Here is a 57,671-nt window from a genome sequence, read left to right as displayed (position 1 = left end):
ATGGCCATTATAATCAGTATACTAACACCAATTACGACACCCCAATCCTTTAATAGGAAAGCAGTATCACTACGAGAAATCAGCAAAATTCCAGTAGAGTATACATATAAAAAGATTCCTAGTGTGATAAGAAGATTTCTTTTTAAATTTTTCATATTTCTATATAAGTGGGTAAGTTTTTCCTGATGCTTAAAAAGTAACATTCCGACCATAAACATAGATGTGAAATGCAGTGTATCGGCATAACCATTATAAAATCCCTCAGCTTTCCCAATATGCAACATATTAAGAAAAATACTAATTAAAGAAAAGCTCATAGCAAACAGTATCGTTTTCTTCCAACTCTGTTTATAAAATAGAAGGAATAACAAGGGAAACACGATAGATATACGCATTTCTTGAGCTAATGACCAGATAACCGGATTATAATTATCCGTAAAAAAGTTATTAAGAAGTACAAAGTGATTGATAATATCTAATTTTGTTATTGGCCCTTGCCACTTATCATAGAACCAATCTCGAAGTCCTGTAACTTCATATGATGAAAATAAAATAAATAAAGCAAAGGTGATAAATATCCAGAAATAATAAGGGATATAGATTCGTACAAATCTCTTAATTAAATATCCCCAATAATTTGTTTTTGAATGATAGAGTGCCATAGATAGCACAAAACCACTGAGTACATAAAAAATGATTACAGCTTCTCCACCAGCCCATAAAAACCTAAGAGGCGATAGTTTTATAGAATTAGGCAATGATGGTAGCATCAAACAAAAATGTCCGATTACCACTGTAATAGCTGCTAAACCCCGTATAGAATCTAACTCTTTTATTCTCTTACTCATAAAGTCTTCTCCTTGTAAATTGTAGATTTTACTGTTAATAAAGGCCACTATACTAGTGTAGTGGGAGAATTGTACATATATACGTATAGGGTAGAAGGAACTATTAAAATAAAAAGTAGGGTAAACTTTAAATTTTTGAACTCTTTTTTTTAGGTAATCTAACTTTAAATATTGTTCTTATCACATTACTTTTAGCAGAAATCACCCCATTATTACTGTTCGCCTATATTTTTAGGATTACAATTAATAGACAATCTAAGTAATAAATTTGTTCCACAGTTACAAAAAAATTAAACCAGTGTGCCCCAATTGAATATCAAAACACACTGATAACTTAGTCTTTTTCTTTTTGTCTACTAAAAAGGGGTAAGATCCCATCACAATCAAGCCAAGAAAAGAAAATACCCAAAATAAGAAAATTTACATCTCCAAATTATGGTATCATTAAACAAAAATGTCCAAATACAACTGTTATAGCCGCTAGTCCTCATATGATTCTAATTCGTTTATTCTCTTACTCATAAGGTGTTTTCCTTGTAAATTATAGCTTTTGTTATTAATATAGATGACTATACTAGTGTAGTGAGTGAAGTAAATATATTTTGTTTACTTTTCTTTAAACTTCCGATATAAACACTACAGAAAATTGTGGATCTTTTAAAAGCATTTTTCATATTTATGCATAAATTATAGAATAAATATAGAAAGAAAAAAGAAATTTTATCTAAAAAATTTTTTAAGATTTTATTAAATTTATTGACTCACATAAACATATTTACGTATTTTAAAAGTTATTTTGCCGTTAATAAAAATCACCATACTAGCGCAGTTGGAGAATTGTACATATTGTGCTTATGTTTCGTTACATTCCTGATATAAACAGTACATAGTCAATCTGTGTATCTTTTGAAGAGAATTTTCGTATTTAATTAAGCATAAATTATAAAATAATAATCGTTAAAAATTTGTATTGTCTTTTAGAAAGCACTTTAAAACTGTTTTCTAAACCCTTGTTATAGTTTGTCTGTTTCTCTGTCCATTGAACACCCTTATCTCCAGTCCAACTTAATCTATTAACAACATATATGTTCCTTTTAAACTTTTCTGTAAACCACGGTTATATGCACTTGTTATATTAGATATTACAATTCGAGTATTGGTTTCTGCATTGTTCAAATCTTCGTTCAATCTCTGGGTGCTAATCCACCTCGACCGATTTGAAACAGTCCAAGAGACTTGCCCTGATCTCCAACTGCACTTGGATCAACCTTGCTTTCAAGGTGCATATGCAAGCATAATTAATGATTGAGTATACACCTTGAATTTTTTGTTTATCTTTTTTATGAATACATTTTTGTACATATGCTTTTTAAATAATGATGTCTAATAATAAGGAAATAAATCATTTGTATACAAATAAAGATTATTAATACAACAATTGAGCTTTGTAGAACAGACATTTCCTTACTCACTGTTTGTCCTAATTGATGAAAAGTCAGGTATGCAAAACTGCTGTGAACCATTGCTACTACTATCGGTAAGAAAAATAGAATTATCATTTGTCTTGTCACAATTTGCTTTAACTCTTTTTGTCTTAAATCTAATTTTGAAAGCATCTGATATTGCTCTTGATCACGTTCTAAATCAGTAAATAAACGGAAATATAAAAAGCTTAGCGTAAATACGAAAAATACAATCCCCACCATTACACTTGAAATAGAAAGTAATCTGTTTTGTTGTTTCAGCTCAAGCCATTTTAAATTTAAAGATGAAAAGGCATAATAATCCTCTTGACTCGTACCAATGAACTTTGAAAGCTTTGTAGAAATCACACTTGTTTCAGACCAATTTTTAACGATAAATCCGTAAATCGTGTAATCTCGGAGTGGGCCTCCTTGTTTTGGAATACATTCAGCATAAGACAGGAATCCATAGTTGATATGAACTGTATCTGGAGATTATGTAAAGAAAAATAGATAATCAGTTGTATATCCTAATGGGTATTTAGACAAGATTGAAACTTTATATGAGTTTGATAATTGAGTTACCTTTTGTTTTTGAGCATGAGGTTTATTGCTGGGATGAAACTTATCGAGGAGTTTACCCTTTCAATACACTTTTCAACTAAATATTTTTCTTCAATAATAGACAGACCTTCATAAGTTTCTTCATTGTTTGCATTCTCTGCTGCGTCAGTTTTGTTTTCCTAACTTACTGTTTCAGTCTTAACTTGAATTTCTTCCTTATAATTACAAAAAGGATATACCTAAACATTTAACTGCTAGTAAAATATTTCCTTTTATTATTCTATAATGATAATAATTAATGAGTCAAAGTGATTTTGCGAAAATTATATAAAACAGGCATAATTTATTATTTGCTTGGCAAGTTATGCTTGGTACCCCAATGAGATACTAGAGAATCTCTCATTGTAGTACCCTCTACTATCTTTACAGGAGTAGCAACACGTCTTCATCTATCTACTAATGTCATTAATTCATTTCTCTTTCGCATACCGCTATGTCGCCTTCAATTTTGCTTCTTTTTCGTTTCTTACGTTCTTCCATATCCACGTCGGAAGGACGATTTTTGATTAGTTTTTATCTAAATAGGATTTCACTCCTTATTTACCGAGAGAAAATTTATGATATAATAAAATTAGCTAATTTTAGGGAATATTTTCTCTACAGCGCTCCTTGCCATCGAGCGTTTTTTTACTTTTCAATAGCTAACTTTCTGAAAAGCTGTTAAAATTCAGTTACCGATATGTGTAACAACTAGCCTGTGCTTCTGTACAGGCTTTTTTGATGCTAGTTTTTAGCTAACAAATGTATTCCCCTCACTTCACGCATCGGAATATCCAGAACAGTTGTATTGGTGGTAACACCTACCGTTTTAGGCTCTTTTAATTAACTGAATAATAAAACAATACAAAACTTGTCTATATTCAAATGAATAATAATATAGTTTTTAACTTTTTTATTTGTTGATTCACAATATAAAAAGAAGAACCCTTATAATAAGGATTCTGCAACAGGAAATAACAAAATATAAACCGTAAAAAGAATTACTTATATTATAGTTTTCATTGGGGTACCTCCACACCATCATCAAGCTAAGGTTTGAATAGACTCCTAGATGAAAATCTTCTTTCTCTACAGATAGTTACTCAGAGAAGTCAGCTCATTTTTTCGTTTTGGAGTAATTCTGAATTCTTAAGTTATGGGACATGCCATCAGACAGCTATGTCAATGGATTCCATAATGCCAAAGCGAATATCCAATTTGGGTCACCATTTCCTTGATGATTTTGAACCGCTTCATACACTTTCCCTTGATGTTCTACTTTATCTCCCTTTGTATATGCCTTCCTCGGATCCCATTTTTCATAAGATACATTTTGATCTTTTGTTTTTACCGGAAGAATGTTACTTTGAATTGATGTATTTCCAGCTGCATCTACAGCCTTCACTGCATATTTATATTCCTTATTAGCTGTTAAGTTTTGATCAGTAAATGTCGTTCCTTGTACTGTTTGAATCAATTGTCCATCGCGTAGTACCTGATATTCTTTTACACCTACATTATCTGTAGAAGGGTTCCATTTTAGCTCTACACTGTTAGAAGCAACGTTGCTTGCATATAATCCTTGTGGTTGTGTGGGAGCTTCTGTATCTGGTTTCGGATTAACAATTTTATCTACCTTCTTCAACCCTTCTTTTGTAATCTCATACACCACCTTAAATCCAAAACTTTCCTGAATGTTTTTTTCCATATTTGTAATAATAGCTCTACCCGCACCTTCTAAATGTGTAAACTCAATAAAATCCCCTACTTTTACCGGGAATTTTGCTTGCTCAGCATTTTGTTGCTTATTTCCATACACCTCTTTGTTATATACCACTTTACCTGATGTATTTTGCACTTTAATGCTTACATATGTACTATCAAAGTAGTTGTGTGGTACACCTGCTTTTAAATCAATTTGCATTTCTTCTGTTGATTTATTTAAATTTACTTTCGCAAATTCAAAATCTCCAATCCCTTTCAACGACCATGCAAACTGGCTTCCTTCTAAAGCATTCGAAGAATTCGGTGTATCTGGTTTAATCGGATTAGAATCTGTACTTTCCCAAATTTCAGCCGTTAAATTTGGATACCCTAGTGACGCTATTTTTTGGATTGTATCATTATTTGGACGTAATCCCCATTTCTCAAAAAACGGAATTAAATTTTGTTTTGCTGCCTTTGATGCTGAAATCATAAATAATTGTTTTTTCGTTTCATCAGTTTGTGGAATCTCATTTGAAGGCATGTCTCTATATAGCTGATGCAACTTCGGATAAAAGTCTCCTCCATACGCTAGATGTAATTGCCATAACATAGCCAGTTTAACAAAAACATTATTAATTTCATCATAATCCTTATTTTCTTGTGCTAAATATTTAGATACCTTAGGATAAACCCCTTCTTCTTCTAAACGAGACGGTTGCCCAAATGCTTTTTCTACGGCTAAGCTGTAAATATTATTTTGAACTTCGCCCATATTATAGAATCTCCAAGGAACCTGTTGTCTCAAATGTCCAGCTTCATGCCAAGGTCCCCATCCATCCTTAGTAAATTTATTGATATCTAATACATATTGAATGGCATCTCCTACATACGCTGTTCTATATTCAGTTGCGTACATAATAGCCAGATTTGATCTTTTCTTCTACGTAATGAATATAATGTTTATCTACTTGTTCTTCCGTTAATCCAGACATTCGATCTTGAATCCTAGTAGCTTCATCCATTTTTTTCAATAATTGGGCCGGGTCTGTATTAGAACCTAGCAAGTATTTTTTTACACGTTCAGGAGTAGCAGTAATCAATACACGCTCTCCTTTTAATTCGACTGCAAATGAATTCGGATTTTGATTAAGCATATCAATTAAATCTTGTTTTGTATGTTTTCCAAGTTCAAAGTAAGGAACGGGGGTACCTCCCTTTTGAATAGTGGTTCGAATTGTCCCATTTTCTTGTTTGTTATAAAAATATATCATTCCTCCGCCATCGTATCGAATCGTATTTGTACCAGGTTTTAGAGTAAATGATTTTACTAACTCTTCTCCTTGTGAATTTCTATTGTATGAAAATGCTCCAATATATGCGGTAATCTCATTATTTCCTTCTACATCAATAGTAATTTCTTCATTTGGTTTCGCATACAAACCAGTAGGTTCAAAAGGACTAAACGAAGCAGCTCTTCTATCCTGTTGCGACAGTGCTTTAACGTCACCTTTCCCTTGAACAGTAAACACCCGATTTTCCACTTTCACTGATCCCTCATTTTTTAACACGGATAATTTTTGTTGCTTCGCTTGCTCTTCCGCAAAGACTTCTAATGAGGGTGTTATTCCAGTAGCAAACATAGATAATGTGGCAGTTATCATCACTAAATTTTTTGTTTTTTGTTTTTGTCCCCTTTTCATAATATCCCTCCGCTATATTTTTAGATACTTAAAATATGAATATACAAGTAATAGATATTACCTGTATATTCATATTATCTATTTACACATATTTATACAATTTAACATAAAGATGCTCATTTATATAAGAAAGTGGATGCATTTCAATTCACTTAATAAGATGAATAATCAAATAAATGTATGAAAAAAAAGATTTTAATATATTTATTATAAAAAAACGAATAAAACATAAAAAAATGTCGAAATATTAACACATTGTATTCTGGTACAAAAACCTCCGGACAGTTATAACTAATCACCTAAACCCGGATATATCAGTACTTTAAAAAGAACGTGATTCTAATTGGGATCACCATATCATTTTAATAAATTTGTACGCTAAGAAATTTATAGATGAAGAAATCAGTTGTGTAAAATTAAATAAATGTTTGTTTAATTATTTTAGTTATGAATCAATTTGTGAGATATGAGGATAGTTGAGTTTCGGGTTTCAATTGTCTGCTTTGTTAATTTCTCATTTATTATATAAATTTTATATAGCAAAGAAAAAAGCATCCACTACGGATGCTTCCTCTAAAAATTAATAACTATAAGGTCTTCTAGTGTTGAATATAATATGTCTACTTCAGACACTCATGAAAAAAAGGAGAAAAGATCATTTACTGTTCCTTCAATAGAAGTCCCAGTTCCTGCCGGGAAAAAATACAAAGTTGATTATGTATTTGAAAAAGTTAAGGTTTCAGGAAAGAATAAAATTGATGTAAATCTCTACGGTGATGTTACTTATTATTACAATAATCAGCCGATGTCACCAGAACTTTTATATTCAGTACAAGGACTTGCAGCTGATAAGCAAGGATTTGAGAAAGTCATAAGAGATTCAGCTGTAGGAAACGATAGATTTGGAATTAAGACTACAGGTATTGGCCAGTTTAGCACTGAGTTTGGAACACGTCTAACTAGAACTCTTACAGACATTACTGATTCTAGAAATCCAGTAAAACTAGAGACGAAAAATGTTCCAGTTGAGTTCAAAACACTTTCGACTGACACTAGAGTAATTAAATAAAAGATAATGTCTAATTAATAATCTAATATAAGGGCTTAAAAAGGCTTAGTACCCCCCCTTATATTAAACACGTTATTTTATAAGAAAAAATTAAAATTAGATTTGAAATGTATCAAGTACATTATTTTTCTCTTCTTTATTAATACCAATGTATCTTAGGGTAATTTGCGGTGTACTATGATTCAATATTTCTTGTAACATAGCGATATCCTTTGTTTGTTTATAGAACCAATAGCCGAAGGTTTTGCGCATGGTGTGAGTACCAATGGATTCTACACCGGCAAAATCTCCGGCTTTCTGCAATTGTCGATAAGCCTGGCTCTTACTAATGGGTTGATCCCCTTTTCTTGAAGGGAATAACCAGGTACTTTTTAAATCTTCAGCGTATGGCAACACTTCCTCAAAAATGGATGTAATATTTATAATACGCTCCTTTTTTGTCTTGCCTTCTTTCACTTTAAATTCTTTTCGTTTTTTTCGCTTCAGTTTTAAAATTTCACTCTTTTCCATTTTAAGTAAATAATTTACACGTAAACCCGTATTAATACCAATTAGAAATAAAAATGTAATCACAATCTGAACAATGACGTTTAAGAGACCATTTCATATCTTCGAGCTGTTCTTTGCTTCGAAGTGGTTGTACATCAATTAAATGTTTCTTTTTATTCATCTGCTTTTAAATCCCTTTTTTTCAATGATTTGAATGTATACTTTTTTATCTATTTTAAGAATATTAATAAAAACAGATTAAAGTCACTGTTTAAAAGCAAATGAAAGTAAACTAATCGATAATAATTTACATTAGATATCTTTAAAAAGTGTTAAAAAAACGACCTTTAATCAATCCTTTTTTCTAAAACCACAGAAAAGATAAGTACTATAGTTAACACCATAATAAACCTTACTTCACTTCCATCACTTACAAAAAATGAATACAAAGTATAAATTAAAATTAATATTCCATAAATAATTTTGTGCAATGAACTTCCACCTTTTCCTATATATATTTTAGTATAAAAGTTTAATTCAAGTCCTAGATCAAAATAAAAAGCACCTGTGATATACACAAAGTGCTTTTCTCTTGTCAATTTATCTATTTTCACTATACTTATCTATTTTCTTTTTATAACTCAAACTTCTTAGAACCGTACTTTTAGCTTGTTGCAATTCATTTTATTTATATGGAATATGTTTTTATCTGTCTGTACATCTTCAACATTTTCTCCATCTACTAATAATCTCCTGTACTTAAAAGAGTGCCCTGTTAATACTGTTGTAACCCCCTCCTTTTGTTTGATTACTTGTATCATAAAACAAGTATCTAAAGTTTATATGTAGGCTATCTAGAGTCTATATAAATTTAAAAAATCTCTAACAAAATGTTTGTATTGTAACGTTACCACCAAAACTAGTGCTCTAAACACCATAATTTGAAGAAACAGTACCCCATGTTCTAATCCTCATTTCCTCCTACAGCTCTATGTTGTGTAAAACTAGTTGATCCCTATAATATAAAAAGAGCACCCCTTTTTGGATGCTCTTCGTTATAACTATATATTATTTAATTTTCTTCATTTGTTGGTACCATTTTTCCTTGTTGAGAATCCGTACCTGTACCTTCTGATTTTTCAACAGTTTTTGCATGTTCTCCAGGTTGTGATTCTGTACCTCCATTTGTTTCTACCATTTTTCCTTCTTGAGAATCTGTACCTGTACCTTCTGTTCTTTCAACAGTTTTTGCATGTTTTCCAGGTTGTGATTCTGTACCTTCTTTTGTTTCTACCATTTTTCCTTCTTGAGAATCTGTACCTGTACCTTCTGATTTTTCAACAGTTTTTACATCTCCTTTAGATGCTGGCACTGCATCTTTAGGTAAATCAAAGTTTTGTGAGGAAAACGTTGTTCCATCTGCACTCTGTGTAATTACTTGATTTGAATTTTCATTTGACTTTAAATTGTCCGTTTTCGCATCATCTGCACCAATTGCACCACCCGCTAATAATCCTGTACTTAAAAATGCTCCTGCTAATAATGTTTTAATCATTTTTCATTACCTCCTGTTTATTTGTAATATTCATCAAAAAAGTATCTAGAGTTAATGTTTTAGTCATTATCTTTATCTACTTGCTTTTTGATTACATTTAGCATAAGGCAAGAATCTATAGTTGATATGGACTGTATCTGGAGATTATGTAAAGAAAAATAGATGATCAATTGTATATCCTAATGAATGCTTAGGCAAGATTAAAATTTTATATGAGGTAAAGCCCATTGAGGACCTAATCTTTTCTAATTTGAAAGTAAACTTTTGGGTAAAAGTTTACTTTGGAGTTTTGAATCATTTTATAACTAATTTTGCAAAAAATTTCTCAATATAGATATAATTGCTAATTATAGTTATAATATTCAAAATTAACAAAAAATAAATTATAATAAAAATATGATGGTTATTCCCTTTGTTTACTCCTTGTGCTAAAGATAAGATTGTGTTCCCGATCTTATCTTTTTTCTTTGTAGATTTTTGATACAAAAAAAGAATCCTTATAACAAGGATTCTGCAACAGGAAATAACAAAATATAAACGATTGTAGCATATATAAATTTAGTTCTTATTATAATGGTAATCCTTTGGCTACTCTATTTTGATATTCTTTAAGGGGTAGTGTAATAGATTTATTTGGTGCATCTATTGGAGTTGCTTTAACATATATCTCAGAATAATGACCACCTTCACCGCTAAACTCAGATTGAATATCTACTACTGGTATTTGTATATTTTTATTATCTGGTTGTACATAAGATTCAAAGTTTAAATATGATGGTGTTGGTTTTGAACCATTCGTAAGTAAATAATACACTTTTGAATTGTAAAAATTAGGACGTGATTCCTGCCACGTCCATCCATATCCATTTTGATCATAGTAGGATAGTTTCGGAACATGAACTTTTGATTTTGTTTTAAATGTTCCTGAGAAATTAGCGGCTTTCACTATACCAAAATATGTTGTGGTATAACCAGCCTTACAAATTACAGGCTGTGATTTAAATATAATTTGTTCTTCATGAGTAGATGTGTTAGAACTTGTATGAGTATAATTAAATTCAGATGAAAGTGTAATCTCTTGACCGCCTTCAGCAACAAAAGGAATTTTAACTGCTAACGTTGATTTTGAAGATACTCCTAATTTAACCCCTTCTTGGTTTGAATAGGTAAAAGACTCTGTTGTTTTGATACTTTTTTCAGGAGAATACCATGTTTGGTCTACTAATCCATCATTTTTGTATGATAGTAGTTCTATTTGTTGTGTAGGTCCCCAACTATCAAAATGTGCTGTTATATCTAAGTTATTAACATCAGTATGATATTCGGGCTTAGATACATATTTAGTTGCAGTATTTGGATTAGCTGCAGTACCTTCTGGAGTCATTCTATCTTTTATATCTTGTATAAACTTATCTTCATTATAAATATTATCACTCTTTGTATTAACATTTAATATTGTACTTTTTGTAGCATCTGCAAAAGAAGTAGTAGGCATACTTACTACTCCTATACTTAACATACATGCGAATGGCATCATTACAGCCATTTTTTTATATGATTTCATCAATATTCCACCTCTCTTAATAGATTTAGCATTATGCTATTAATATATCTAATTGACGGAAAATACTCAATATTCCGTTTAATCAGTCACTATTGGATAAAATTAACTAGTTTTTTATGTTTTATTACATATATGCATCTAGAAATATGTTAATTTTTTTTGTTAATGTCATATTTAAGATAAAAAGATATATAGAAATTAAGAAATCTACTGTTAATTGTCATAAATTCTACAATGTTTTTAAATGTGTTTATCTTTCTGGCGTACCGCCAGCATTTCGGAAAAAAAACACGCTAAGCCAAAAATACAATAAGCTGTCCATATGGACAGCTTATTTACATAATTATCGAAAACGGAAGTAATTCTGCTTGTATTTCTTGAAAGTACTTGTGTTGTGGTTTGTTATATATTATTCTTCCCACCACTCATTTTCAATTGCATTTTCAATTTTCTCTAATAAGTGTTTGTAAAAATTGTCCGCTGCTGGATAGATACCTTTTTCATGGGCACTCCAGTTTACAACAGGACATTCATTGTTCATCATTTTTTCCGTATCTAAACAATAGGAATACTCATCGCAATGCTCAATAATAATATATCCTTTCGGAATGTTGAAGGTCTTAAATCTGTCATGATAATGCAAAATATCGTTGCAATCATTCACATATAGACCATTACCTCCGCCTCCATATTCCTTTAGAAACCATCGGTAACTGTCTGGAAGCGTTACGTTAAGTTTCTCTTCAACTTCTTGAATGGCTTCTTCTTTCTCTTTATAGAAATATTTCCTTTGATTATTGAATTCAAGCAATTCTCTAATTTTACTGCGATACAACTCCATTTATGTTCCCTTCCTTTTCTTCATCTCAACAACAACTCCCTCTGTTTGGAGGGTCAATCTTTATTTTGTTTTTCTAACAGTTGAATAACCCTATCTAACTTTTGCTCAACTGATTCTTGCTTTTTGTGATTGCTGGTATGCCGAATTATACGTATAATCCCTCCAAATAGTGCACCAATAATTATTGCAATAATGATGCAAGAAATAGTGGTTTCTAAAGGCATTATTTAGCCCTCCTTTTTTCCTTATTGTACCATTTAGAAGAACTAATATGTTTTGTGATTTGATTTGTATATTGTATACAAGTTAAGTTAACATAACGTCCTATTATCGATAGCAAAGAAAAAGACGTCCCCTTACTCTCACAAGGGATTCGCCTTTTTCTTTTTCTATGACCCTATGCATCTTTTTATACATTCCTATTCTGGAGTGCCTTTTGGCTTCCCTATGTCTCCCTATTTTTCGCATAAAATCTTGCATACTCTTAGCGTGTTTTTTTTCCGAAATGTTGGCGGTACCTCAGTATGTATTACATAGCAAGTGTAGAGATTGCTTGTTTGTAGATTAGTTGTTGTTTACCATTAACCATCATTAGGACGGTAAATTTATCTATTGCAAGGATCTTCCCACGTACTGGAACGCCATTCTTTAAAAATACTGTAACTGTCCCTTTTTTCTCTTTCAATTGTTCATACATATCTTCTTGTAAATTAAACATGAAATGCGCCCCCCTGGTTTGTTTGTATTTACTTTTCTTCTAATACCTGCTGCTTTTCACTGTTGGATATTTTTGATTCCCATTCACTTTCTATTTTTCTAAACCATTTTCCTATTTTGCTTAGATAATATCTTTTTACTTCACCATTAGGTATCCAAATTTCACGTTCCTGTATTTGATTCATCACTTCATGAAGGATCTCATCATGTTCATACTTTTTAGGTTTTCTATAATGTGTTTTTACAAATTGTGTATATTCTCTACGTAACCAATTAGAAATATGTTGTCTTTGTCTTTGCTTGAGATGTGACCATTTTTTATTTGTTTGAAGAATTTTTCCATTTACTTTTATGTGGTTTTTCATCGACACTCATCCCCTTTCACTAGCAAAACAAATATATCACTATCGTATCACATTTAAATTGAAATACTGCTCTAGGTACATATTTCGCAAGAAATCTATCCGAAATATACAATACATTCTCTATTTAGCTGATTAAGTCTACACAAGATTAAATGTAGACTATTATTGTAGTGTTTTAGTTTTTTAAATCATTACGGTACGTGAAATTATTTTGTTAACCATAAAAAAAGCCCCTTGAAAGGAGCACTTATTTGACAAGGTACTGTTCTATTTCTTTTATTAATAGTTCTGCACCTTCTGAACTCAATGAGATCTTACCCTTTGCTAATGCCATGTTACGATTTGACACTTCTCCTGTTAATGCACAAACATGACCAGGCTGATACTTCTTTAAAATGATGTCTTCCCCTTCTACAAAAATCTCTAATGGTGATTTTTCTTTAATCCCAAGCGTATTTCTAAGTTCCTTTGGAATTACTATACGCCCTAATTCATCCACTTTTCTAGTTACTCCGGTTGCTTTCATCCAGCATATTTCCCCATTTCATTATCAATTTGTACCCAATTTATTCTTTACTATTGTAACAGGATTTCTCCATATATGAGAAACATAATAATCCCAAAACTAACGATCATAACCAGAAATTATTTAAATCTTTGCTGAAAGGAAATACGCCCTTCTTCCTCTTTTCGCAATACTGCGTAAAATAACTATTCTTTTATGGATTAAGGCATGAATTTCCTGTCAAGGAGTTACTTCAACTCGTTAATATTACTCGTAGTACGTACTATTATTGGATGAAACAGCTCAATCATCCTAATCCAAATGCGGAGGTAAAAGAACTGATACAAGCTATTTATGATTAACACGATGGGTGTTATGGCTAGTAACAATACAGCTCATTCTTTCGTTTTGGAGTATTTCAAAATGTTAACTGGATGGGTATGTACGGTGACCTCTACTTAATTATCAGAAAAACATTAGCCTTTAATTGTATACACAATAATTACCATTATTTTCCGATGTTAGCATCATAATAAATCTTTCCTTTTCCTCTTTTTATCAGTATTGGTAGGTAAAGAGGGGCTAGGCACAAAAACAGGTTGTGGAGAAAGTCTTCTTCACAACCTGAGAGTATGTTATATATCCAAATATGACCTGTTCTTTTAACTATTTAGTCTTTTATAATCTATTATAGTCGATATAACTAGAGTCATAGTAAATCCACTGCCCTGTTCCAATTCTTAGCCAACCATTCTTTTCTTCATATACTGTAACTTTTTCGCCTTTACTTGTCTTTCTAACAATAGAATAGTTTGTCCCTGATCCGCTTCGAACATTTACCCCAATACCATTAATTTGAGCCGTTCCAATTACCTTTTCAACACTACCATTTTCAATTACTTGTAGCATATTTAGAATGAATGTTGCTGTTTCACCACGAGTTGTTGTTCCTTTAGGGTCGTATTGATTGTCACCCTTACCTCTTACAATACCTAGGCCATACAGTCTTTGTACGTCTTCTTTATAAATAATTTGGTCTTTGTCTGCGAATGGTAGGTTTACAACTGGTCCCCATATACCTTTATACTGTAAAGCCTTGTTTACAATAATGGCTGATTCTTCTCTTGTGATAGGTGTGTTTGGGTCAAAATAACCATCTCCTCTACCTTGAATGATACCTGCACTTGCAGTACGTTTAATACCATCTCGTAAAGTTGAATTTGCATCGTTTAGGTCTTTAAATGAAGCATCTCCAGCTGGCAGGTTTAGAGAGTTAGAGATTAATTGAGCAAATTCGGCTCTTGTTATCGCTCTATTGGGTGCGAAAACTCCGTTTCCTTCCCCTATCATAATACCCCTTCTATTTAACTCTCGAATAGCTTCTTCATACCAACCTCCTGTAATGTCATCTTTTGGTTGATAAAGATTATTATAATACCCCTCAACGCTATTTACGAATACATCCCATTGCCCATTATTAATCATGTTAGCAGGGCAGATTTTACCGCTCCATTTTTGGTGTTTTACAATGTTATTTAACGGTACACCAGTTTCTTTCATTAAATATGCTACAAGTTTCTTAGCGTTATCTACCGCTTTACTGTAGTTTCCGTCACTGTTAACTGCGATTTCAATTGCAATAGATTCTCTATTACCTGGACCATCACCGTCTCCTGCGTGCCATCCGTTCTCGTTTAATGGTAGATGTTGATAAATCTCTTTATCGTCTACTGTAAAATGCCACGATGCAGCTCGGTCTGTGTTCCCTACTGCTTGGTTATATAGGTATTGAGCGTGGTTTCTAGCACCTGCTCCTACACTTGTATTATCAGTCTCATGAATTGTAATATACTTTGGACTCATGTAGTTTTGAGGACGAATATTATCGTTACCTGCTGGAACAATCCATTCAGTGAATGGAACACCGTTTATTGTACTAGAGGTGCTAGGTGATATGGGAGACAGACTACGTTTTGTTCTGTTTGAATTGTTAGGAACAGTTAATGTACCTGTTTCTTCATGAATACCTTCTGAACGTTGAAGACTATCTACTTTCTTATTGTCGACAGTACCTCCACCACGTCCGTCTACCTCTTCAAAACTAGCTTCAATACTTTTTAAAGCCTGTTCATCTGTTGTTTGAATTTGGTCTGTGTTACCTTGCACTTGAAGGCTTGTAGATTGCTTATTGTTTACTGATTGTTGTTCCTCTGCAAACGATACCAATGGTGAAGATAATACCGTTAATCCTGCCGTGAATGCTACTACTTTTTTATTAAATTTAATATTCATTTTGAATTTGGTATATCTTAACATTTTAATAGATATACCTTCCTCCTTGTACTTCTTTTAGTCTGAATAATAGTGTTAATAATGATAGCCTGAACCTCAAAGATAATGCCTTAATTTTTCATTTCATATGATAAACCGAAATCTATAAGTCCTACTAGATATATCAGTATTTCAGAATTATAACACAGCACGATTGCAAAAATATAATTAAATAACATAAATAACCTTTAATGTATAAAACGGTTCTGGGGCAAAAATCCCAAGGCTCTTACAGCTAATATCTTAATCTTGAACATACTGATAGTATGAATCTAAAAAGAAGCATAATCAGTTAATCTATTTTTACACCAAAACCATGTTAGCTCCTATATAAAAAATACACCCCTTCTTTTCATTTTATCGTTTTCCGACAGAAGACTCCTTCCTCAAAAATGTGAAGGTGTGAAACACTAATTTTAGGTGGGAGATGAATGTCGGTTGGCATAAGCCAACATGTTTGTTATCATTTACTTGTACAGATTGCTCTTTGAAAACTGAAGATATGAGGTTGGTTGCAGAAAAACGTTGCAGCCGTAAAATCTTCAACGTTCTATCGCCCCATGCTTACCGAAGTTGCGAAAACCAAGCTAAAGTAGGGAGTGTGGTGCGTTAACGTACAAGATACTTATGTTCTCACCGTAGGGACTACGGGTAGAGCCTGCTAAGATAACCGGTGGATACAACGGTGTTCGCAGGAATCTCCCACTTCAAAAAGTCCGTAACGACGTTAAGTGGTGAGTAGTTCAATATTTCTTTTTACCTAGCGATTTAAGGCCACGTTTAATAACATCATAGAAACTTAGAGATTGTGACATATGACCTGGATCTACATATTCTCGTATAGCCCGAAGAACTTTCTTAGGTTCCTTAGAAGAAAAGGTGAAGATTCCATTTCTCTTGGTTTCAATAGCATAACGTGGAATCCATTTACCCTTAAACATTACAGAAGCTATAACATAATCTACTTCCTCCCATGGAATTTGAATAAATTTACGCGTATCACGAGAATTATAAAATTCAAACCCTTTATCACCAATCATAATTTTCCCATAGTCTGTAAGTCCCGTAAAAGCGGTAGCATCTATTACTAAATCTACCTTTGTATTAATTGATTGAACCATCATATCCACTCCATTTCATTTATCCTATTTATAATTCGTAACTTCAAACAATTAAGTCAATACAAAAAGTGGCTGAAGCGATAATCCCCAGCCACTTTTTGTATACGAACTATTATCGATTCACAGGCTACTAACCTATACTTCAATCTCAACAATTCCTAAATAATAAATTTTAAGAATTGAAAACGTGAGCAACTTAAATTATAAAAGTCCGATTACGTGACCAACTACCCCAACTACGAATAATGAAAGAATAATAACAATTGGGCTGACTTTTTTCTTCAGCAACCACATGCAGAAGAATGTCAGAAGCAATGCAGCTAAACCAGGAATTAATTGATCTAAGTTATCTTGTAAGGTAGTTACTTTCGTAGGTGACAGTGCCATTCCTGAGTTTACTTGTTCAAAAGATTGACGAATCCCTTCACCATTTCCAGGAAGTTTGTCCCACTCAACATACGCACCTTTATCTAACTGAACTTCAGATACAACTGGCTTGAATTTAATTGATACCCACCGTTCCACCAAGGCTGCAAGTACAAACATACCAAGGATTGATGCACCTTTTGTAATATCTTGTAATAATCCACCTGAAAGATCATCAGTGATTTTAGAACCGGCTTTATAACCAAATTCTTGTGTATACCACATAAATCCCCAACGGACCAGATTCCAAGCTAAGAAGAAAAGGATTGGCCCAAGGATATTCCCCCCCATTGCTAATGATGCTCCTAAAGCACCTAACATTGGACGTAAAGTAAACCAGAATACCGGATCACCAACACCGGCTAAAGGACCCATCATTCCAACTTTAACCCCCTGAATTGCCACATCATCAACTTCTGCACCATTAGCACGTTCTTCTTCAAGTGCTAATGTAACTCCTAGAATTGGTGAAGCAATATAAGGATGTGTATTGAAAAATTCCAAGTGACGTTTTAATGCTGCTTTTCGATCTTCTTTTGATTTATATAACTTTTTAATCGCTGGAATCATCGAGAAGGCCCAACCACCATTCTGCATACGTTCGTAGTTCCAAGAACCCTGAATAAATGTAGATCGCCATGCAACGGCTAAACGATCTCTTTTTGTTAATTGAATTTTTTCTGCCATTTGTCTTCTCCTCCTCCTGAATTAATAATCGTTTAAGATATCGTCAAGCGGGTCACCAGAGTTACCTCCACCACCATTTGAAGAACCACCCATTTTAGAAAGGCTCAAATAAATAAGAGCTAAAGCCACACCCAATGCACCAAGAGCAATAAGTGTTAATTGAGAAATCGCAGCTATTACGAAACCAATAATGAAGAATGGCCATACTTCTTTTGTTGCCATCATATTAATAACTAATGCATAACCAACAGCAACAACCATTCCCCCACCAATAGCCATTCCATCAGTTAACCATGCAGGCATTGATTCCAAGAATCCTTGAACGCTTTGTGCAGGGATAAATAAAAGTGCTCCGGCAGGAATTGCAATTCGGATACCCTGTAAACACACCGCAGCGATGTGTAACACTTCAATTTTTTTTATATTTCCTTCTTCAGCTGCCGTATCCATCATGTGAACAATAGGAACAGCAAGTGTACGAACAATCATTGTTAAGAAAAGTCCTGCTACTGCAAGTGGTACCGCTACTGCAATTGCTGATGCAACACCGCTAACACCTTGTCCGCCTAATACTAAAATGATCGCTGATGCAACTGATGCCAATGCAGCATCTGGCGCTACGGCTGCTCCAATATTTGCCCATCCAAGTGCAATCATTTGAAGTGTACCGCCAAGAACAATGCCAGCCTCCAGGTTACCTGTTACTAATCCAATTAGTGTACATGCCACTAGTGGTTGATGGAATTGAAATTCATCTAATATTCCTTCCATACCGGCTAGAAATGCAATTAGTATCACTAAAATTATTTCTATAGTAGACATTATGATCCCCCATTTCATTTACATTTACTATGTAACTACGATAATTCAACCTTCGCTTTTTTTAGAATATCATCCATATTTGCACGAGAATCATTAGGTACTTTACGTACATCAAAATGAATGCCTTTTGCTTTCATTTTCTCGAAAGCCTCTACATCTTCTCTTCCCATAGAAAGAACCTTATTAACAACAACCTTTCCAGTTGAATGAGCCATAGAACCAACGTTAACTTCTTTAATATCCACACCACCCTCTATAACTCTCAGGACATCTAGTGGGTTTTCAAATAATACCAGTGCATTAGTATTACCAAAACGGGGATCTTTTTCAACTTCAATCATTTTGCTGATTGGAATAACATTGGCCTTAACCCCTGGTGGTGCCGCCTGTTCGATTAATTTTTTACGAAGATCGTCTTTAGACACTGCATCTGAAACTACGATAATACGATTTGGTTGTGTAGACTTTGTCCATGCAGTCGCTACCTGACCATGCAATAAACGAGAATCCACACGGACTAAAACGAACTTGATTTTCCCATCACCAACTACTGTACCGGGAGCAAGTCTGCCATTTGCTTTTCCATCTTTTGCAACTGCGATATCAGTATTTTCTTTGGGTTCCAGCTCTTCAGGTTTAATTCTGACCCCTTCCTTGGCTGTTTTAATGATATGTGCTGCGATCTCTTGAGCAGACGTAATTGATAAACGGGATGCATAAGCTTCAATCACCATTGGTAAGTTTAAACCAGCAACGATTGCCCAATTGTCTTTGTGTTCTTCATACAAGCCATTAGCTTGATTGAATGGAGTACCGCCCCATAGATCGACTAAAAATAATACCTCATCTTGATTATCAAAAGATGCAACTGCTGCTTCCATTTTTGCTCTCAAATCGTCTGGCCCTTCGTTTGGCATTAAGGTAACAGCCTTAACATTCTCTTGCTCTCCAAAAATCATTGCGCCAGATTGTAAAATGCCTTCAGCAAATTGGCCATGGCTTGCTAGGATAATCCCTACCATCTCTCTACCTCCTAAATATTTCATCCTAATTTTTTCTGAATTGACGCAACCAACACAACTTTTCTTCTTCATTTCATCAATCTTTAACTATTAAAAACCAACTTTTTCTATCCTTGAGAAAACCACCTCCTAGGCTATTTAAATCTCACTTCTTTTATAAAATTTTGTTTACTACTAAAAATGTGTTTGTGAATCTCCAATTCATCATTTTTCAAATCATTACTTAAAACACATAATTTCTTAGGTAAAAGGTTCATAATCTTATAAAATAACCCACCACAAGAAAGCGCTTTCAAAATATAGAAAGAACATACCGTTGAAAATCTTTGTTTCAAATACACTTACTCTAAACCTAATCAACTATAAATAGACTGAGTTGCGTCAAACCAAAATAGGAGTAAAACTCCACTCGCGAATTGCCTCATTGATAAGGAAAGCGTTTATCTCGAAAAACATGATTATCACTGCAAACAAACATGACAGAAATCAATTTAAAGTTCTTTCGAATGATAAAAATACCATGTAAGTTTTTAATTACGCACATGTTACTCACCAAAAGTTCAATTGAATGACAGACTATACATATTTATCCTTTTCCCAAATAAAGAAAAGCACTGTTATTCGTATAATGAAATCGATTCCACTTACTAAAAACATTGCCGTTCTATCTGATAAGATGATTTATATCGCCTGCATACAAAATAACAAACAAAAAAACAATAACCCCCTCTTACGAGTCAGAAGTTTGCTAAAGATAGCTATCTAGAAAACAGTTTGTAGTTGGAGACATAAATTTGATAAAAGAGTTGATTCGTCGCAAAAGAATATTTGGCATTGGTATTTTTGATCTTGCTTAGATTGGATATTTGCTCAACTTTAAAGAGAATATGTATCAAATAATAATAATATTTGTAAAAAAACACATGAATATAACAATATAAAAGCAGCTCGTTTATCAGTTCTCAAAAGAATAAAACCACTATCACCCTCTACAACGGTTATATATTCATTATATCCATTGTGAATTTTTTCACAATGGATATAAATTGAACATTTTATGAATAAAACAATTCCACATTATAAGAAATATATAGTGATTTTTTTAGCATACCTTTTTTACTTAAATACCCCTTTGCATTATATGATCGATAGTAAACGTGGTTAACTAATCGATTTCTAATTGAAGTTTAATATATTAATTGCTTAATAAATCAATTGAAAACATATAGCTCCTATGATTCCTCCTATGGTACTACCAATTATGGGAATCCATGCGTATCCCCAATCCGAAGAGCCTTTATTACATATTGGTAAGATTTGATGTGCTAGTCTTGGGCCAAAATCTCGAGCTGGATTTAAAGCAAATCCAGTTGTTCCACCAAGAGATAAACCTATAGATACTATTAACGCTCCTATTATTATTGGAAGTAGTCCATCTATAACTTTATTATGACTCATAGCTAAAATTGAAAATACAAATACTGCAGTGCCAATAATTTCACTTAACAAATTGGACGGCCAACTTTTTATTGCAGGGCTTGTAGAAAACACCGACAATATAATTTCTTGATTTTTAGTTTCTTTCCAATGCGGAAAATACTGGAGCCAGACAAATATTGAACCTAAAAAAGCCCCCATCAACTGTGCACCAATATAGGAAGGAACTTCACTCCAAGGAAATAACCCTATACAAGCAAAAGCAATTGTAACTGCAGGATTCAAATGCGCACCACTTATGTTATCTACTATATATATAGCGAATGTAACTGCTAATCCCCAGCCAAGAGTAATTGCAACCCATCCGGAATTTTGTGCTTTGGATTTTTTCAGCAAAGTACCTGCTACAACGCCGTTCCCTAATAAAATAAGAACCAAGGTTCCAATTAATTCCCCCATAAATGGAGACATATTTATGACCCCCTTTGTTATTTCAAAAACCATTGTATAAACACAAGGGCATCATCAGCATCTTCCCCATCAAGAATTACATGTATTTCTGCTCCTCTTTTTACTGCTAAATCGATTAGTTGAAGAGTACTTTTTGCATTAACTTTTTTATCTTTAAATATAAACTGAACCGAACAATCATAATCCTTTAAGCCATCTACAATTTCACTTGCTGATTTTGCATAAATTCCATCCTTACGAGTTACAATCAAATTTCTTTCAATTCTCATAAGATTAGCTCCTTTTATATTTTTATAATGGTTTTCGCCTCAAGTACAGCCTTAAATCTTGAATATTTCTTCTAATATTTTGCCAATCCCTGATTCAACAACTGCTACGTAGGACCCTCTATTAATGGCGGATTTGCTATTTTGATTTAATCACTCTTAATTAGAGCGCCTCCCAAATTTAGGAATACAATTACAACTTTTTCATTATAAATAGCCTCTTAAATTTATCTGACGCTTCTACCTACTTCATCGTTATCTACTCCTCCTGCAGAAGCTATTAAAACACTGGAAGTTAATTGGGCCAGTGAAGCTTTAAATCTCTTAACTAGTAGATAACCATAAGAAACTAAAGCTATTCTTGTATTACTCATCACAATTGCTCCCTAAGTTCGTTAACAATATCTTTTTCACCTATAAGAGATAAACATAGAGTTTCAAAGATAATAAAAGATGAGACTGCTCCTGGATCTAAATGACCAATAGACCTTTCTCCTAGAAAAGAAGCACGTCCTTTTTTAGCTAATAATGGCTTAGTTTTTTCCATTTGTTCTCTTGCAAAAATGATAAGACCAATAGGTTTTATTTTTTCTCCATTTCTTTGGATATACTTCAAAACAGGATCCCAAACATCAAGCATTGTTTTATCTCCTATCTGAGTGTTTCCTCTTAGACAGATGCCATTTACAGATTCTTCAAAAGCAAGCCCCAATTCATTGAATGTAATTTTATTTTTCCCTTTCAAAACACTACCAGCCCTTAAAAATGCTGTTCCATATAAAGGCCCTGATGCACCTCCAACCTTTGAAATAAGTATCATTCCAATATCATGAAATACATTTCCAATATCATCATAAGCTGTATATGATATCTTTCTTTCAACCTCTTTAAACCCTCTATTCATATTAATACCATGATCTCCATCACCTATGAATTGATCAAGTTGCGTTAGGTTTTTTTTTTGATACTCAAGTTGTTTTGCAGCGAGTTGCATCCAATTGATGATATGTCTTGGTGTAATATACATGTTGGCCCCTCCTATTGTACACGCCAGTTAGTCGTATTTGCTGGATCATTAAGCAAAGCAGTTAATTGTTCATCTAGTTTTAATAAAGTAATAGAAAAACCGGCCATATCAATTGCTGTCATGTATTCTCCAACATATGTTTTACAGATATCGATACCAATTTTGTTTAATATTGTGTTAATCATTTTATTTAAAACATATAATTCCATTAACGGCGTTCCCCCTAAGCCGTTTACCATTACTGCAACTTTGTCACCAATCTTCAATTGCATATCACTTAAAATATGCTCTAAAAGAAGTTCAGCCATTTCATTAGCTGCTATCATACTAATACGATGAGTTCCAGGTTCACCGTGAATACCTATACCAACCTCTACTTCATTTTCACCAATTTTATAACCAACTGTCCCAGCTCCAGGTATTGTACACGTTTTTAATGCCATGCCCATACTACGTATATTTGCAATTACTTTATTTGCAACATCTTCAACTTCTTTAAGCGATGCCCCTTTCTCAGCCATTGCCCCAGCTATTTTATGTACAAATATTGTTCCAGAAATTCCTCTTCTTCTCATAGTGTGTGAACTATTAGCAATAGCAATATCATCATTAACAATGACTGTAGCAATCGGGATTCCCTGTGCTTCAGCCATTTCAGCAGCCATTTCAAAATTCATTATGTCCCCTGAGTAGTTTTTTACAATTAACAAAACCCCACTTCCAGTATCCACCTTTTGAATCGCTTTCATAATCTGGTCTGGTGTAGGAGAGGTAAAAATTTCGCCAATTACAGCAGCATCAAGCATTCCTTCACCAACAAATCCCATATGCGCTGGTTCATGACCACTCCCGCCTCCACTGACAATTGCCACTTTTCCTTGAAATGGACTATTAGCTCGAATAATTATATTTGTTTCAGACATATTTTGTAGTTTATCAGAATGTGCAAACAACATTCCGTCAATCATATCCCTAACTACTTTTTCTGGATTATTAATAAATTTTTTCATGGCATCTATTCCTTTCTATTAGTCGCCGCTAGTACCCTAACATTTAATCTTATATTTTTATTCCCTCCTACACTTCCCTTTTATTATAAAAACCTATAATGATTTCACTTGGACATCTAACTATAAGTCTCCAATTTCAGCTAAAAAGATTGTTCCAATGTTTGCTTGCTCAAATTTCCCTTTCCTCATGTGAAGTGCTCCAGTGAATACTCCTTTTTCATGCTCAAATAGCTCACTTTCAATTAAATTAGGAGGGATAGCCGCACAATTTACTAGAATAAACGACTTATCCTTTCTGAAAACAGCTTTATGGATACCTTTACCTATAAATTCTTTTCCTGTTTCACTCTCTCCAGTAATAAGAATCGTAGAATCTAATTCTGCCACTTTATTCGCAACAAAGAGCGTCTTCATTAAAGTGTCACTATAAATAATAATGTCCGGAAAAGAGTTGTTTAGTTTTTTATATTTCGACAATTCACTTTCTAAATACTTTATTCTTTTTTTTCAAGAGTCAATTGGTCTAATAATGATTGTGTTTCATGAATAGATTCATCGTTAAAAATATTCCGCTCAATTTTGCTATAAGTGTAGCTAAGGCTCGAGCATGTGGACCATTTTTAGTATGAATATTAATTTCAATCCTTTGTATCATAAGAACCTATTTCATAATAATACATGCATAAAAATACATAAAATTCAACCAGTGAATTTTATGTATTTTTATTTTCATTATTAAAACTCTAACTATTACATAATAAGATTTTTTATACAAAACCTGATAATATAGGTTTTTAATACTATTTTTCCCATTTCACCTTTCTTAAGAAATAGTATTTTATTTTTGATAATCATAACACTATCTTTTAATCCGTCATATAACAGACGAAAAATATACATAAAATATTCATAATTCTGTACTCAGAATTTTGATAACATTAGATTCAAGGCTAGATTTTCAGCTTACTTACAAAAAAATCAAGGAGTGATTATCATGGAACGTATCCTAATTAGCCCGCAAAAATATATTCAGGGAAGAAATGTAATTAAAAAAATGGGAGAGTATGTAAAACCTCTAGGAACCAATTTATTAGTTATTGTAGATGAATGTGTTTGGCATCTTGTTGGTGAAAAAGTTATGGAAAGCTTTCATAAACAAAATCTAAGCTTTGAAAAAGTCGGTTTTAATGGTGAAAGTTCTGAAAATGAAATTGCAAGAATTGAGAAAATAGGAAAAGAATTTGGTGCTGATGTAATCATTGGTATTGGTGGTGGTAAATCAGTAGACACAGCAAAAGCGGTAGGAGAAATTCTTTCGGCCAAAGTTGTAAGCGTTCCCACTATTGCCTCAACAGATGCACCAACCAGTTCTCTTTCTGTTATTTACTCTGATGATGGAGTATTTGAGAAATACAAATTTTATTTAAAAAATCCGGATATTATTTTAGTAGATTCCCAAGTCATTGCACAAGCTCCATCCAGATTTTTAGCTGCTGGGATTGGAGACGGAATGGCTACATGGATTGAGGCTAAAGCAAATTTAGAATCACGAAAACCCGCTATGGCTGGTGGACTATCTACCTTAGCGGCTGCTAAAATTGCAGAACTCTGCTGGGATACCTTATTTGAATATGGAGAAGCTGCGCTTTTAGCAGTTAAACAAAAAACTGTTACTCCAGCAGTTGAAGCCGTAATAGAGGCAAACACCTTACTTAGTGGACTTGGATTTGAAAGTGTCGGGTTAGCTGCAGCTCATGCCATCCATAATGGTTTTACTGTTTTACATGATAAGACTCATGATTTGATGCATGGAGAAAAGGTTGCATTTGGCACATTAGTACAAATGGCAATGGAATCTTGGACAACTGAAGAGCTATATAACTACATTGATTTCTGTATCAAACTCGGTCTACCTACTACACTTGAAGATTTGAACTTAGGTGATGCAAGTAAAGAAGAATTGATGAAAGTTGCAGAAGCTGCCTGTCAAGATGGTGAAACTATACATAATATGCCATTTGAAATTTCACCAGAAATGGTTTTTGATGCAATTATTGCTGCTGATGCTTATGCTACTGAGTATAAATTAAAAAAATCAATTTAAAATTACAATACAAAAATTAATAAACTTTAATTAAACGTATTTTAAAAATTTAATTAAATGTATATTACACATCATGAAATTTTGTATATGTCCTTTAAGCATTTAGCAAAATAACAATACAATATAATAAAAACTAAATAAACATTAAAATTTATACGTATCATGAAATAATCTGAAGACTTCATCCAACACATAAAAGCACAAAATATTTAAACAAAACATAGCATTATTTCAAAATTAATTTTGCAACTGAATTTTTACACCAAAGATAAATATAGAAATAAGAAAAAACCTCTTTATGAGGTTTTTTCTAGTCCTATACTTTTGATAATAAAATAAGCTGTTTTTATTATAAACAATAGGTTAGCAACACCATCTTAACATATAAAAACAAAAAGCCTATGTGTCAATTTTTCAAACTCCCTATAGTTTTTATGAGAATACTAAAAAGATATAACTAATAAAAAATGTAGGAGAAGTAATAGACTTAATTTATGCTGTTTCCAGTTTACCTATTTAGCTAAATTAAGACAGTTTTAGAAGATCTAGAAAGAATAATCTCATTTTATTACTAAAAAATACAACATGTTGTTTAGATTCAGTCAAAATCGTTGTTAGTCTTCTACTTAAGATAACAATTTTTTAGCTAACTAGATTATTAGAATTGACACTTTTGTGTACATTTCTATTACTTTTAGCTCACTATTAATTCTCACCTTACAAAAATAGTATATATATATACATTTTAATTGGATTTCCTGTAGTTTATGAGAAGAAATATACTATTTTTGAATGAATATCATTACATTTCCCTCTAATTTGTTTCATTTTTTGTAAGTTGTTATCCTACTAAATGAGGGTAATCATCACATATAAAAATTAGCATTAACAATAAATATCAAAGACATTCATATTTTTATATCAGTATCGGAGGTTACGACAATAATTCCTCAGAATATATTTTAAAAGGATTTTTATGTTGCCAAATATAATTTTTTAAAAATTATAAATTAGAAGTGAGGAGATATTATTATGATTATAAAAAAACATCCATTTCGTACTCTAGCAAAAACAGCTGTTGCATTAACTATGATAATTCCTACATCCCAAGCCATTAGCCAACCGTTTGCGTATGCGCAAGAAAATATAACCAAATCTCAACAACAAGTAGCACCATTTTGGAATAAAAACAAAGATTATCCAGGAGAATCTTATGTTACATATGAAGGTAAGGTTTATCATTCTTTATATTGGGTAAATGCAGGTACCTTACCTACCCAACAATTTAGCGGATGGGAATTATATACTGGTTCAGAATATATACCTGACAATAGCGATCCAAATGATTTATTTGGTGAAGGAATAACTTGGCCAACCCATGTTTTTGCACCATATGTAGATAACGGAATGAATCCTCAAAATCTATTAAAATATGCCCAAGAAACAAATACTAGTTTCTTTACGCTTTCGTTTATAGTGGCTGATAAAAATGGAAATCCAGTATGGGGAGGAAGTCATACCCCTATTGGAGATGGTAACTTAGATGATCAAATAAAACAAATTAGAAAAATAGGTGGAGATGTTAAAGTATCCTTTGGTGGAGCAAATGCTGGTAATATCCCTGGATTAGGTGCAGATCTTGCCGCAGCTATTACAGATGTAAATAAATTAAAAGATGCTTATAAAAGTGTAATTAACACATTACATTTAACACACATGGATTTTGATATTGAAGGAGTCTTAGTCGCTCACCCTGAATCTATTGAAAGAAGATCAAAAGCAATTGCGTTATTACAAAAGGAATTAAAAGCTGAAGGTAAAGATGTAAAAATTGGTTATACCTTACCAGTAATGCCCTATGGCCTAACTAATGATGGGATAAATGTGATTCAAAGCGCTATAAAACATGATGTAGATTTAAATTCTATTAATATTATGACTATGGATTACGGACAACAAAACCAACAAATGGGACAAGCTGCAATAGATGCTATTAATAGCTTGCATGGACAGTTAACTAATTTATATAAAGGTACTATTAAAGATTCTGACATTTGGAAAATGATTGCTGTTACACCTATGATCGGAAAAAACGATACTCAAAATGAAACTTTCACATTAAATAATGCAAAAGAATTGTTCCAATTTGCCAAAGAAAAAGGTATTGGGGAAATTAGTATGTGGTCAGTGTATCGTGATAAAAAAGCTACTGAAAGTTGGCAAATTGGTCAGGCAACTGGAGATGCTTCCGGATTACCCGATGTAGAAGATGGTGCCTTCTCTAAACTATTTTCTGCTTTTAATAGTAATACTGAAATTGACATAATAGCTCCAACAGCTCCTTCTAATCTACGTTCAGTTAATCAAACAGCAACAACTGTTGAGCTACAGTGGGAAGCTTCCACAGATAACATTGGTGTAAAAGAATATGAAGTTTATCGTGATGGAAAAAAAGTAGGAACAACAAAAACAACACGTTATGAAGATACGGGGTTACAAGCCAATACAAAATATAATTTTACAATTATAGCTACTGATGCAGCGGGAAATAAGTCAAAAAGTAGTAATGAAGTTTCAGTTACAACAAAGGAAGAGAATCCAGAACAAACAGCTCCGACAGCTCCAACAGAATTACAAGCATCAGAAACTACTACAAACAGTGTTCATTTAATATGGGAAGAATCCATAAGTAATGTTGGTATAAAAGAATATGAGATTTATCGTAACGGTACGAAAATAGCTACAAGTCCTTCAACTTACTATACAGATGAAAATTTGCTGGCTAGTACTGTATATAGCTATATGGTAAAAGCTATAGATACTCAAGGAACAGTTTCAGTTGCGAGTAATGAAATCAAAATCACAACAAAAGATACCCCCTCTTCTGAGTATAAGGCATGGGATTCGTATGCTGCATATAAAAAAGGAGATAGAGTAGAACATCAAGGTAAAATTTATGAAGCAGTTCAAAGTTATCAAGGATACGGTGATCCAAATTGGATTTTCTCATTAGCTTTATGGAAAGTAATTAAATAAACCGTAATACTATTAAATAAAAGACATCTTTCTTTTCAGATTGATGTCTTTTATGAATTGAAAATCATATTTTACAAATCTATTCTTTCATTTGCCCTAGACTATATATTTTCTATAGGTAATTCTTATTTTACATTACTATGATTTGATTAAGCATCATATTTTCTAAGTTAAGACAGGGTTTATATTTTTAATAGTTCGGACGAAAGTCCTAACATTAAAATATATTTAACTATATATACAATTAAAAGAAGGTTTTAAGATGCAGACGAACACCAATACTATAGAGGACATCTATCAGGAGATATTAGATGGAAAAAGAAATAAATTTCCACCAAATACTTGGAAATTAGATAGAAATAATCAATTGGCCAGAAGAGTCACAAAGTATTTAGTAACAAAAATTTTGAATTGGAATGAAGAAGAGATAAAACAGAATTGGAATAACAAATTGATTGCAAAGTATCGATTACGTGGTGTATTGAAGCACAAATATAATAATAGTCCATATGCGATGATTAATGATTTATATCCGAATCAATTTAAAGAATGGGAATTTAGAATGACACCATTAAATTTTTGGACGAAAGAAAAGGCCCTACAATTATTAAAATGGTTAATTGAAGAAGAGGAGAAATTACCACCACAAAAACTCTTACAAATTTATGGGCAAAAATGGTTAATTGAACATCGACTAAGTGCACCTCTAAGGTTAATTTGGAATGGAAGCCCGTATGCGATGATTAATGATTTATATCCAAATCGATTTAAAGAATGGGAATTTAATAAGGCTCCTAATAAGTTTTGGACGAAAGAAAAAACATTACAAGCACTAAAATGGTCAATTGAAGAAAAGGAAAAATTAAATCTGGATCAATTGAAGAATATATACGAAAATAAATGGTTAGCCCAATCAGGATTGCGTGGAGCCTGTCAATTATATTGGAATGATAGTCCATATGCAATGATTAATGATTTATATCCAAATCAATTTAAAGAATGGGAATTTAAGATGACACCTAACGGTTTTTGGACGAGAGAAAAAGCGCTAGATGCATTACGGTGGACAATTGAAGAAAAAGAAAAGCTGACAGATAATCAATTATTACAGCTATACACAATGCAGTGGCTTAAAAGTCATAGACTATGGACACCTGTAGTAAGATACTGGAATGGAAGCCCATACGCAATGATTAATGATTTATATCCAAATAAATATATAAAAAGTTCATTCAGAGGATATATAAATAAAGCTTAATATTATTAGAAATAACTTAATTAAAATGAAAGCTTAACTTGATAAACAGCAAACTATATTTTCTTGATGGGAGAAATATCTAATAACTAATTGGCACGATTAATAACAATAGAAAAACAGTAAAAAATGCTACTGGTTTAAAAATGAATTTAAGATTTTAGAGGAGGATATTTATGCAAGCAAAAAAAATTCTATTTATTTTTAAAGTGATTAGGATTCTAGCAATAGTTATCTTATTTCATCTCTTTTATTTTACACATCAATTTTCTTATCTCTATTTCTCAATTCCTTTCATTCTTGGAATATTCACTAGTATTATTTTAAAAAATAGCAAAAAAACAAAATTTTATAGATGAACTAGATGAACTTGATGAACTTGATAAACAAGCTATCAACTTCAGCAATGAAGCAATAGCTTGTTTTTATCTATCCTTCCCCCCTATTTTTACATATTTATTACTCCTTTTCATATGTCTTACAGGTCATTAATATAATTCCACCATTTAAGCTCCTCTGCCCCAGTATCTAAAACTTAAGATTTTAGCATTATATTAAGAAATTTATATGAGGATTTCGTTATAGATTTTTCTAAAATGAAAATTTTGTGAACTTTATAACAAGATAACTTGTTAAACCATTTTCAATAACTTATAATCTTAACTGTGTATGGTGTGTATAGTGTGTATCATAGACAGTTACACTTGTCGATGGAGAGGTATTTAAATGAAAATTATTTTAAATAATGCATCAAATCAACCTTTATATCAACAAATAAAGGAACAAATTAAAGATTCTATATTTAATAATGAATTGACGGAAGGTGAACAATTACCATCAATCCGTGTATTGGCTAATGATTTACATGTAAGTATGTTAACTACAAAAAGAGTTTATGCGGAACTAGAATCCGAAGGTTTTATCGTTACCAGGGTTGGAAAAGGTACTTATGTAGCATCTACAAACTTGGAATTATTAATGGAATCTAAGCGTCATATGGTTGAAGTAAAATTGACAGAAGTGTGCAAAATGGCTCGAAGTATTGGAATCCATAATGAGGAACTCTATTCGATGTTAGATTTAATCTTAAAGGAGGAAAATGAAGAATGAATGCAGTGTTAGAAGTGAAGAATCTAAACAAAGCTTATGAGAATTTTTCATTAAAAGACGTGACATTTTCACTTAACCAGGACTGTATAACTGGTTTTATTGGTACTAATGGTTCTGGGAAAACTACTACTATTAAAGCTATCCTCGGGCTCGTACTCAAAGATTCGGGTAAAATTAATTTTTTAGAAAAGGATATAGATAAACATGAACGAAAATCCAAAAATAAAATTGGTGTCGTGTTAGACGAAGGGTACTTTTACGATGAATTAACATTAAAAGAAATGAAGAATGTAATCGCCCCTTCCTATACTGAATGGGATGAGCATGTTTTTTTTAAGTATATTAAACGATTTAATTTAAATCTAGGACAAAAAATTTCTACCCTCTCCAAAGGAATGCGAATGAAATTTGCAGTTGCTCTAGCTTTATCCCACCACGCAGATCTATTAATAATGGATGAACCCACAAGTGGACTTGATCCATTGGTTCGAAGTGAACTAATAGACATACTTCTAGATTTTATGAAAGAACCAGGAAAGAGTGTCTTTTTTTCTACTCATATTACCTCAGATCTAGATAAAATAGCAGACATGATTATTTTGATAGATGATGGTCAAATATTAATTGATGAAGAAAAAGATGCACTAGTGGAAACACATGCATTAGTAAAAGGTGATAATCAATTGATTAATAATCAAACAGAAAAACTCTTTTTGAATTTGAGTCAAACTAAATATGGATTTGAAGGGATTACTCATAAAATAGATGATGTGTGCCGGCTTATGCCTGGTGTTTTGATGGAAAGACCAACTATAGAAGATATAATGCTTTCTTATATTGGAGGAAATACATATGCTTATTAATCTTGTTGTAAAAGACATAATGTTAGTCAAAAAATATTTTTCTATTTTACTCGTTTTTGCAGCCATTGCACCAATCTATCTTTCTACTCAATTAAAACTTAACGATGGTGGGCTTATTGCTTTTCTTTTAACAGTAGTTTTTATGGAACATATTTTGTTTGGTACAATATCCAAGTTCGAAGACCAATACAAAGGAGCAACTCTACTTTGTGCAACACCATATACTAGAAGTGCCTTTGTAAAAGCAAAATATCTCTTTCTATTGGTAGTTTTTCTTTGTGCCTCAATTATTCGAATGATAACTTCAATTATTATACCATCTGGTATCGAGAATCTTAGTATAAACGCTCTCGGAATAACATTCTTAGTTGTTAGTATTTTGTTTGGAATACTACTCCCTTTCCAATTTAAATTTGGTTTTGATAAAACAAGAATGATTTCTTTTATTGTTGTCTTTTTGACACCTTTTGTAGCTCCTACTCTTATAAAAGAAATTCAGTTGAGCCATCTGAATTTTACACTCCCTCTTCCATTCCCATCAATTATTATGGCATGGATGCCTTGTCTCATTTCAATAGTTATTAGCATTATATCAATGATAATTTCACTGAAGATATATGCAAAAAAAGATTTATAATTAGTTTAAGGGACATTTTAAAAAATATGTTTTATCATCCCACACTTATCAAAGTTACGTCAACGCACAAGATACTTCAGTTCTCAGCGTAGGAACTACTGACAAAGCCTGCTAAGAAAGCTGGTAGATACATCAATGTTAGCAGGTATCTGTCACTTCAAACATTTCGTTATTTACTTTCTAAACTAGAGCATTGATCTATGTCTCGATTAAAATGCATCCCTTATCAATTAAGTGATGTATTTTATATATTTATTTGATAAAAAAGGAAGGATGAATGTTCAATCAACCGACACAACTACTTCTTAGGAAGTGTGTTATAGTTAATTCAGAATCAATACTGCTTAGCAGCATTAATTCTCACCTATCTTTTATTTATTTGTTTTTACACCAACTTAAAGGAAAGACCAACTATATTTTTAGTTGGTCTTTCCTTTTGTTATTAGAATACGATTAAGAATCACTTAGTTATATACAAATTACTATTTATTTTACGATAATGTATATATACTTCCGATAGAATTCTACCGTCTCTTAATAAAATATGAAAAACATAACTAGTTAAGGTATCTATCAAAAAAATCGAAACAAAAAGAACTTGTAATATATAATTACAAATTCTTTTTATCGTAGCTTCAACACATTGGAACTATAAACTTGTAAACAACAACATTAGAGGAAGGGTGAATTATCCCCTTAAAATAATTATATAACTAATATTCATATTTTGAGATTGAAACCTTGAACATTTCGTTAATTTTAACGATTATTTTAATATTCTTCATTTTTAATTTACATAAACATTTAAATTTCTATACTTTATAATAAAGTAATATAAAAAATAAAAATATATGTGAAATTTTTTATATTTTTTTGATATTAATAGAATATTTTATGATTATCATTTCATTTTCACTCTAATATTGCTATGTTTGTAGATTGCTATTAGAGATTTACCTTCTAAAACTTACTTAAAATTGGTTAGTATTGAATACATTGACTGAAAATTGAGAAATCAAATGCATATTGATACTATTATCATATAAATTATCTGTCAGTCTAACTTCCATTACCCACAATAATGTTTTTCTATATATGTATAGAAATAATTTATCTGTCAGTAATTTATAGTTTATTATCATACATTAAAAAGGAGGAAGTAAAATTATGAAAAAGAAAATCATTACAGCAACTGCTCTGGCTGCAACATTAGCTACAGGTGCATTACCTACAACATCAGTATTTGCTGCTGAGACAGTTGCTCCTATCCAACAACAGGAATCACAAGTTAGTATTCAACCGTTTGCACAAAGTAATCTAGAAACGGCTGTTCATGCTGCATTACATGGTCCCGAAGTAAAAAAAATAAAAGTATTTGAGCATGAATTTAATGTAAAAGAAATTGAAGTTGTGGATCGAGGTGCAGCTGGTAAAGATGTATACGGACAAATTTCTCATCATTTAAGCTTCCGTCCAGATGATCAACTTTACTATAAATTCACAAAAAAAGATGGTGAGGTAACGGGGTTCGAGTTCCATATTGATAGAGGGGGCTGGACACCAATTGTAGCTCCACTTTTATCAATTCTTGCTGCATATAACGGAATTCCCGTTAATCCAAATGATTTAAATTCACTCGGTCAACAACTTGGAAAAGTTATCGATGGTAGTTGGGAACATGCAGGACAATCTATTGCTACTGCAGTTAGTTTAAGCTTTAATGAGAAATAAGCTTATAGGCATTATTTAGGATTACAGAGAAGTATTATTCGTAAGTTTTTCTAAAATGATATTATATGTAACAAATCTATTTCTAACTTTAATGCATTAATACAAGTGAGACTCTCCCCAAAAGTCTTTTGATCTCAGATATGGAATGCATATAATTTTGCCACATAAGTTCTTAACAAATAAAAATCTATGTTAATTAAAATTAAGAATCATGTAGATCTTACTAATTTCAGCAATTCATTGTACTTCGGAAAACAGACGTCTAGTTTAAGACTTCTGTTTTCTTTGTATAAAGTAGATTTAAATTGTATGTCTGATAAAGTACATGAAGTATGATAATATACTTTTTCATCATTTTACATGTGGATTATTTCATTTTACTAAACTTGCACATGATTATTTTGACCTTCCCACCCCTGTATGATTACATTTCTAAACTTATGTTCCCAGTGCACGATGGCTTTTGAGTAAATCTAAATGAGAATATCCCTCTCTAAATTTTAAAGCTAACAAAATATTTTAAGGTAAATGACAATAGTAACTCATATGATAGCTAATATATTATCTTATTTGCCTTACTTTCTTTTTAACTTTACAAACCTTTTGGTATCTATTGAAAATTTGTCCTTATTTATACAAATAAAATTTTTCAATTAATAAACTCTGTTATTCCTATGCTAGACTTTATTAATATGATGAAAATTCCTAAATTATTATATACGGCTAATCTATTTAAAATCAGGAGAGATATAATGAAAAAAATAAAGATGAAAAAACACTTAAAATTCGGGATTCTTACTTGTTTTACACTAGCGAGTTTATGTACAACTTCAATAGTATTTGCTGATAGACACCCAGGTTATTCCTATGAGCCTGATTTAGGTTATCGAAATCCAACATGGATGTCAAAGTTAGAAGATGCAAAAAGAATAAGCGAATTATCTATTCCAGGTACTCATGGTTCAATGGCTTTACATGGAGCAAGTTTTATTGATGAGAATTTGACAAGAAATCAAACAATGCCCCTGTCTCAGCAATTCAATGCAGGGATACGTTATGTAGACATGCGTGTGAAACGTGTGAAAAATTCTTTTGCCATGCAGCATGGTATTGTAAATCAAAAAGCAATGTTTGAAGATGTATTAAAAGAAACAATCCAATTTTTAAGAGACAACCCTCATGAAACAATTTTAATGCGCTTAAAAGAGGAAACTGATCCAGAGAACGGCTCACAGTCATTCGAGGAGATATTTAAAAGTTATAAAGACCGTAATGTGTCCTACTTTTGGGAACCTAATTCTGTTCCATTTTCAGAAAGAAATAACCCTAAGTTAGGAGATATCCGCGGAAAAATTGTAATACTACAAAACTTCGCGTCATCTCAAGAATACGGTATTAATTATGAATCATTAAATATCCAAGATAATTTTGAAGTTAGCGCTGGACCAGATGGAATGTATGAAAAATGGAATGCAGTAAAAAACCACCTTCTAAAGGCAAATAAAGATACTAACAATAGTCATATCTATCTCAACCATTTTAGTGGTACGGGTGGCGCTACAGCATTATGGAATAGTTATTATCCTTGGTTTGTTGCAAGTGGAAAAGAAAATCGAGATACTGGTAGTAACCCACAGTTAATTCAAAAAAACACAACAAATGAATGGAAAGACTTCCCTCGTGATACAAATGGCCAAGTATTTTATGGTGGAATGAATACAATGGGGACAGATTTCATACTACAAGGTGGGATCAAACATTCTGGTATCATTGCAGCTGATTTTCCAGGGCCAGGTTTAATAGATAGTATCATTAAATTAAATGGGATAAACGTTAATGAAAAAGAAATATTTATCTCCCAAATTTCTTCTGACCCTAAGCCATTGTCTGGAGAAAAGAACCGATCCAGCCAAAACTTTAGTATAAATAATTTACCCCCAGGGACAATGGGCTTAAAATGGATTATTGAACCTACCCAGGGAGAGACTTCTGACAGTATCTCTTTCAATATTATGGTCGATGTTTCTCTGGGTCTAGATCGTGTTAATTGGAGCAATATTTCAAATGAGTCCAGGACTGCAGCAGATACAAATTCTAAATACTATATCGCAAATCCAAGTGGTGCTAATCACCCGTTTACAGTAAAAATATATGCTATCACCAATTAATTTTTTTGAAGGTTTATTTTAACCTTCCGTCGCCTTAAGAAATTTAATTACCTTATGTATCAAAATAGCATTCTCTCCAAGTATGCCATATTAAAGGAAACACATGAATCCAGCGAACTTGCAAAAATTTCATGTTACATATCTTTAGGATTATAAAATAAAAAAGAATCTAGAAATTCCACTAGATTCTTTTTTATTTCTGGAAACAATTCATATTTAGATTAAAATGTTTATATTTTATAAAAATAGTTAGAATACAAATTAACAAACCGCTGACTGCCCTAAAAATAAAAGGCCTATAACTACAATTTCATTTCATTTTGTTAATTAATTCATGTCAACTTTATTTATAGAAATACCTTATATAGAAAATAACATTTCTTAGTCTGGTTCCCCGTTACTTTCATATCAGTACATAATTATATCACCTTTCTGTATATATAATTGATTTATAGCAAAGGCGTTCATTCTTGATTTCAAATAACCACTTACGACCAATGAGCAGTAACTATCGTATCTTAATGATACTTATAGCATAGAAAAACTAATAGTAAAACACATCCTGTTTACCAGAAATCACGATGTAAAATGAATAAGCAATGGTTGATTCTCCCATTCTTTTTCACAACTAAAAGATTGTTATAATAATCATTACAATAACTACCCATAAACTCCATATATACTACAGATTATGTTTGTATGATACATATATCAATAGAAAGGGATGATATATGTTGCTGACAATCTATATAATATACCTGTTTTTATCAATTGCTATCATGCTATTTTTATTTACAAGCACAATCGGCTAATTTTATTGATTATATCAAGCTCGCTTCTTTTCACACAAGAAAATTTATATTTCTTCACTAAATTAAAGAGAAAATCCTATTACTATCAAGCCGAAATTAGAGGGATCCAGTTTAAGAGAAAGCGTTCTTCTTTTTCTATAAAACTAAATCATTATCTTAAAGAAGATATAGATATCTTTCGGTTCCCTCCTACATATAAAGCAATTTAACTTGCTTCCTAATACCTACTAATTTTTCACACAAAATTGAATTCCTTAAAAATTTGAATTTAAAAACACCCAGGAATACAATGAATATAGTATATAGCTTATTTTTTAGAAAGAAGGATTAAACATGAAAACCAAAATAGCTAAATCAATTGAAAATTTGCAAGTGAAATCATTTGAAATGATGACAAATTCTGTTTCTTTTAAATCTATTTTGCGTGGAACTGGTATAACTTTTGTAATTATTTTTGGATCATCTTTGACTAACAACTCTTCTTTATTTTCATTAAATTCTTTGATGGTGATATTGGGTTTCTTTTTAATCTTTATGCCATATATTTTTAGTATTCCTAAGAAGTCTAATATATGACTTAATTTCCGACGTTTAATCACTAACTTTACAATTTTAAGCATTACAAACAAGAAATTCACACACTTTTAATGAAAAGGTGTGAATTTTTTCGTCTGGGTCTATTTTCCCTTAAATTTATAGTTATGTGATACTATTTCAATTAATTAACTTTTATTTCTAGTTTAAAGTTTTGCAAATGGGTATCCTTTATCTTCTCTACAATACAATTTCCCCTATTCAACTATTTATATAGTATAGATTCCCTAATCCCCCCATACAAAACTGTAAGAGTATCTTCAACTTTTTAATATTATATTTATATAGAAGTTGCCCTTTCTTGAAAACATACTATACTATAAAATTAACAAATATTATTTAATGGAGGTTCATAATGAATAAAACAGAACTAATTAACCAAGTATCTGAGAAAACATCACTTACTAAAAAAGAGGCTACCGCATCTGTACAAGCTATCCTAGATCAAATTACGCAATCCCTTCAAAAAGAGGAATCCGTACAGTTAATTGGATTTGGTACATTTGAAGTACGTAAGCGTTCTGCACGTACTGGGCGCAATCCCCAATCGGGCGAAGAAATGCATATCCCAGGAGGAAAAGTACCTGCATTTAAAGCTGGAAAAGCTCTAAAAGAGGCTGTTAAATAAGGATTAAATTATCTATCTAAAAAGGAATGGAGATTTTTATGTCCATTCCTTTTTAAATTAATCATATATTTTTCCGGAAAATAATTAACTAGTTATTTATCATTTTCACGATTTCCATACCCTACACACTCTCCTAGTCGTGGTATTTGTTTTTTAGATGCTAGGTGCATCTTTTACTGCTAATTTTTTCTGACTTAAATAAACAGCTCGATCCGACTTTTTTGCAACTTCCTGTGAATGCGTTACAACAATTACACATTTATTTTCTTGATGAGCGAGCTCCTGGAACAAATCAATAATGTCATTTGCTGTTTCTTCATCAAGATTTCCTGTTGGCTCATCAGCAATCAGTAAATCGACATTACAAGATAGCGCTCGAGCAATTGCTACACGTTGTTGTTGTCCGCCGCTTAGTTGTAAGACATTTCGTTTCGCTTCTACTTCTGTGAGTCCTACCTTCTCTAATAATTCTAATGCTCTTGCTTTTTTATTTTTTACCTTTACACCTGTAATTTCCATTGCCGTTAGTACATTCTGAATGGCAGTCATATAGGTAATTAAATTATAGGATTGGAAAATTACGGATACATTTTGATTACGGTATTGATCCAAACCAATTTTTCGAATATCCTTGCCATTATAAAGTACATAACCATTTTTAGGTATATCAAGCCCACAACCTAAGCTAAGCGTGGTGGTTTTACCAGATCCAGATGGCCCTAAAATCGTGTAGAAATGCCCTTTTTGAAAAGAAAAATTAACATTATCTAGTATCTTTACTTTTTTTCCGTTACTTTCATAATAATAATCTAAGTTTTTAAATTGTAAAATCGTCTCCATATTGAGCCTCCTTATTCATCTTTTAAAAGGATTTGTTTTGGATTTAATCGTAGAATAGATAATGCTGGCAAAATAGTTGCTAATATAGCAATAGCTAGTCCAATCCCCCCCATTTTCCCTACGTCTTCTCCTGCTACACTTACATTAATTTTATCAATTGGATCCTCTTTTTGATTCTGTACAGTACCACCTGGTCCAGCCACCATTACAGTTCCATTTTGAGAGGTGTCTGTTTCTTCGTCTGCTGTAGCAATTTCACTCGAAAGTAATTTATCTCCTACGAATTGAGAAACTTTAGCTCCTGTTGTTAGGGATAATCCAAATGCTAAAATAGCAATACATACTACTTCTACTACGAACTGCGCCATCAGTTTCCATTTTTTTTCTCCAATGGACAATAAAATCCCCATTTCCTTACGACGTGCTTTAATCGATAACATAATGATTAATCCTAAGATAATCGCACCTGCAATAGATACCATATAGATAATCATTTGAGAAGTAGAAGAAATATTTTCGATAGGACCAATCATTTGTTTGTACAATGAATCATGTGCATCTAACTTAAAATAATTAAAATCAATATCAGATTTTTTTGCTTCTTTTTTAAATGCATCAATGTATTGTGGATCGTTCAATAAGTACACAACTTGAATAATACTCATACCTTCATCTACTTCTAATTTTTTTAAAGTAGAGTAAGGCATATATAGTTTATTAGCTGGATTCATCATAGGAGGGGCCTGCTGACCCATTGGTTGCTCATTCGTTTCGTAAATACCGATAATTTCAACTTCAAGAGTTTCCTTCTTATCCCCTGATTGAACTTTAACCTTATCTCCTACTTTCAAATTGTTTTGTTCTGCTAATCGTTTTTCCATTAAAACTACATTCTGATCTTTCATCTGTTCTGTAATTGGTTTTCCATCAACGATTTTACTTTTTCCATTTTTAAAGCTTTCTTGTAATAAACTCTTGCGAACCCCTTCTATCATAAGAGAAGAATTCATATCTATGTCTGAACCTGAACCTGATCCTCCCACCGTTGCCATTCTAGCATTTCCTTTTCCTTCTCCTTCTCCTTCTGAAGCTCCTACTAATTTAAATCCATCTGCGATTCCGAAATTACTGGTTATATAATTATAGTCTTTTACATGCTTGGACTTCGCTAATTGATCTGTTTCTTTTGTATTGAGCTGCGGCGGATTAGGCATTTCTCCAGTTTCCCTTGCTTGTTTTCCTAATTTATCAAAATCAAGACCTAAAGTAACATCAGCACCCAGTTTTTTTCTTGCTGAATCTGCAGCTTTTTTTGATGCATTTTGGATTGCGAATCCTGCCAGCACTAAGTTTGTAACAATCAGAAAGACCGCCATCAAAATTAACGATGTCCCGACTCTTTTTTTCATACTGAGAATTGCTCGTTTCATAAAGTTCATTTTTCCTTACCTCCTTGATAATTTGTATTTTATATAGGTTATCTAGAGTCTATATGGAGCTTATCTGGAGTTTATCTAGAGATATTAGGGCTTATCTGGAGTGTATATGTGGTGTTTCGTTAAAATGAGTAAGAAAAACTGGAACACAAGTTAAAATACTTAATTTATTTTGAACATTGTTAAGGAGTCAGTCCATTTAATGGTGAATGAGGACAAACGAAATACTAATAGAATAAATTTAGTCACCAACTTAATTAATTAGAGAAATGAATACAAACATGGGATAACGCCTTCTATTTATAACCACAGTACAGAATAAGAAAATATAGCTGGAAAATAAGCCTCTTGCATGGAATAACAATGTGGACATTTTTCTGCTTCTTCACATTTATCACCGCCGATACATCTAGTCCCCACAGTAAGCACAAATAAAAAATCACCGAAAGGTAGCGAAATTTTTAAACGTCCTTTATTTGATCCGTTAATTTCACATTTTTCACTAATATTTCCTTTCATCATATCTAAAACAGAGCTATATGCTTATTGCCAAGGTCGAACAAACTATATAGGTGGATGGTTCATTCTACTCATTCGCCATATTATGCATCCTAATCTATAAAATACGTATCTACAAATCAAAGACCTACAAAAGAAAAAATCTGAAGCCCCTTCTGGCATAAGGAGTTTCAGATTTTTTTATTTTAGTAATACCTTTTGCAACAAGTTGCCATTAGGATAGTGTATCAGCAACTTGTAGCTATTACTATGAATGCTAGATTCCTCGAAATTATTCCATATTTTTTCATTTTACTTATATTATTCTATGCTTTGTTCTAAAGTATAATTCCATATTTATGGACAAAAGTTTAAATTTATGGAAAATTGTACAAGCTATTTATACGCTATTCTTAATTAGGAGGGATTCTTTATGTTTGGCCTAGGCAAAAAAAGAACTCCATTTGGTGAGTATTTAGATTACAGAGGAATTAAACAACAATGGCTAGTACAAAAAACTGGATTAAGTAAATCTCTGATAAGTGATTTAGCAAATAAAAAGGATCGTATTCCCACTTTAACATCTGCAACAAAGATCATTAGAATACTAAAAAAATCTGATAAACATATTGATTATCAAGATTTTTGGAATATTGATATTTAAAACTTCTAGAATGTGCTGTGCATCCTATTGTTTTTAATCCAATCGTGTAGATTGCTAAAAACACAGGTTTTTCCCTTTATAACTATTAATTATTTAACACTTAAAATACAAAAATTGCATTTATTAAAAAAGATATAAATTTCTATTAAGATCTGTTCATATTCCCACTCAAAATAATTAATGATTACATCCCACTTCATTTTTAAAAAATCTATTCTTTAAAGACTTTTTTCATTAGAAAATCCAAATTTCGTTGTTTTTTTATCCAAAAGCCTAAATATACATTTGATATAATTCTAAATTTTATAGCGTACTATTCGAACATTTTGTGAAAATCAACAAAAAACATCACAAACTACTAGTAGTAGGTATTAATTTCCTGTGTTTGTTCCAAACACTGTGTTAAACTGAGGGGGTTTAACAGATCTACTCTAATAACATTAATGAAATGGGGTATTTACTTGAACTTTCCACAATTAAAAATCGGGCATATGATGCCAAAGGTCCCAATTCTACAGGGAGGAATGGGCGTAGGCATTTCATTAAGTAAACTTGCATCTGCAGTTGCAAATGCTGGAGGAATTGGGATTATATCAGGAACTGGTATTTCCATAGATGAAATGAGAATGCATATTAGGAAGGCGAAAGAAAAGATTCGGAATACTGGTTATATTGGAGTAAATGTCCTTTTTGCAATGAATGATTTTGCTGAAAAAATGAAAGCAGCCATTGAGGAAAAAGTTGATTTCATCATATCTGGTGCTGGCATTTCACGAGATATGTATACTTGGGGGAAAAATGCCGGCATACCAGTTATTTCAATAGTTTCCTCAGCCAAACTCGCTAAATTATCTGAACGATTGGGTGCGGCCGCTGTTGTAGTAGAGGGGCATGAAGCAGGAGGACATCTGGGTACCGAGCGACCTTTATTCGATATATTACCGGAAGTAGTTGCAGCGGTCGAAATTCCCGTCATTGCTGCTGGAGGGATTATGACTGGAAAAGATATTGCTCATGCCTTAAAATTGGGTGCATCTGGTGTACAAATGGGTACAAGATTCGTCGCAAGTAATGAGTGTGACGCACCACTTTCCTTTAAAGAAAAATATATAAATGCTCGATTAGAAGATACTATATTAGTCAAAACAACTGTCGGTCTCCAAGGTCGTGCGGTTAAGAATAACTTCACTAAATTAATAGCTGATAATAAAAAGATAAAAATAAAAAATTGTATAAATTGCTTAAAAAACTGTTCTTATCGTTTCTGCACGCTAGATTCTTTGATAACCTCTATGGATGGTGATTGTGAAAATGGTCTTGTTTTCGCAGGTGCACGAGTAAATGAAGTTAAAGAGATTTTGCCCGTCAAAACAATTATTAACAATATTATGATGGAATATAGAGCATGTATTTAAGGTAGCATCCATGTATAGTTCTTTAAAAAATATTTAATGTTGTAAATTCTTATTTTCCTGATGATACATCAACTAATAATTATGGGCATTATTGATTATAAAAAAGAACACCTACAAATGCTGTAGGTGTTCTTTTTTATTTATAATTGAATAATTTCTCTTATTTCTTCTATAGGTAACTTCGTAAATTTCGCAATATCCTCTACAGACATTCCGTTTTTATACATACCACATACCAATTGTATACGCTCGGCTTTTTTCCCTTCTTCAATACCTTTTTTGATTCCTTGCTCCTCTGCGTGAGCAAATTTTGCAGCTTCATCCATTAGGGTTTTTTCCCTCGCTTCATAGGCTTGTCGGAATGTCGAATCTTGACTCATTCGCTCCCACTTATTCATTGCTTTTTGTAAAATCGGATCTTGATTCATCGCAATGTCCTCCAATGTTTGAGTTAAGTGTTCATCTTCATTTGCCGGAAGTAATAACAGCCAACGAACAAATGAATCTTCCCACGGATTAACCTTCTCTTCCCGCCATTGTTCCATTAATTTAGGAAGCTCTATAACATGAATCTCTATATCATCACTAAACTGCTTTTGCTGTTGTACATTCCATAGCTTTCCCGTTGTATGAAATTCCTCATATTCGGGAAAAAGTACGAAGTTTAACAAATTAATAGTAATTGTTTTACTAAGAGAGCTGTAAGGCATCCCTTTTTGTAACTGTGAAGTATATAATTTACCCCAGTAATACAAACTTCGTTTAATCATGTCGTGATTATTATTCAACTGAATTTCTACGTTTACTTTAGTACCTGTGTCTAATGTGGCTGAGACATCTAAAATTGATAATTTATCATCCTCGTGTTCTCGATGTAAATGTGGATCCTCTAATTGTAGTGATATAATAGGTGATTCTAATGAATCCTTTAGCATGGCATTTAAAAATGTGATAAGAATATCCTCACTACCACTTGTCCCAAATAATTGCTTAAAAGCAAAATCAATTCGTAAATTTACTAATGACTTGGTCATGACTTTCCTCTTCCTGTCTAAGAAACTCTCTTTCCTTTATTGTACATAAAAATTAGGTAATCATGCAAATAGGAAAATTTCATAAAAAATAATGCTATCATTCTTTTCAAAAATAGATATTCACTAAAAGATAAAGGTAGAATTAATATTTAATTTGGTGAATTATAACATGTATTATCTTTAAATAATACCCAGTTGAAAAAACAATGGATTAATTGTGACATAATTGTTAAATTAAGGGATATAAGAAGACTTTCTATATATAAAAATAGAAAGGTGATGGTGTACGGATAAAATATAAGGGGGATTTATATTATGTTTTCAAAAAAACAAAAATTAGTAACAATAGTAACCACTCTGACACTAGGATGTGGATTAGTTTTTGGATTAACTCCTACTTCGGCAGATTCTATAAGTAACCCTACTCCTGTTAAGGAAGAACAAGTACGGATACCTTTCACTGGGTATGTTATTTCAGCAGATGATAATTATTTAATTGTAGCTGACACTAACACAAAAGAGGAGGCACTCTCTTATCAAAATAATTGGTGGGAATTAGTCTCTCAGATTGAACTACTCACCACTTAACGTCCTAACGGACTGTTTGAAGTGGGAGATTCCTGCGAACACCGATTATCCACCGGTTATCTTAGCAGGCTCTACCCGTAGTCCCTACGGTGAGAACATAAGTATCTTGTACGTTGACTCACCACACTCCCTACTTTAGCTTGGTTTTCGCAACTTCAGCAAGTGTGGGCGATAGAACGTTGAAGATTTTACGGTTGCAACGTTTTTCTGCAACCAACCTCATATCTTCAGTTTTCAAAGAGCAATCTGTACAAGTAAATGATAGCAAACATGTTGGCCTATGCCAACCGACATTCATCTCCCACCTAAAATTGGTGTTTCACATCTTCACATTTTTGAGGAAGGAGTCTTCTGTCGGAAAACGATAAAATTTTACGTGTCCCTATTACTAGCAAAGATAACTACAGCGTAGGTGAAAAACTAAATATATTTTCCGTAGGATGGACCCACTCTATTCCACCAATCGCTGTTATGCCTGTTATCGAAAAAATTGTTGAATAAATTATATATTTTTTATAAAAAAAGATATCCATTATTTGTGGTAGCGTCACACATCCATCAACTTAACAGAACAGGCTGCCCCTAAAACGATAAAAATGAACTTTGGTGCTATAAAAAACACAATTTTTTGTTTAGGGGTGCTTTAAAATATTAGCTTGATGGGCATGGGGTACAGCCGAGTAATTGATAAATCTCTTTCTTGTTTTTTTGCTTACATTAGAAATGCTAAACTGTATAATGACTCATATTAAACTTATACCTAGACTTGCTAGTAATTTTTCATACTAATTATTCCTTTCTTCATGCTGTAATACTTAATAGATAACCTAAATAATAAAATTGTTCCACATTTACAAAAAAAATAATTAACTATAAGATGAATTAGACTACATAAGGGAGGGTTATATGTTACATATAAAAAGATGGAAATTTTTTGCGATTCTTTCTATTGTAGGTTTTATTTTACTAATTTCAGTAAAAATCAACTTCATTTCAATTACTATCGCAACTTCTTCAGCTGAAAGAGGAAAAATTTTTGATCAAAATGGTGTCATACTAGCTACAAATAAGCAAGTTAAGTCTCTATATTGTACTTCTAATGATGAAAAGCTATCGAATCAAGATACATCAGACACATTAGCTTTTTTCAATCAATTTTCAAACGAGTTTCAACATGACATTTCTGCAGATGACGTAAAATCACAATTACAACAATCTTGTAAAAAGCAGAATATGAATGATATGCCGTTATACTCTGACATAAATGAAAGTGAACTTACATTCATAAACAAGAACAAACCCAATAATGTAATAATTAAAGATGAATGGATTCGATATTATCCTAAACAAGAAATTGGTTCACAGCTAATTGGGTATGTAGAAAATGACCTTAATTCTAAGTATGGACCTGTTGGAAAAAGTGGGGTTGAGCTTCAATATGAAAATGATTTAAAAGGAAAACCAGGTAAAACTCTTATTTTTAAAGTGAATAATAAAAAGTTCTTATGGAACATTCAAAACGTACAACAAGGAAAAGATGTCCGGCTAGCTTTAGACTCTAAATTGCAGCAAAAAACAGAGGAAGCATTAAAATCTCAAATTAAGAAAATACGTGATGCTAAAGCTGGTTATGTTGTAGTAACCGATGTAAAAACTGGCGCAATTTTAACTATGGCCAACTCGGCAGTATTTAATCCAAATACATTAAATACACATATATCATCTAAAAATGAAAACATTAAATCACTTTCGCAAAATAAAGCAATTCAAAAATTAAAGTATGATAAATCTTATGTAAATATGGCCTCTACTATAAAGCCACTTACTATTTTAATTGGATTAAACGAAAAGCTTCTTCAACCTGAAGATACTTATTTAGATAAGGGTACTTTTCAGTATGATAATCAAAATAACATTACGAATGCACCTGGAACGCCAACCGGTGAGATTACACCGAGGCAGGCTATCATTAATTCATCTAATACATTTATGACAGCAAAAGTAGCTCTGCCCTTATTCAACCAAAATAATGGGAATATAGAAAAAGTGGCACATATATGGACAGATTATTTAATGCAATTCGGTCTACGTTCTAAAACCGGGATTGATTTACCCTTTGAAGAAGACGGACAATATGAATTCCATCCATCTAATAAGTTTGAAAATGGAATTTCCGCTCTATTAAATGCCGCCTCTTGGGGAGGAAATGAAGTGCATACTCCTCTTCAACTCGCTCAATATGCAGCAACTTTGGCAAATAAAGGTGATAAATATAAACCTCAAATCGTAAGTGCGATTATTGGTCAGGACGGTAAGGAAACAAAAAAGTTTAAACCCATTTTAGAAAGTTCAAATCATTATCCTATGAAATTTTGGAATGTCGTGCAAGATGGAATGAGACAAAATATAGAGGAGATTAAAAATTTGCCCTTTCATGTCGCAGGTAAAACGGGTTCTACAAGTTTTCCAAATGAGCAAGAAAAAATGATAAATCATTCTCTTTTCATTGCATATGCTCCTACGGAAGATCCACAAATCGCCATTTCTGCCGTTATTCCTGGTAGTAATTCAGAAAAAAACATCGCTGCTCTCGTTACAGCAGAAGTTTTAGAGTTCTGGCATACACTTCCATAAGAAAATAAAAACAAAGAGGAAGGTTCGTTAAAGTGAACCTTCCTCTTTTACCATATAGAATCTATATTTATTATTTTCCACATACCTTCATGATCCTTTTCGAACACAAATGAATATTTAATATCCGTTAAAACATACTCTTTTTGTACATACCCAGTATTACCGTTAAATGTCGATATTTTTATATATCCATCATTCTTCACTTTTTCTGGAATCCAAGCTTTTACCATTTCATTAGATACTTCATATAAAATTTGTGATTCTCGTTTTGGTTCAGCTAAAATTTTCGTTTTATTTCCAGTAACAGTTACATATATATAATGGTCTCGCTTTGATTGGTTACTTTCTGTCATTCCACTTGGTACTTTATATACTTTCTTTGTATCATTTGTAAACTCTCCCCCCATTGTAAGAGCGACTTGCAACTCATGAAAAATATCTTCATCAAACTTCAATTCATCCTTCTTATAACTCTTCCCTTTAAATAGAACTTCATCATTTAATACTCTATACAAATCATTTTCATTTTTTGAGTTTGTACTTTGATATAAATCATTCATAAATTGTTTCAATGATGGATCTTGAGCAGATTCATCTTTTGTTTTCGGCTCAATTTGAGTACTACTTTGTACCGGTGATTTATTATCATCAAGCCAAGGTTGTTGAACAATGAAAAATAACATTGTACAAACCAAAACAACTACAACAGGCAATGCTTTTTTTCGAAATGGTCTCTTATATGTTACAGAATCTACTTCACTATTTTGATATATCGATTGCTTTATTTTATCAATATATTCTTCTTCATCTTTCCGATGCTCCATTGGTCCTTTTTTCAATTTACTATACCAGTCAGGATTTTTTTTACTGTTCATCACTTCTTCCCTCCCCTATTAGTTTTGAAACTTTACTTCTCGCTCTACTCAATCTAGATTTGACTGTTCCAATTGACACACCTAATGTTTCAGCCATTTCTTCATAAGATAATTCATATTTTGCGTCTAGTATTAGTATTTCACGGTGTTTTTTAGGTAGTTTTAATACAACATCCCACACTTCATTTAGTTCCTCTTGCTTAAAAAACTGTTGTTCTGCCGAAGAAGACTGCTTGTCATCACTAAAAAATCCCACTAAAGATATCCTTTTAAAATAAGAGGATTTCAAATAGTTTATTGCCGTATTTCTTGTGATTCTTAATATCCACGTTTTAATAGATGACTCCTTTCGAAACGAATGCCAATGTTTAAAAACCTTTATAAAGACATCTTGCGTGATGTCATCTGATAAGTGTGGATCTTTCGTAATAATAAATGAATAATTCCATACATCTTGCCAATAGTCTTTAATAACATAGTCAAGCTCATCATGATTACATTTTTCAATAAACTTCTGTTCCATTTCCACACCTCAAACTTATTTGAATAAACATAAAACTGCCCTCACTTTTAATATGGTTTCAATAGATAGACATGATACAAGTCTCATTTGTTCCATAGCTCTTTTTTCTATATAACTGCTCTTTCTGTATTTGAATACGTTGTTGTTCTTCTTCCTCTTTCTTTATTTTTTCTTGACGGTTACGTAGCTCTTCTTGCTCCCTTTGTATTTTGGTTCTGGTGCAAAAACAAAGTAAAAGAGAATAAAACATATATATTCCTAACGGAATCGTATTCTATGTTACAAGTCCATCTACTATATGATTCAAGTAATTTTGTTGTCTAAGTTGCTTACTATCAGGTATGCCTTTTTCTTTTTTCAACTACCCAATTGCTATAGAATATGCCGGATTCTTATCGACTGTTATTACACGTGGCTTTGAAACATAAAAAGGCCGCAAAGCTTTCCTAAAAAAGCGCTTTGCAGCCTTTTGATTTCTTGTTTTGTTTATAAAAGGCAGTCACTTGATAACTGGTAAAATGCAATCCTTTTTGATATGCAGCTAGAATATCTTTTGCTTCATCATATTTACTAACTCCTTGTATGATATATCTAGCATTCATACAAAAAGCACATATAAAACTAATAAAATAGAAAAAACCACCGAAAGGTGGCTGTTAAGCGGCGCGTGTTTGATCCGTTAATTTCACGGTTTTTGTTATTTTTTCACCATTTCGATAAACCGTTACTTTAATTGTATCCCCCATTTTTTTCATTTCATATAAATATTTGCGGAATTGAGCGACATTTTCTATTTTTTGTTCATCCAATGCAATCACAACATCATATTGCTGCAATCCACCTTTTTCTGCTGGTGATTGGTTTGAGATATTTCCCAATACTGCACCATTTGATATCTCTTTTGGTAATTTTAATTGATTACGTGCAGAATCTGTTATTTTCTCTACATCTAATAACTGTACACCCATCATTGGACGTTTAACTGTTCCATCTTTCTCAAGAAACCCTAGGGTTGTTTTGGCTATATTAATTGGGATTGCAAACCCAATTCCTTCAACTGCTTGTTGTGCAATTTTACTCGAATTAATTCCAATGACTTCACCCTGTTCATTAAACAAAGCTCCTCCACTATTCCCAGGATTAATAGCTGCATCTGTTTGAATTACCTGTGCTTGCCAATCCACTTGTTGATTTCCAAGTGTACTAACAGGTATTTCTCGTTCTTTGCTACTAATAATCCCCTTTGTTACACTTCCTTCTAGCCCCAATGGATTCCCAATGGCTATTACCGTTTCCCCTGTACGATTTTTATCTGAGTCTCCAAGTGTTGCGACTCTTTTTACATCAGTTCCATCAATTTCTAATACCGCTAAATCTAATAATGGATCTGTCCCTACTACTTTAGCGGGAACCTTTTTACCGTTATTCAATTTCACTTCTACTTTATTTGCACCGTCTAATACATGATTATTTGTAACAATGAAAGCCTTATTGCCGTTTTTTTTATATATGACCCCTGATCCCGAACCAGCTTCTTCTGATTGGTCTTGCGTATTAAATGAATCTGCATTTTGTTTATAGTTAATGACACCTACGACAACTTCTTTTGCAGATTCAATCATATTTTGAAGATTGCTCTCACCTTTGGGTTTGTAAGAGATAGGAGTAGCCTGGTTCACTTCGTTATGTTTAGGAGATTGACCAGCACTTTCTTTGATTTCATTTATATAAGGGATGGTCAATCCAATGGTAATTGCACCAATCATTGCACCAATTATTCCTGTGAAAAAATAACCTGTTTTTTTATAGGCTTTATTCCTATTATTTTCTGTTTGATTTGTATCATAGTGTCCCATTTTGAGCATCCCTTTCTCCTTTAATTTCAATTGAATATTTTTATCTTCATATTTGAATTACGATGTATGAATGTGATATTTAGAAATCATTATTTCAAAAAGGAAAATTTTACTTTTAGGCATGGTTTAGACATAAATCAACTGTTTTTTCATAGAGATAACATCATATTCGAATTTTTCTATGAGTATATGTATGACGATATTCAAACCCACCTTGAGCTGGCCTCTAAAAAAAGAGCCTATTTGGCTCTCATCAAATAAGGTATTCAATGTACATAGTAGCATGCATGTTATACAGGTGTTTTGCAAAAAGTGACAACAAGGAACAATAACCATCCATTAGCTTATTTACTCTTTTGTTATAAACTTAGAGCCTAGCATTCTCGTGAGAATGGATGGTAATAGGTTTGTGTGTAAATAAGAAGGAAGGGATAAAATTTGATAGATTGTGTAAGTCGTCAACATCATGTATCATTCCTTTCTATTTGGTACATGTATCATACAAACTTAATCTGTATTCTATATGGAGTTAATCTAGAGTTATAGTAAAGATTTTCAGTACCTAGTTATTAGATACAAAAAAAAATCAATTTGATCCTCTCTATTTTTGTTCACTAGACTTATATAGCTTTCTTTTATTTACACTTGTATATTTATTTAAGCACGGTGCTAATTTCAATTTTTGTTTTTTCTCTTTTATGCGACCATTATTCGAATGAGGGGCCATCCACAGTTGTAAATCTAATAAAGAAAGAATGATGTTTGCTTCCAGTGACACCTTGATTACCTCCCTCTGACTTGTTATGTATATAACCTATCTCATACATCTGGAGCTGATCTGAAATACATGTAGTTTTCCCGTGAAGTTTTTATAGTGTTTCTATGTATTCTAATACGTCTCCACATCATCTCCAGATTGGAGGGCTATAATGACTACAAGAGGTGATATAACGATGAACTATCATATTCTGGTGGTAGAAGATGATCAAGAAATACAAGAATTAATCAAACAATTTTTAATGACACAACAGTATAAAGTTATAGTTGCATCAGACGGATTAGAGGGCATGAACCAATTTAATAAGCAGTCCTTCGATTTAATTCTTCTCGATGTGATGATGCCAAACCTGAATGGATTTGAAGTTGCCAAAATGATTCGAAGTCAGTCAAATATACCAATTATTATGCTAACTGCGTTAGAAGAAGAACAAGATCAAATGAAAGGATTTGATCTTGGAATCGATGATTATATTACAAAACCTTTTTCTTTTCATGTTTTGATGAGACGAGTCGAAGCGGTACTGAGAAGAAGTAATAATCAAAGTACGGATAATCATTTTGTATTTAGAGAACTACATGTCGATGGCGATGCATATAAAGTATATGTAAATAAAGTCGAGGTTCCCCTAACGACAAAAGAATTTGAAATTTTGCAACTACTACTTCAAAATGAAAAAAAGGTACTCACAAGAGATAATATCGTAGAAAAAATTTGGGGATATGAGTATGCCGGGGACACACGAATGATTGATACGCATATGAAAAACATACGAAAAAAATTAGATATACCCTATATTAAAACAGTAAAGGGCATTGGTTATAAAATTGATGAATAAGATTGTAAAAATCATGAAGATGAAGAGAATTACCTATAAACTCTTTATGACTACATCCCTCATTTTGTTAGCCTTTGCAACCTTGATTTATGTAACTTTATACTTCTTTCTCCCTAAATTTTATGAGCAATACAAAACAGATCAGCTTCAAACGGGAATCGAAGAAATAATTGATAAATCTAAAGATCTTACGCTTCAAAATGCAATACCACTTGTTGATGAATACGCACAAAAAAATAATGCGGTGATCTACCTTCAAAATAATGAGGGAAGACTTATTTATTCTCCCTCTATTGCTTCTCTTCAAAGTACTATTCAAGAGGGTACTATTCAAGGCGGTACTCAAGCAAAAGGTTTTGTTAAAACAGTACCAGCAAGGAGTTTAGATAATCCTCGTAATTCATATGAGGTTAGCAAGCCAATACAATTCCAAGATGTTAACTTAACGCTTGTGGTGTTCGCAACATTTCAGCCGATTGATGAAGCTTCACAGGTCTTAGTACGTTTTCTACCCTATATTAGTATCATTGTACTAGTTATTGGTTTAGGAAGTGCTTATCTTTATTCAAGGTTTATTACTAAACCACTTATTTATATTAATAAAGGTGCACAAAAGATGGCAAACTTGGATTTCTCCGAAAAAATTGAGGTTCGTTCTATGGATGAATTAGGGGAATTATCCAATAGCTTGAACGATATGTCCATTAATTTACAACAAGCTATGTTTGATTTACAAAATGCAAATCAGCAATTAAAAAGTGATATTGAAAAAGAAAGAGAAATAGAAACAAAGCGAAGGGAATTTTTTGCCATTGTAGCACATGAATTAAAAACTCCTATTACTGTTATGAAAGGATACTTAGAAGGGATGATATATAATATCGGCCCTTATCAAAATCGTGACCAATATTTAAAGAAAAATCATCAAATAATTGAAAGTATGGAACAATTGGTTCGCGAAATCTTAAGCATGTCAAAATTAGAACAACATACCTTTAAACTACAAGTAGAAAAAGTAAATCTTTCGAAATTAGTCGGTACAATCACCAAAAATCTCGAATTTTTTGCTTCCCAAAAAGGCATTCAAATAATAAAAGAAGTCGATTCTAACATTTTTGTTTATACGGATTGTGTTCTTTTAGAAAAAGCCTGTAAAAACATCATTCATAATGCGATTATGTATTCACCACCTAGCGAAAAGGTCTATATAAAATTAAGCCAAGAATCTAAGCAAAACCATATCGAAATACAAGTCATCAATACAGGTGTCGAAATTAAAGAAGAGAATATACAACACATATTCGAACCCTTTTATCGAATCGAAAAGTCAAGAAATCGAAATACGGGAGGGAGTGGCTTAGGGTTATATATTGTAAAACAAATTTTTGAATTCCTTTTTATCACGTATTCTATAAATAATACCAAACAAGGCGTAAAATTTTTAGTAACCATTCCATTATCCAACAAATAAACAACAAAAGAGTCTCAATCTCATTTCAGCTTATAAAAATGAGATTGAGATTTTTCATATTATGTTGGGTATTGCAACCCAAACATAATAAGGGGGTACAGCCGAGGAATGTGTAAATATAATATTTCTAATCTGATTTTTTATTTTCGCTTTTTACATAAAATACGTTCACATGAGAAATGAGGATTGGATTGAACTACCCCCACTTTCACTTCGTTTAGAAGTGAGGGATTCCTAAGTAAAGAGTTCTATCGAACTCTAATTGATTAGGCTAACCCCGCAGTCCTTGCGGTTAGAAGCCTTATCGCTTCATTCTTTATATTGATACTTGCGTTAATATCCCTATCATGGTGTGTACGACAAGAAGGACAGTCTCATTTACGTAGGTTTAGATTTTTAACGTCTTTATTTTGATATCCACAACAAGAACATAATTGGCTGGAAGCAAAATATAAACAAGAAACCTATCTGGGGTACCGCTATAATTTCGAAAAAAACCCACGCTAAGAAAATTTAGATTAGAAAACAGCCGCATTTTACCGCGCTAAGGATACACGGCTCTTTAAAATTTCAAGGACATAAATAATTTTTATGAATAGGCAATAATGATTGAATTTCTGTTTCTTGAAGTTGTTCTAGTGCTGATGACATAGCTTTATAGGAAGTAGAATTTTCAATAGATTTTTTTGATGATCCTTGACCCTTCTTAGTTACTTTTAATTTTATTTCGCTCGATTAATCCTAGATTAACTAATTCATCTACATTTACACTTACTGTACTTTTAGGAACTGAAAGCCGTTCTGAAATACTTTTAAGAGTAATATTAGGAATGCCATAAATTGTGTTTAAGATTTCCATTTGTGGTACTGTTAACCCTAAACTAGAAGCATTTTGACTTGTGAATTTTTATAAGTTCTTTATTTATTGATACAAATGACTGTACAACTTCTGCTTCTTTTTTGAGGATCTGATTTTTTTGTATCATTACTTTGAATATCCTCACCAATGGCCATAATTATGAGGAGTCTAAAATTTGAAGAAAACAACAAAAATAGTGTAAAAAAGATACATACTATTTTTTGTTGTTTTCTTTTTTTAATCAGTGTAAATTTGTTAATTATTACAAGCGTTTAATTTATTACACTTTTTGCGTGCTTTAATTTCCGCCGGCTGGGCGCCAAGCCAATAAGCTGGAAAAGCAGTCCCTTCAGTAACACCCCCATCACGATGCATGTAATAACGCTCATCATGGTTAGCTTTAAAGTTTCCTTCAAGTGCAAGTTCCACCCACTCTGCACCAAAACGAAAAATTTCTGCAGCTACTCCACCAAGCGGGTGAAATTCATTCTCATAGACGCGTATCTCCTTTGGTGCTTCTACAAATTCATAAAGACTTAATGCTTCTTCCAAACGGGTAAGTTCATCAAATTCTCCTATCCCCATGAAGACTGGGCAAGTAATCTTTGGCGCCAATTTCCACAGGTTCATCTGGCTACTCAATTCGTTTTCAAAAGCAGCTTCATCCATGTAACCAGACATGTACATAAAATTTGCTTTGAAACTTGGCTGCGCTCTGTTAAAGATGGTATCAAATTCACCATATACACCTTCAAAAGTGGCTATAGCGTTTATACGATTATCATTCGCAGCAGCTCGCATCCCCCAATACCCGCTCATACTGATACCAAAAAATCCAATCCGCTTTGGATCAACCTCAGGCCGTTTTGATAGAAAATCGATATAACAACTAACGGCGCGTTCGTAATTAGTCAAATCAACTTTTAGACCTCCAGATACAGATTCGCCTTGCCCCGGTCCTTCAATTGATAGAGCTACGATACCACGAGACGTATAATAACGTTGCGCAATCTGTATATAGTCTTCCTTAATCATATCCATACCTGGACCTAATATTACTGCTGGTGCATTATGAACTTCACCTGAGGGCAAATGAAGGAGTGCATATATCTGTTTGCCTTCAAATTCTAGTACTATACGTTGTACCGTTCCTCCTCCAAGTGATGAAATAGCTGCCACACATTCATTACACTGTTCTCGAAATGCCAATTTTCGTGGATCATCATTAAAATATGAGTATTGTGCACGTCCCCACATAACAGCAGCTCGCTGATATAGATCACGAGCAGTAACAGTGAATCCTTTTTGTTCATAATGTTTTGCACGTTCTTGAGCCTGAGAAGCAACCGTGGCCCATGCTTTTGGTATCATTGCTCCACTCTTTACTTGAGAAAAAACTTTATCAAAATCAGTGTGGTCGTGCCCTAACTGTTCCATAGTTGCCTTTGCTTCAGGATGCAAAGCATCAAACCCACCAAGTGCAAGGGCTATATCTAAAGCCCATCCTTGAGATTGTGAACGTTGAGTCATAATAATCATCCTTTATTTTTTAATTAAGTACTTAATGATTCAGTACTTAATTAAAATAATGAAGTATAATATGTACTTTTGTCAAGACTACGAGCCAAGTCGTTTTATTATTTTATTGATGACTTAAGGTGAGCATATATAATATTGCTTGGAAAATGAATAGCCAGTCTCTACTTAATTTGACTCTACTCTTTTTCATATGTTAATGTTAACTTCATATAATTAAGTACTTAGTTAATGAGAAAATGGTGATGTTATGACAAATTCTTCAAATAAGTTAACTGCGATAGACGAACTTAGTCAGGCTATATATAGTCTAACTGCAGCCGATGGACGTTTAAGAGGGCGAGCTACTCGTACATTAGGGGCAGTTTCAATGGTCCATGCTCGAACCCTTAAAGTATTAGCTGAAGAAGGCGGATTGTCAGTCAAAGAATTAGCTGATCGAGCAGAAACTACCGCCGCTGGTATTACTCAATTAATCAATGGATTACAACAGGCTGGTTACGTTGAGCGTGTTCGTTCAAATAACGACCGGAGAGTTGTCAATGTTCAACTTACGCCTAGTGGTTTAAATTGTCACTTAGAAAGAGAGAAAAAACTAAAACATATTCTTAATGCGAACCTTTCAGATTTTGATGCAGAGCAAATCGAGAAATCCTCTGAAATAATTAGATGTCTAGTTCATGTGCTTGACCAACTATAATAGTATTCTAAAGCTTTCTTGAGTTTTTAGAACTAACACATCGCTATTATGCTAAAAGAACTAGTTACCCCAAAATAATAAAAAAGAGCACCATGCACAAAATTTGCGTTTTGGGGGTACTTTAAAATATTAGCTTGATGGG

General features: G+C 32.5%; 46 protein-coding genes and 9 pseudogenes (1 of these 55 running past the window's edge). 18 read left to right on the top strand and 37 right to left on the bottom strand.

Annotation, left to right across the window (positions count from 1 at the left end; genetic code table 11):
- The 4 genes and pseudogenes from DN400_RS18720 to DN400_RS18700 form a co-directional block, all read right to left on the bottom strand.
- A protein-coding gene (locus DN400_RS18720) for an acyltransferase family protein (RefSeq protein WP_000044177.1) crosses the window boundary here: on the bottom strand, positions 1-848 show its 5' portion. Its footprint begins 262 nt before the window's first position; the window shows 848 of its 1,110 coding nt (coding positions 1-848); it begins with the start codon at positions 846-848; its stop codon lies beyond the left edge, outside the window.
- 940 nt (positions 849-1,788) lie between these two features.
- A pseudogene (locus tag DN400_RS30155) lies at positions 1,789-2,125 on the bottom strand (transglycosylase); the annotation flags it as partial.
- Between the two features lie 63 nt (positions 2,126-2,188).
- A pseudogene (locus tag DN400_RS18705) lies at positions 2,189-2,749 on the bottom strand (ABC transporter permease); the annotation flags it as partial.
- 1,342 nt (positions 2,750-4,091) lie between these two features.
- Positions 4,092-6,321, bottom strand: a pseudogene (locus DN400_RS18700) (M60 family metallopeptidase).
- Positions 6,322-6,904: 583 nt separating this feature from the next.
- Here DN400_RS18700 and DN400_RS18695 point away from each other — a divergent pair.
- Positions 6,905-7,390 (top strand): ETX/MTX2 family pore-forming toxin, encoded by a 486-nt coding sequence (locus DN400_RS18695; RefSeq protein ID WP_309523891.1) that lies wholly within the window; start codon positions 6,905-6,907, stop codon positions 7,388-7,390.
- A gap of 96 nt (positions 7,391-7,486) precedes the next feature.
- Here the strand turns inward: DN400_RS18695 and DN400_RS18690 are convergent.
- The 9 genes and pseudogenes from DN400_RS18690 to DN400_RS18645 form a co-directional block, all read right to left on the bottom strand.
- Positions 7,487-8,060: pseudogene (locus DN400_RS18690) on the bottom strand (tyrosine-type recombinase/integrase).
- 166 nt (positions 8,061-8,226) lie between these two features.
- A complete protein-coding gene (locus DN400_RS29705; RefSeq protein ID WP_147801829.1) occupies positions 8,227-8,493 on the bottom strand; it encodes a hypothetical protein in 267 nt (88 codons plus the stop codon).
- A gap of 458 nt (positions 8,494-8,951) precedes the next feature.
- Positions 8,952-9,434, bottom strand: coding sequence for a hypothetical protein (locus DN400_RS18680; protein ID WP_147801828.1), 483 nt, complete (start codon positions 9,432-9,434; stop codon positions 8,952-8,954).
- A 568-nt stretch (positions 9,435-10,002) separates the two neighbouring features.
- Complete coding sequence (locus DN400_RS18670) at positions 10,003-10,998, bottom strand: ETX/MTX2 family pore-forming toxin (RefSeq protein ID WP_147801827.1); 996 nt, start codon at positions 10,996-10,998, stop codon at positions 10,003-10,005.
- 409 nt (positions 10,999-11,407) lie between these two features.
- Complete coding sequence (locus tag DN400_RS18665; RefSeq protein WP_061668069.1) at positions 11,408-11,839, bottom strand: SMI1/KNR4 family protein; 432 nt, start codon at positions 11,837-11,839, stop codon at positions 11,408-11,410.
- Between the two features lie 53 nt (positions 11,840-11,892).
- Positions 11,893-12,063 carry a DUF4083 family protein gene (locus DN400_RS18660; RefSeq protein WP_147801826.1) on the bottom strand — a complete coding sequence of 57 codons (171 nt, stop codon included), beginning with the start codon at positions 12,061-12,063 and terminating at the stop codon, positions 11,893-11,895.
- 305 nt (positions 12,064-12,368) lie between these two features.
- Complete coding sequence (gene hfq / locus DN400_RS18655; RefSeq protein WP_147801825.1) at positions 12,369-12,557, bottom strand: RNA chaperone Hfq; 189 nt, start codon at positions 12,555-12,557, stop codon at positions 12,369-12,371.
- A gap of 28 nt (positions 12,558-12,585) precedes the next feature.
- Positions 12,586-12,921: a transposase gene (locus tag DN400_RS18650; protein WP_097891782.1), complete on the bottom strand. Its 336-nt coding sequence runs from the start codon at positions 12,919-12,921 to the stop codon at positions 12,586-12,588.
- A 247-nt stretch (positions 12,922-13,168) separates the two neighbouring features.
- Entirely contained in the window at positions 13,169-13,447 is a 279-nt protein-coding gene (locus DN400_RS18645; protein ID WP_098291727.1) for an AbrB/MazE/SpoVT family DNA-binding domain-containing protein, read from the bottom strand.
- A 194-nt stretch (positions 13,448-13,641) separates the two neighbouring features.
- Here DN400_RS18645 and DN400_RS18640 point away from each other — a divergent pair.
- Positions 13,642-13,785: pseudogene (locus DN400_RS18640) on the top strand (IS3 family transposase); the annotation flags it as partial.
- Positions 13,786-14,104: 319 nt separating this feature from the next.
- Here the strand turns inward: DN400_RS18640 and DN400_RS18635 are convergent.
- From DN400_RS18635 to DN400_RS18580, 11 genes are all read right to left on the bottom strand, one after another.
- The gene (locus DN400_RS18635) at positions 14,105-15,718 is read right to left on the bottom strand and encodes an S-layer homology domain-containing protein (RefSeq protein WP_147801862.1); all 1,614 of its coding nucleotides are present in this window, start codon (positions 15,716-15,718) and stop codon (positions 14,105-14,107) included.
- A gap of 782 nt (positions 15,719-16,500) precedes the next feature.
- Positions 16,501-16,881: a DUF956 family protein gene (locus DN400_RS18625; protein ID WP_481747367.1), complete on the bottom strand. Its 381-nt coding sequence runs from the start codon at positions 16,879-16,881 to the stop codon at positions 16,501-16,503.
- 198 nt (positions 16,882-17,079) lie between these two features.
- Entirely contained in the window at positions 17,080-17,991 is a 912-nt protein-coding gene (locus DN400_RS18620) for a PTS system mannose/fructose/sorbose family transporter subunit IID (RefSeq protein ID WP_000818327.1), read from the bottom strand.
- Between the two features lie 21 nt (positions 17,992-18,012).
- Complete coding sequence (locus DN400_RS18615; RefSeq protein ID WP_000103758.1) at positions 18,013-18,813, bottom strand: PTS mannose/fructose/sorbose transporter subunit IIC; 801 nt, start codon at positions 18,811-18,813, stop codon at positions 18,013-18,015.
- A 35-nt stretch (positions 18,814-18,848) separates the two neighbouring features.
- Positions 18,849-19,835 (bottom strand): mannose/fructose/sorbose PTS transporter subunit IIA, encoded by a 987-nt coding sequence (locus tag DN400_RS18610; protein WP_081143458.1) that lies wholly within the window; start codon positions 19,833-19,835, stop codon positions 18,849-18,851.
- A 1,203-nt stretch (positions 19,836-21,038) separates the two neighbouring features.
- A complete protein-coding gene (locus DN400_RS18605) occupies positions 21,039-21,743 on the bottom strand; it encodes an MIP/aquaporin family protein (protein ID WP_098212101.1) in 705 nt (234 codons plus the stop codon).
- Positions 21,744-21,760: 17 nt separating this feature from the next.
- Entirely contained in the window at positions 21,761-22,012 is a 252-nt protein-coding gene (locus DN400_RS18600) for an HPr family phosphocarrier protein (RefSeq protein ID WP_147801822.1), read from the bottom strand.
- A 224-nt stretch (positions 22,013-22,236) separates the two neighbouring features.
- Positions 22,237-22,383: a hypothetical protein gene (locus DN400_RS29940; RefSeq protein ID WP_255287163.1), complete on the bottom strand. Its 147-nt coding sequence runs from the start codon at positions 22,381-22,383 to the stop codon at positions 22,237-22,239.
- A complete protein-coding gene (gene dhaL, locus DN400_RS18590) occupies positions 22,383-23,036 on the bottom strand; it encodes a dihydroxyacetone kinase subunit DhaL (RefSeq protein ID WP_147801821.1) in 654 nt (217 codons plus the stop codon). The genes DN400_RS29940 and dhaL overlap by 1 nt, the downstream gene beginning before the upstream one ends.
- A gap of 11 nt (positions 23,037-23,047) precedes the next feature.
- Positions 23,048-24,046, bottom strand: a complete 999-nt coding sequence (gene dhaK / locus DN400_RS18585; protein ID WP_147801820.1) for a dihydroxyacetone kinase subunit DhaK — start codon at positions 24,044-24,046, stop codon at positions 23,048-23,050.
- Positions 24,047-24,166: 120 nt separating this feature from the next.
- Positions 24,167-24,460: a sigma 54-interacting transcriptional regulator gene (locus DN400_RS18580; RefSeq protein ID WP_255477972.1), complete on the bottom strand. Its 294-nt coding sequence runs from the start codon at positions 24,458-24,460 to the stop codon at positions 24,167-24,169.
- Positions 24,461-25,040: 580 nt separating this feature from the next.
- On the opposite strand from DN400_RS18580, the gene DN400_RS18575 reads away from it, so the two are divergent.
- The 8 genes from DN400_RS18575 to DN400_RS18535 all read left to right on the top strand — a co-directional run bounded on the left by DN400_RS18575 (position 25,041) and on the right by DN400_RS18535 (position 36,950).
- Complete coding sequence (locus DN400_RS18575) at positions 25,041-26,150, top strand: glycerol dehydrogenase (protein WP_147801818.1); 1,110 nt, start codon at positions 25,041-25,043, stop codon at positions 26,148-26,150.
- Between the two features lie 1,032 nt (positions 26,151-27,182).
- On the top strand, positions 27,183-29,186 hold the full coding sequence (locus DN400_RS18570) for a fibronectin type III domain-containing protein (protein WP_147801817.1): 2,004 nt from the start codon (positions 27,183-27,185) through the stop codon (positions 29,184-29,186).
- 262 nt (positions 29,187-29,448) lie between these two features.
- On the top strand, positions 29,449-30,444 hold the full coding sequence (locus DN400_RS18565; protein WP_147801816.1) for a DUF4046 domain-containing protein: 996 nt from the start codon (positions 29,449-29,451) through the stop codon (positions 30,442-30,444).
- A gap of 723 nt (positions 30,445-31,167) precedes the next feature.
- Positions 31,168-31,551, top strand: a complete 384-nt coding sequence (locus DN400_RS18555; protein ID WP_000691660.1) for a GntR family transcriptional regulator — start codon at positions 31,168-31,170, stop codon at positions 31,549-31,551.
- On the top strand, positions 31,548-32,414 hold the full coding sequence (locus DN400_RS18550; protein WP_147801814.1) for an ABC transporter ATP-binding protein: 867 nt from the start codon (positions 31,548-31,550) through the stop codon (positions 32,412-32,414). The genes DN400_RS18555 and DN400_RS18550 overlap by 4 nt, the downstream gene beginning before the upstream one ends.
- The gene (locus DN400_RS18545; protein ID WP_097946496.1) at positions 32,404-33,051 is read left to right on the top strand and encodes an ABC-2 transporter permease; all 648 of its coding nucleotides are present in this window, start codon (positions 32,404-32,406) and stop codon (positions 33,049-33,051) included. Before DN400_RS18550 ends, DN400_RS18545 begins: the two co-directional genes overlap by 11 nt.
- Positions 33,052-34,218: 1,167 nt before the next feature.
- A complete protein-coding gene (locus tag DN400_RS18540; protein WP_147801813.1) occupies positions 34,219-34,782 on the top strand; it encodes a methyltransferase in 564 nt (187 codons plus the stop codon).
- A 752-nt stretch (positions 34,783-35,534) separates the two neighbouring features.
- Positions 35,535-36,950, top strand: coding sequence for a phosphatidylinositol-specific phospholipase C (locus DN400_RS18535; RefSeq protein ID WP_147801812.1), 1,416 nt, complete (start codon positions 35,535-35,537; stop codon positions 36,948-36,950).
- 1,126 nt (positions 36,951-38,076) lie between these two features.
- Here the strand turns inward: DN400_RS18535 and DN400_RS29580 are convergent.
- Positions 38,077-38,391 (bottom strand): hypothetical protein, encoded by a 315-nt coding sequence (locus DN400_RS29580; protein WP_179953509.1) that lies wholly within the window; start codon positions 38,389-38,391, stop codon positions 38,077-38,079.
- A 320-nt stretch (positions 38,392-38,711) separates the two neighbouring features.
- On the opposite strand from DN400_RS29580, the gene DN400_RS18525 reads away from it, so the two are divergent.
- Positions 38,712-38,984 carry an HU family DNA-binding protein gene (locus DN400_RS18525; RefSeq protein WP_147801810.1) on the top strand — a complete coding sequence of 91 codons (273 nt, stop codon included), beginning with the start codon at positions 38,712-38,714 and terminating at the stop codon, positions 38,982-38,984.
- Between the two features lie 153 nt (positions 38,985-39,137).
- On the opposite strand, the gene DN400_RS18520 is transcribed toward DN400_RS18525, so the two are convergent.
- Together DN400_RS18520 and DN400_RS18515 are read right to left on the bottom strand one after the other, a co-directional pair.
- Positions 39,138-39,824, bottom strand: a complete 687-nt coding sequence (locus tag DN400_RS18520; RefSeq protein WP_097946875.1) for an ABC transporter ATP-binding protein — start codon at positions 39,822-39,824, stop codon at positions 39,138-39,140.
- An 11-nt stretch (positions 39,825-39,835) separates the two neighbouring features.
- Complete coding sequence (locus DN400_RS18515; RefSeq protein WP_097853780.1) at positions 39,836-41,263, bottom strand: ABC transporter permease; 1,428 nt, start codon at positions 41,261-41,263, stop codon at positions 39,836-39,838.
- A 928-nt stretch (positions 41,264-42,191) separates the two neighbouring features.
- On the opposite strand from DN400_RS18515, the gene DN400_RS18505 reads away from it, so the two are divergent.
- Together DN400_RS18505 and DN400_RS18500 are read left to right on the top strand one after the other, a co-directional pair.
- A complete protein-coding gene (locus tag DN400_RS18505) occupies positions 42,192-42,422 on the top strand; it encodes a helix-turn-helix domain-containing protein (RefSeq protein ID WP_097853778.1) in 231 nt (76 codons plus the stop codon).
- A 443-nt stretch (positions 42,423-42,865) separates the two neighbouring features.
- Entirely contained in the window at positions 42,866-43,837 is a 972-nt protein-coding gene (locus tag DN400_RS18500) for an NAD(P)H-dependent flavin oxidoreductase (RefSeq protein ID WP_147801808.1), read from the top strand.
- Positions 43,838-43,977: 140 nt separating this feature from the next.
- Here DN400_RS18500 and DN400_RS18495 read toward each other — a convergent pair whose 3' ends face one another.
- Positions 43,978-44,871, bottom strand: a complete 894-nt coding sequence (locus DN400_RS18495; RefSeq protein ID WP_147801807.1) for an Rpn family recombination-promoting nuclease/putative transposase — start codon at positions 44,869-44,871, stop codon at positions 43,978-43,980.
- A 315-nt stretch (positions 44,872-45,186) separates the two neighbouring features.
- On the opposite strand from DN400_RS18495, the pseudogene DN400_RS18490 reads away from it, so the two are divergent.
- Together DN400_RS18490 and DN400_RS18480 are read left to right on the top strand one after the other, a co-directional pair.
- Positions 45,187-45,450 (top strand): annotated as a pseudogene (locus DN400_RS18490) (DUF3221 domain-containing protein); the annotation flags it as partial.
- 915 nt (positions 45,451-46,365) lie between these two features.
- Positions 46,366-48,093, top strand: a complete 1,728-nt coding sequence (locus tag DN400_RS18480) for a peptidoglycan D,D-transpeptidase FtsI family protein (protein WP_147801806.1) — start codon at positions 46,366-46,368, stop codon at positions 48,091-48,093.
- A 47-nt stretch (positions 48,094-48,140) separates the two neighbouring features.
- Here the strand turns inward: DN400_RS18480 and DN400_RS18475 are convergent, their stop codons facing one another.
- The 6 genes and pseudogenes from DN400_RS18475 to DN400_RS29570 form a co-directional block, all read right to left on the bottom strand.
- Positions 48,141-48,968 (bottom strand): superantigen-like protein SSL4, encoded by an 828-nt coding sequence (locus tag DN400_RS18475; RefSeq protein ID WP_147801805.1) that lies wholly within the window; start codon positions 48,966-48,968, stop codon positions 48,141-48,143.
- Positions 48,958-49,491: an RNA polymerase sigma factor gene (locus DN400_RS18470; RefSeq protein WP_147801804.1), complete on the bottom strand. Its 534-nt coding sequence runs from the start codon at positions 49,489-49,491 to the stop codon at positions 48,958-48,960. The genes DN400_RS18475 and DN400_RS18470 overlap by 11 nt, the downstream gene beginning before the upstream one ends.
- Positions 49,492-49,780: 289 nt before the next feature.
- Positions 49,781-49,984, bottom strand: a pseudogene (locus DN400_RS18465) (DDE-type integrase/transposase/recombinase); the annotation flags it as partial.
- Positions 49,938-50,093, bottom strand: a complete 156-nt coding sequence (locus DN400_RS29575) for a hypothetical protein (RefSeq protein WP_179953508.1) — start codon at positions 50,091-50,093, stop codon at positions 49,938-49,940. The pseudogene DN400_RS18465 and the gene DN400_RS29575, both read right to left, overlap by 47 nt.
- 54 nt (positions 50,094-50,147) lie before the next feature.
- Positions 50,148-51,356, bottom strand: a complete 1,209-nt coding sequence (locus tag DN400_RS18460; RefSeq protein WP_147801803.1) for a S1C family serine protease — start codon at positions 51,354-51,356, stop codon at positions 50,148-50,150.
- Positions 51,357-51,948: 592 nt separating this feature from the next.
- A complete protein-coding gene (locus tag DN400_RS29570; RefSeq protein ID WP_170958460.1) occupies positions 51,949-52,125 on the bottom strand; it encodes a hypothetical protein in 177 nt (58 codons plus the stop codon).
- Positions 52,126-52,276: 151 nt separating this feature from the next.
- Here DN400_RS29570 and DN400_RS18455 point away from each other — a divergent pair, with 151 nt between their 5' ends.
- Both DN400_RS18455 and DN400_RS18450 read left to right on the top strand, forming a co-directional pair.
- Positions 52,277-52,963, top strand: coding sequence for a response regulator transcription factor (locus DN400_RS18455; RefSeq protein ID WP_179953507.1), 687 nt, complete (start codon positions 52,277-52,279; stop codon positions 52,961-52,963).
- Between the two features lie 13 nt (positions 52,964-52,976).
- Complete coding sequence (locus DN400_RS18450; protein WP_147801861.1) at positions 52,977-54,434, top strand: HAMP domain-containing sensor histidine kinase; 1,458 nt, start codon at positions 52,977-52,979, stop codon at positions 54,432-54,434.
- Positions 54,435-54,700: 266 nt separating this feature from the next.
- Here the strand turns inward: DN400_RS18450 and DN400_RS18445 are convergent.
- The 3 genes and pseudogenes from DN400_RS18445 to DN400_RS18435 form a co-directional block, all read right to left on the bottom strand.
- Positions 54,701-54,883, bottom strand: a pseudogene (locus DN400_RS18445) (zinc ribbon domain-containing protein); the annotation flags it as partial.
- A 121-nt stretch (positions 54,884-55,004) separates the two neighbouring features.
- Positions 55,005-55,420 (bottom strand): annotated as a pseudogene (locus DN400_RS18440) (MarR family transcriptional regulator).
- 128 nt (positions 55,421-55,548) lie between these two features.
- Positions 55,549-56,823 (bottom strand): alpha/beta hydrolase, encoded by a 1,275-nt coding sequence (locus DN400_RS18435; RefSeq protein WP_147801802.1) that lies wholly within the window; start codon positions 56,821-56,823, stop codon positions 55,549-55,551.
- A gap of 256 nt (positions 56,824-57,079) precedes the next feature.
- Here DN400_RS18435 and DN400_RS18430 point away from each other — a divergent pair, with 256 nt between their 5' ends.
- Entirely contained in the window at positions 57,080-57,529 is a 450-nt protein-coding gene (locus DN400_RS18430) for a MarR family winged helix-turn-helix transcriptional regulator (RefSeq protein ID WP_097854081.1), read from the top strand.
- Positions 57,530-57,671: the final 142 nt, after the last annotated feature.

The sequence above is a fragment of the Bacillus sp. AR8-1 genome, assembly GCF_008042345.1.
GTDB classification, from domain to species: Bacteria; Bacillota; Bacilli; order Bacillales; family Bacillaceae_G; genus Bacillus_A; species Bacillus_A cereus.
The sequence above is the reverse complement of the archived record's forward strand: the minus strand, read 5'-3'. Positions and strand labels throughout refer to the sequence as shown.

Bases quoted from the DNA above. Each gene is read 5' to 3' on its own strand.
- DN400_RS18520 (WP_097946875.1), bottom strand. From the start codon at position 39,824: ATGGAGACGATTTTACAATTTAAAAACTTAGATTATTATTATGAAAGT.
- DN400_RS18545 (WP_097946496.1), top strand. From the start codon at position 32,404: ATGCTTATTAATCTTGTTGTAAAAGACATAATGTTAGTCAAAAAATAT.
- DN400_RS18650 (WP_097891782.1), bottom strand. From the start codon at position 12,921: ATGAAAAACCACATAAAAGTAAATGGAAAAATTCTTCAAACAAATAAA.
- DN400_RS18550 (WP_147801814.1), top strand. From the start codon at position 31,548: ATGAATGCAGTGTTAGAAGTGAAGAATCTAAACAAAGCTTATGAGAAT.
- DN400_RS18660 (WP_147801826.1), bottom strand. From the start codon at position 12,063: ATGCCTTTAGAAACCACTATTTCTTGCATCATTATTGCAATAATTATT.
- DN400_RS18535 (WP_147801812.1), top strand. From the start codon at position 35,535: ATGAAAAAAATAAAGATGAAAAAACACTTAAAATTCGGGATTCTTACT.
- dhaK (WP_147801820.1), bottom strand. From the start codon at position 24,046: ATGAAAAAATTTATTAATAATCCAGAAAAAGTAGTTAGGGATATGATT.
- DN400_RS18680 (WP_147801828.1), bottom strand. From the start codon at position 9,434: ATGATTAAAACATTATTAGCAGGAGCATTTTTAAGTACAGGATTATTA.
- DN400_RS18645 (WP_098291727.1), bottom strand. From the start codon at position 13,447: ATGAAAGCAACCGGAGTAACTAGAAAAGTGGATGAATTAGGGCGTATA.
- DN400_RS29575 (WP_179953508.1), bottom strand. From the start codon at position 50,093: ATGAATGCTAGATATATCATACAAGGAGTTAGTAAATATGATGAAGCA.
- DN400_RS18505 (WP_097853778.1), top strand. From the start codon at position 42,192: ATGTTTGGCCTAGGCAAAAAAAGAACTCCATTTGGTGAGTATTTAGAT.
- DN400_RS18600 (WP_147801822.1), bottom strand. From the start codon at position 22,012: ATGAGAATTGAAAGAAATTTGATTGTAACTCGTAAGGATGGAATTTAT.
- DN400_RS18500 (WP_147801808.1), top strand. From the start codon at position 42,866: ATGAAATGGGGTATTTACTTGAACTTTCCACAATTAAAAATCGGGCAT.
- DN400_RS18540 (WP_147801813.1), top strand. From the start codon at position 34,219: ATGAAAAAGAAAATCATTACAGCAACTGCTCTGGCTGCAACATTAGCT.
- DN400_RS18475 (WP_147801805.1), bottom strand. From the start codon at position 48,968: ATGAACAGTAAAAAAAATCCTGACTGGTATAGTAAATTGAAAAAAGGA.
- DN400_RS18575 (WP_147801818.1), top strand. From the start codon at position 25,041: ATGGAACGTATCCTAATTAGCCCGCAAAAATATATTCAGGGAAGAAAT.
- DN400_RS18570 (WP_147801817.1), top strand. From the start codon at position 27,183: ATGATTATAAAAAAACATCCATTTCGTACTCTAGCAAAAACAGCTGTT.
- DN400_RS18480 (WP_147801806.1), top strand. From the start codon at position 46,366: ATGTTACATATAAAAAGATGGAAATTTTTTGCGATTCTTTCTATTGTA.
- DN400_RS18460 (WP_147801803.1), bottom strand. From the start codon at position 51,356: ATGCTCAAAATGGGACACTATGATACAAATCAAACAGAAAATAATAGG.
- DN400_RS18620 (WP_000818327.1), bottom strand. From the start codon at position 17,991: ATGGCAGAAAAAATTCAATTAACAAAAAGAGATCGTTTAGCCGTTGCA.
- DN400_RS18580 (WP_255477972.1), bottom strand. From the start codon at position 24,460: ATGAAGACGCTCTTTGTTGCGAATAAAGTGGCAGAATTAGATTCTACG.
- DN400_RS18455 (WP_179953507.1), top strand. From the start codon at position 52,277: ATGACTACAAGAGGTGATATAACGATGAACTATCATATTCTGGTGGTA.
- DN400_RS18610 (WP_081143458.1), bottom strand. From the start codon at position 19,835: ATGGTAGGGATTATCCTAGCAAGCCATGGCCAATTTGCTGAAGGCATT.
- DN400_RS18525 (WP_147801810.1), top strand. From the start codon at position 38,712: ATGAATAAAACAGAACTAATTAACCAAGTATCTGAGAAAACATCACTT.
- DN400_RS18470 (WP_147801804.1), bottom strand. From the start codon at position 49,491: ATGGAACAGAAGTTTATTGAAAAATGTAATCATGATGAGCTTGACTAT.
- DN400_RS18555 (WP_000691660.1), top strand. From the start codon at position 31,168: ATGAAAATTATTTTAAATAATGCATCAAATCAACCTTTATATCAACAA.
- DN400_RS18435 (WP_147801802.1), bottom strand. From the start codon at position 56,823: ATGACTCAACGTTCACAATCTCAAGGATGGGCTTTAGATATAGCCCTT.
- DN400_RS18625 (WP_481747367.1), bottom strand. From the start codon at position 16,881: ATGATGGTTCAATCAATTAATACAAAGGTAGATTTAGTAATAGATGCT.
- DN400_RS29940 (WP_255287163.1), bottom strand. From the start codon at position 22,383: ATGAGTAATACAAGAATAGCTTTAGTTTCTTATGGTTATCTACTAGTT.
- dhaL (WP_147801821.1), bottom strand. From the start codon at position 23,036: ATGTATATTACACCAAGACATATCATCAATTGGATGCAACTCGCTGCA.
- DN400_RS18495 (WP_147801807.1), bottom strand. From the start codon at position 44,871: ATGACCAAGTCATTAGTAAATTTACGAATTGATTTTGCTTTTAAGCAA.
- DN400_RS18430 (WP_097854081.1), top strand. From the start codon at position 57,080: ATGACAAATTCTTCAAATAAGTTAACTGCGATAGACGAACTTAGTCAG.
- hfq (WP_147801825.1), bottom strand. From the start codon at position 12,557: ATGTTTAATTTACAAGAAGATATGTATGAACAATTGAAAGAGAAAAAA.
- DN400_RS18670 (WP_147801827.1), bottom strand. From the start codon at position 10,998: ATGAAATCATATAAAAAAATGGCTGTAATGATGCCATTCGCATGTATG.
- DN400_RS18515 (WP_097853780.1), bottom strand. From the start codon at position 41,263: ATGAACTTTATGAAACGAGCAATTCTCAGTATGAAAAAAAGAGTCGGG.
- DN400_RS18565 (WP_147801816.1), top strand. From the start codon at position 29,449: ATGCAGACGAACACCAATACTATAGAGGACATCTATCAGGAGATATTA.
- DN400_RS18450 (WP_147801861.1), top strand. From the start codon at position 52,977: ATGAAGATGAAGAGAATTACCTATAAACTCTTTATGACTACATCCCTC.
- DN400_RS18615 (WP_000103758.1), bottom strand. From the start codon at position 18,813: ATGTCTACTATAGAAATAATTTTAGTGATACTAATTGCATTTCTAGCC.
- DN400_RS18605 (WP_098212101.1), bottom strand. From the start codon at position 21,743: ATGTCTCCATTTATGGGGGAATTAATTGGAACCTTGGTTCTTATTTTA.
- DN400_RS18635 (WP_147801862.1), bottom strand. From the start codon at position 15,718: ATGAATATTAAATTTAATAAAAAAGTAGTAGCATTCACGGCAGGATTA.
- DN400_RS18665 (WP_061668069.1), bottom strand. From the start codon at position 11,839: ATGGAGTTGTATCGCAGTAAAATTAGAGAATTGCTTGAATTCAATAAT.